We start from the raw sequence: 56,111 nt of genomic DNA on the forward strand, positions 1-56,111 counted from the left end.
TGTTCGAGAACCTGCGCTGCGGCGTGCTGTGGAGCCTGGGCTACCGTTACGCGTTCTGGCGCTTCCTGTCGAACCTGCAGGACGCCAACGAGCGCGCCGAGCAGCTCATGGAGATGATCCAGCTGCAGAAGAAGCGCGACACCCTGGCCATGAACCTGACCTACGCCGAGCAGCGCGCGCTGGAGATCGGCATCACCATCGCGGGCGGCGCCAGCGTGATCCTGCTGGACGAACCCACGGCCGGCATGAGCAAGAGCGAGACCACGCGCTTCATCCACCTCATCAAGCAGGTCACCGAGGGGCGCACGCTGCTCACCGTGGAGCACGACATGGGCGTGGTCTTCGGCCTGGCCGACAAGATCGCCGTGGTGGTGTATGGCGAGGTGATCGCCTTCGACACGCCGGAAAACGTGCGCGCCAACCCGCGCGTGCAGGAGGCCTACCTGGGCTCCGTCATCGCCGCGCAGCAGGCGGAGGGCCACTGAACATGCTGAAGATCGAGAACCTGCACGCCTACTACGGCAAGAGCCATGTGCTGCATGGCGTGAGCTTCGACGTGCGCCCCGGCGAGATCGTGGCCCTGCTCGGGCGCAACGGCTCGGGCCGCTCGACCACGGCCAAGGCCATCATGGGCCTGGTGGACTGGGAGGGCACGCTGCAGTGGAAGGGCCAGAGCCTCACGGGCAAGAAGGCCTATGAGGTGGCCCACCTGGGCCTGGGCTACGTGCCCGAGAGCCGCGACGTGTTCCCCAACCTCACGGTGCACCAGAACCTGCTGCTGGGCCAGAAGGGCAGTGGCAAGGGCAGCCGCTGGGGCTTCGACGACATGTACGCCATGTTCCCGCGCCTGCACGAGCGGCGCAACATCGAGGCCGGCGTGATGTCCGGCGGCGAGCAGCAGATGCTGACGCTGTGCCGCACGCTCATGGGCGACCCGGACCTGATCATCATCGACGAGCCCACCGAAGGGCTGGCGCCGAAGATCGTCGAGCTGGTGGGCGAGTACCTCACCAAGATCAAGGAGCGCGGCGTGTCGGTGCTGCTCATCGAGCAGAAGCTCACCATCGCGCTGGGCATTTCCGACCGCACGCTCGTCATGGGCCACGGCAGCATCGTCTTCGAGGGCACGCCCGACGAACTGCGCGCCAACAGCTACGTGCGCAAGGAGTGGCTGGAGGTCTAAATACCCCGGGAATACCCTGGCCGGTGCTTGTCCCAGGCGGGACAAGCGCGCGCCGCAAGCCTTGCCTACAATCAAAAACGCACGACCGTTCTTTTCTACTTTCCAAGGAAGCGCAGCATGACCGCTGAATACCAAGTCCACGGCAATGTGGCCGTGATCACCCTGGCCAATCCTCCCGTCAACGGCCTGGGCCTGGCCACCCGCCAGGGCATCGTCGCGGGGCTGGAGAAGGCCAATGCCGACGCCAGCGTCAAGGCCATCGTCATCACGGGCGCGGGCGGCGCGTTCTCGGGCGGGGCCGACATCAAGGAATTCGGCACCGACAAGGCCATGGCCGAGCCCAACCTGCACACCGTCATCAGCGCCGTGGAGAACTCCGCCAAGCCCGTGGTCGCGGCCATCCACACCGTCTGCATGGGCGGCGGCCTGGAGCTGGCGCTGGGCTGCCACTACCGCGTGGCGGCCCCTGGCTGCAGCATCGCGCTGCCCGAGGTCAAGCTGGGCATCCTGCCCGGCGCGGGTGGCACGCAGCGTCTGCCGCGCGTGGTCGGCGTGGAGGCGGCGCTGAACATGATCGTCAGCGGCGAGCCGGTCAAGAGCGAACTCATCGGCATGGTCCCCGGCCAGAAGCTGTTCGACAAGCTGGTGGCCGCGCCCGAGGCGCTGGCCGCCGAGGCCCTGGCCTTCGCGCAGAGCGTGGCCGACGTGCGCCCGCTGCCGCTGGTGCGCAACCTGCCGTGCAAGCACCCCGAGGGCGATGCCTATTTCCAGTTCGCGCGCAACATGGTCAAGGGCATGGCGAAGAACTTCCCCGCGCCCGCCAAGTGCGTGGACGCCGTGGAAGCCGCCACCAAGCGCAAGTTCGCCGACGGCCTGGCCTACGAGCGCGAGCTGTTCATCAACCTGATGTGGACGCCCGAGTCGCGTTCGCTGCGCCACCTGTTCCTGGCCGAGCGCGCCGCGAGCAAGATCCCCGACGTGCCGGCCGACACGCCCAAGCGCGAGATCAAGAGCGTGGCCGTGATCGGCGCCGGCACCATGGGCGGCGGCATCGCCATGAACTTCCTCAACGCCGGCATTCCCGTGAAGATGCTGGAGATGAAGCAGGAGGCGCTGGACCGCGGCGTCGGCACCATCCGCAAGAACTACGAGGCGCAGGTCGCCAAGAAGAAGCTGAAGGCAGACAAGTACGAGCAGCGCATGGCGCTGCTGAGCACCACGCTGTCGTACGACGACCTGCGCGACGCCGACCTGGTGATCGAGGCCGTGTTCGAGGAACTGGGCGTGAAGGAAGCCGTGTTCAAGGAGCTCGACCGGGTGATGAAGCCCGGTGCCATCCTGGCCTCCAACACCTCCACGCTCGACGTCAACAAGATCGCCGCCTTCACCCAGCGCCCGCAGGACGTGGTGGGCCTGCACTTCTTCAGCCCGGCCAACGTGATGAAGCTGCTCGAAGTGGTGCGCGGCGACAAGACCGGCAAGGACGTGATGGCCACCGTGATGGCCGTGGCCAAGAAGATCAGGAAGGTGGCCGTGGTCTCGGGCGTGTGCGACGGCTTCATCGGCAACCGCATGATTGAGCAGTACGGCCGCCAGGGCGGCTTCCTGCTCGACGAGGGCTGCACCCCCGCGCAGGTGGACAAGGCGATCGAGAAGTTCGGCTTCGCCATGGGCCCGTTCCGCATGGGCGACCTGGCGGGCAACGACATCGGCTGGGCCATCCGCAAGCGCCGCTACCAGGAAAAGCCCGACATGAAGTACAGCAAGACCGCCGATCTGCTGTGCGAGAAGGGCCGCTTCGGCCAGAAGACCGGCGCCGGCTGGTACGACTACGTGCCGGGCAAGCGCGACGCCATCCCGAACGCCGAGGTGGTGCAGATGATCGAGGAGCACCGCAAGGCCCTGGGCATCACGCCGCGCAAGATTTCGGACGAGGAGATCGTGCAGCGCCTGGTGTTCGCGCTGGTCAACGAGGCCGCGCACATCCTGGAGGAAGGCATTGCCAACAAGGCCAGCGACATCGACGTGGTCTACATCTTCGGCTACGGCTTCCCGGTGCACCGTGGCGGCCCGCTGAACTATGCCAACGAGGTCGGCCTGTTCAACGTGGCGGCCACCATGAAGCGCTTCGCCCAGAACCCGCTGGACGATGCCAAGTTCTGGCAGCCCGCGCCCCTGCTGGCGCGCCTGGTGGCCGAAGGCAAGAACTTCCAGTGAGCGCGCGCGCCCCCCAATACTGAACGCAAGGATTTGACATGACCTCCGCAGTGATCGTTTCCACCGCCCGCACGCCGCTCGCCAAGAGCTGGAAGGGCTCCTTCAACATGACGCACGGCGCCACGCTGGGCGGCCACGCCGTGCAGCACGCCGTGCAGCGCGCGGGCATCGACCCGGCCACGGTCGATGACGTCATCATGGGCTGCGCCAACCCCGAAGGCGCCACCGGCATGAACATCGCGCGCCAGATCGCGCTCAAGGCCGGGCTGCCCGTCACCGCCTCGGGCATGACCATCAACCGCTTCTGCTCCTCGGGCCTGCAGACCATCGCCACCGCCTCGCAGCGCATCATCGCCGGCGAGGGTGAGGTGTACGTGGCCGGCGGCGTGGAAAGCATCTCCTGCGTGCAGCAGGAGATGAACATGCACATGCTGTTCGACCTGGCGCTGCAAAAGCAGAAGCCCGAGATCTACTGGAGCATGCTGCAGACCGCCGAGCAGGTGGCCAAGCGCTACGGCATCGGCCGCGACGCCATGGACGAATACGGCGCCGCCAGCCAGCAAAAGGCCTGCGCCGCCCAGGCTGCCGGCCTGTTCGACGCCGAGATCGCGCCCATCACCGTCACCGCGGGCGTGGCCGACAAGGTCATGGGCCTGACGACCAGGCAGGTCACCGTCAGCAAGGACGAAGGCACGCGCGAAGGCACGACGGTGGAGGCCATCCGCGGCCTGCGCTCGGCGCTGCCCGGCGGCCTGGTGTCGGCCGGCAACGCCAGCCAGTTCAGCGACGGCGCGGGCGCCTGCGTGGTGGTGAGCGAGGACTTCGCCAGCCGCAACAACCTGCAGCCCCTGGGCCGCTTCCTCGGCTTCGCCGTGGCGGGCTGCGAGCCCGATGAGATGGGCATCGGCCCGGTGTTCGCCGTTCCCAAGGTGCTGAAGAAACTGGGCCTGACGGTGCAGGACATCGACCTGTGGGAGCTGAACGAGGCCTTCGCCGTGCAGGTGCTCTACTGCCGCGACACGCTCGGCATTCCCAATGACCGCCTGAACGTCAACGGCGGCGCCATTGCCCTGGGCCACCCCTACGGCGTTTCCGGCCAGCGCCTGACGGGCCACGCCCTCATCGAAGGCAAGCGCCGCGGTGCCAAGCGCGTGTGCGTGACCATGTGCATCGGCGGCGGCATGGGCGCCGCCGGCGTGTTTGAAGTGCTGTAAAGCATCTGTTTCTGGCTCCAAGGCCTTCCCGCGCAAACCGTGAGGTTTGCGCGGGTTTTTGCTTTTTGGTGCTTTGTTTTTGATAGCTGCTGGCGCTTGCTGGACGGGCATTTTGGGCCGAAATCCCTTGATTTTCAAGCCATCTCCTGCAGCGGCGCGACCGTCACCGCCACGCGCAGCACGTGGCGGCCGCCGCCGTGGATCACGCCGCGCAGCGGGGCCACGTCGGCGTAGTCGCGGCCCAGGGCCAGGGTGACGTAATCCTCGCCCGGCGCGCGGTCGTTGGTGGGGTCCAGGTCATGCCACGCCCCGCCATCCGGGCCGGGCGACCATACCGATACCCAGGCGTGCGATGCGTCGGCCCCCACCAGGCGCGGCTGGCCCGGCGGCGGCGTGGTCAGCAGGTAGCCGCTGGCGTAGCGCGCCGCCAGCCCCAGGCTGCGCAGGCAGCCGGTCATCACGTGCGCGAAGTCCTGGCACACGCCGCGGCGCAGGCGCAGCGCTTCGAGCGCGGGCGTGCCCGCGTCGGTGGCCTGGGGGGCGTACGCGAAGTCCTGGTGGATGCGCGACATCAGCGCCGCTGCCGCCTCCATCAGCGGGCGGCCGGGCGTGAAGCAGGCGCGCGCGTAGTGCGCGAAGTCTTCGTGCAGCGGCACGTAGGGCGAGGCGAAGCAGAACTGCGCCGCTTCCACGTAAGGCGCGCCGCGCCGGTAGGCCAGGTGCTCGCGCACCGCCTCCCAGGGCAGGCCCGGCGCGGGCGCGGGGCGCGCCAGGGTGTCGATCACGCTGTCGGCGCGCACGCGCAGCGTGCCGTGCGTGAACGGCAGGCCGAAGTAGGCGCGCGCGTTGCCGTGCGCGTCCACGTCCTGCGTGCACTGGTCCGGCGCGGGGTCGATGTGCAGCGCATGTGCCAGGAGCCGCTGCGGGCCGTGGCCGAGCGGGCGCAGGTGCGCTACGTGCAGCGCGTGCTGCACGGGCGGGTCGTATTCGTAGGCGGTTTCGTGGATGACGCGCAGCAGCATCGTTCAGGCACCGAGGCTGTGGGGCAGCGCACCGGCCGAGTGCGTGAAGTAGCGCGTGGCCAGCAGGTCCGACAACTGCCACGCGCCCGCCACGCACTGGCGCAGGTAGGCCCGCAGCGCGGCATGGCCGTCGTCCTCCGCGCACAGCACCGTCAGCGGCGGCGGCATGGGAATGCCCTGCACCAGGGGCTGGGCGTCGGCGCCCGCGGTTTCCTCGATCTTGGCGATGCGCCCGCGCAGCGTCTGCGCCACCCAGGCGAGCGCGCGCGGGTTGTCGCGGTCGATCACCAGCAGGTCGAGCAGCGCCGGCATGTCGCGCCGCAGCTGGTACTGGGCGTGGAAGGTGATGGTGCTGTCGAACAGCGCCACCACGGCCTCGAAGCCCTCGGCTTCAAATACCGCGCCGGTCTCGACGGCGCGCGCCAGCGCGTCGGCCAGGAAGCCCAGGCGCTCCAGATGGCGGCCTATGGACAGCAGCCGCCAGCCGTCGTCGCGCGCCATGCGGTCGGTCTGCGCGCCGGTCATGGCGGCGGTGTGGCCGCTGAGCGTCTCCAGCACGCCCAGGGCATCCAGCGGGGCGTGGCCTTCGTTGCTTTCCAGGCGCTGGAAGAAGCCGGCCTCGGCGCGCACGATCAGGTTCCAGTGCTCCTGCGACAGCCGCTCGCGCACGCACGCCGCCGCGCCGCGCAGCCCGCGCAGGTTGAAGCCCACGCCGGTGGCGTGCGCGGTATCGGCCAGGCCGGCGATGAGGGCGCGCTCGAACGCGCGCCGTGCCTGCGGTGCCGGGGCCGTGTCCTCGGGCAGCATGCCGTGCCGGGCGGCCATGGCGCCGATCCAGGCCAGCAGCGGCCGCGAGGTCTGGCCCTCGCCGCCCAGGCATTGCAGCGCCAGGCGCGCCAGGCGCGTGGTGTTCTCGGTGCGCTCGGTGTAGCGGCCGAGCCAGAACAGGTTCTCCGCCGCGCGGCTCGACACCTGGGAACTGCGCTGCGCCACGGCCGGGCCGCTTTGCTGGGGGGGCAGCAGCGTGGCGGCGTCCACCGGGCCCTCGCTCAGCACCCACACGTCGGCGCTGCTGCCGCCGCGCTGCATGGAGGCGATGCCGCGCCCTTCGGGCGCGATGCGCGCCAGGCCGCCGGGCAGCACGCGCCAGGACTGCGGCCCGTCGCACACGGCGAACACGCGCAGCATGGCCGCGCACGGCACGATGGGGTGTGTCGGGCGCGCGCCGTGCCAGGTTGGCATGTGCGACAGCGGCTGATGCGCCTGCACGGTGAAGGCGCTGCCCTGGCGTTCGATGCGGTGGCTCCACGCCTGCAGCGCGGTGCGCGAGAGCGTGCTGCCCAGCACCGCGCCGTCCAGGCCCGGCGTGCCCGGCCAGGTGGGGCGGATGACGCTGTGCGCCAGGCGCGGCAGCGCGTCGCGTAGCGCGGCGTGCTCGCCGCACCACCAGGTGGGCAGCGAGGGCAGGCTCAGTTCCTCACCCAGCAGGTGCTGCGAGAGTGCGGGCAGAAAGCCCAGCAGCGCGCTGGATTCGAGAAACGCCGAGCCCGGCGCGTTGGCCACCAGCACGTGGCCCGCGCGGATGGCCTGCAGCAGCCCGGGCACGCCGAGTTGCGAGTCGCTGCGCAGCTCCAGCGGGTCAAGGAATTCGTCGTCCAGGCGCTTCAGGATGCCATGCACCGGCTGCAGGCCGTGCAGCGTGCGCAGGAACAGCCGGTCACCGCGCACGGTGAGGTCGCCGCCCTCGACCAGCGGCAGGCCCAGGTAGCGCGCGAGGTAGGCGTGCTCGAAGTAGGTTTCGTTGTACGGGCCGGGGGTCAGCAGCACGATGCGCGCGTCCTCCCCCTCGGGGCTCATGGCGCGCAGGTTGGCCAGCAGCGCGTGGTAGGTGGCCGCCAGGCGCTGCACCCGCATCTGGCCGAAGGCTTCGGGGAACAGGCGCGAGATGAGCAGCCGGTTTTCCAGCAGGTAGCCCAGGCCCGAGGGCGCCTGCGTGCGCTGGCTTACCACCCACCAGTCGCCGCGCGCGTCGCGCGCCATGTCGAATGCGGCGATGTGCAGGTGCGTGCCGCCCACGGGCCGCACGCCGTGCAGCGCGCGCAGGTAGCCGGGGTGGCCGTGCACCAGCGCGCTGGGCAGCAGGCCGGCGCGCAGCAGCGCCTGGGGGCCGTAGCAGTCGGCCATCACCGCGTCGAGCAGGCGCGCGCGCTGGCGCGCCCCGGCTTCGATGCGCTGCCAGTCGCCGGGCGTGAGCAGCAGCGGGAACGGATCGACCGCCCAGGGCCGTTGCGGGCCGTGGGCGTCGGCATAGACGTTGTAGGTGATGCCGTTGTCGCGCACCTGGCGCTGCAGGCTGTGCATGCGCCGGTCCATGTCGCGCAGGCCGGCACGGCCCGTGTGGTGGAAAAATTCGGCCCAATCGCTTGCCAGGCAAGCGCTGGAAGCTATTGATTTAGGAGCGTCTTCGGCCCCTGCGCAGCCGCGCAGTTCGTCGAAATGCCCCGGCGCGGCCGCTGCGGCGAGGGCCGCGGCCAGGGCGGCCGCGCTGTCGGGGTGGCTGGTGTACACGGATCAATCAAGGCCGCATCTGCCGCCGCAGGTCGAGCGTGAAGGGGAATTCGCGGCTGCCCGGCAGGCCGATGGTGGCGGGCGGCACGGCGAGCGGCCCCGCAGTGTGCCCCATGCGCGCGAAGCGCGCCAGGCGGCGGCTTTCCGCCTCGTAGGCGTTGACGGGAAAGGTGCCGTAATTGCGCCCGCCAGGGTGCGCCACGTGGTACTGGCAGCCGCCGAGCGAGCGGTTCATCCAGGTGTCCACGATGTCGAAGGTCAGCGGCGCATGCACGCCGATGGTGGGGTGCAGGCTGCTCGGCGGGTTCCACGCCTTGTAGCGCACGCCGGCGACGAATTCGCCCTGCGTGCCGGTGGGCTGCAGCGGCAGCGGCTGGCCGTTGACGGTGACGGTGTAGCGGCTGTCGTTGAGGCCCGTCACGCGCACCTCGATGCGCTCCAGCGACGAATCGACGTAGCGCACGGTGCCGCCGACGGCGCCTTCCTCGCCCATCACGTGCCAGGGCTCCAGCGCGTTGCGCAAAGTGAGTTCGATGCCGCGCGACTGCACCGCGCCGACGAACGGGAAGCGGAACTCGACGTGCGGCGCGAACCACGCGGGGTCGAAGGCGTAGCCCGCCTCGGCCATCTCGGCCAGCACGTCGTGCAGGTCCATGCGGATGAAGGTGGGCAGCATCCAGCGGTCGTGCAGTTCGGTGCCCCAGCGCGCGGCGGGGGCCTGGTACGGGGCGTTCCAGAAGCGGGCGATGAGCGCGCGCAGCAGCAACTGCTGCACCACGCTCATGCGCGCGTGCGGCGGCATCTCGAACGCGCGCAGCTCCAGCAGGCCCAGCCGGCCCGTCGCCGAATCGGGCGAGTACATCTTGTCGATGCTGAACTCGCTGCGGTGCGTGTTGCCGGTCACGTCGATGAGGATGTTGCGCAGCAGCCGGTCCACCAGCCACGGCGGCATGTCCTGGCCGTGGCGTGCACGGTTCTCGCGGATTTCGCGCAGCGCGATTTCCAGCTCGTAGAGCTGGTCGTTGCGCGCTTCATCGACGCGCGGCGACTGGCTGGTGGGGCCGATGAACAGGCCGCTGAACAGGTATGACAGCGAGGGGTGGTTGTGCCAGTACAGCAGCAGGCTGGCCAGCAGCTCGGGCCGGCGCAGGAAGGGCGAGTCGGCGGGCGTGGCGCCGCCCATCACGAAATGGTTGCCGCCGCCGGTGCCGGTGTGGCGGCCATCGGTCATGAACTTCTCGGCCGACAGGCGCGCCTCGAACGCCGCCTGGTACAGGAATTCGGTGTGCTGGACCAGTTCGGCCCAGTTGCTCGCGGGGTGGATGTTCACCTCGATCACGCCGGGGTCGGGCGTGACCTGCAGCAGCTTCAGGCGCGCATCGCGCGGCGGCGGGTAGCCTTCGAGGACGATCTTCACACCCAGTTCTTCTGCCGTGGCCTCGACGGCGGCGAGCAGGTCGAGGTAGTCGTCGAGCTGCGCGAGCGGGGGCATGAAGACGTAGAGCACGCCGGTTTGCCCGCCCTGCTGCTCGGCCTTCGGGCCGTTGGCCCGCGTGGGGTCGCGCGCCTCCACGCACAGCGCCGTGCGCGTCAGGCCGCCCGCCGACGCGAAGCGCTGCGGCATGGCCTGCGGGGCGGCAGCGGCGGCGCTGGCGTGCTGCAGCACGCGCGGCGCCTCGCCCGCGCGGTAGCGCGCCTGCAGCGCGGCGGCTTCGGGCAGCGGCTGCTGCGGCGCGCCAGGGTCCTGCGGGATCAGGTAGGGATGGTCGCCCTGGCTCACCCAGGGCAGGCTGTCGAGCGGCAGGCGGTAGCCCATGGGCGAGTCGCCGGGCACGAGGTACATGCGCTCGTCGCGGAAGAACCACGGCCCGGTGCTCCACCGCCCTGCGCCCTCGGCCTGCAAGGGCAGCACGTAGCCGACCACGCTGTCCAGCTTCTGCGCGAACACGCGGCGCAGGCGCGCGCGCTCCAGTTCGTCGTCGAGCCGCGCGTCGAACGGATCGACGTTGACGGGCAGGCGGCGCTCGCGCCAGAGGTAATAGAACACGTCCTCGTAGCCGGGCTGGATGTGGCTGTCCGCCAGGCCCAGCTTGCGCGCGAGCGTGTGGGTGAAGCGGCGCGCGTCCTCGCTGGTGTAGTGCGAGGGCGCGCGCTCGTCGGCGAACAGCGCCGGGTTGCGCCACGTGCCCTGGCCGTCGGCGCGCCAGCAGATGGAGAGCGCCCAGCGCGGCAGTTGCTCGCCCGGATACCACTTGCCCTGGCCGAAGTGCAGGAAGCCGCCTTGCCCGTATTCGGCACGCAGCTTGTGCGTGAGTTCCATGGCGAAGCCGCGCTTGGTCGGCCCGAGCGCGCCGGTGTTCCACTCGGGCGCGTCGCGGTCGTTCATGGCGACGAAGGTCGGCTCGCCGCCCATGGTCAGGCGCACGTCGCCTGCCGCCAGGTCGGCGTCCACCTTTTCGCCCAGGGCCAGCACGGCCTGCCATTGGCCGTCGCTGTAGGGTTTGGTGACGCGCGGCGATTCATGGATGCGCGTCACGCGCATCTCGTGGCTGAACGTCACCTCGGCCTTCTCCACCAGCCCCTCGATGGGCGCGGCGCCCGAGGGCTGGGGCGTGCACGCCAGCGGAATGTGGCCCTCGCCCGCGAGCAGGCCCGATGTGGCGTCCAGCCCGATCCAGCCCGCGCCAGGCAGGTAGACCTCGCACCAGGCATGCAGGTCGGTGAAGTCCACCGCCGTGCCGCTCGGGCCGTCGAGCGACTTCACGTCGGGCGCGAGCTGGATCAGGTAGCCCGAGACGAAGCGCGCCGCCAGCCCCAGGTGGCGCAGCAGTTGCACCAGCAGCCAGCCCGAGTCGCGGCAGGAGCCGCTGGCGTTCTCCAGCGTTTCCTCGGGCGTCTGCACACCGGGCTCCATGCGGATGAGGTAGCGGATGTCCTGCGCCACCTGGCGGTTGAGGTGGACCAGGAAGTCAATGGTGCGCTGTTCGCCGCGGTCGATCTTGCCGAGGTAGCTTTTGAGCCGCGGCGTGAGCGGCCCGGCGGCGAGGTAGGGCGCCAGCTCCTGCCTGACGGTGGCGGCGTAGCTGAACGGAAAGTGCCCGGCATCGGGCTCCAGGAAGAAGTCGAAGGGGTTGTAGACCGCCATCTCGGCCACCAGGTCCACCGTGACCTTGAAGGCGCGCGTCTTTTCCGGGAACACCAGCCGCGCCTGGTAGTTGGCGAACGGGTCCTGCTGCCAGTTGATGAAGTGCTGCGCCGGCTCGACCTTCAGCGCGTACGACAGCACCCGGCTGCGGCAGTGCGGCGCGGGGCGCAGGCGCACGGTTTGCGGCCCCAGCTCGACCAGGCGGTCGTAGGTGTAGTGGGTGACGTGGTGGAGTGCGGCGTGAATGGACATGGCGTGTGCGATGGGGGTGGTGTGGCCGGAAGGGGGGGCGGCTACTGCGCCTGCCCGTCGCCCGCGCCCTGCGCCAGCACCTGGTGCACGGCGGGCGGCAGGTCGGCGGCGTTGCCGGTGCCGATGCGCACGGGCTGGTGCAGGCGGGCGAAGGGCAGGGGCGCGGTGTCCTCGGCCGGGGGGGCTGCGGGGGTGGTCCAACGCGGGTTGGGAATGCCGGCGAACACCTGGCGCAGTTGCTCGCCCCAGGTGCGGCGGATCATGGCCAGGTACTCGCTGGTTTCGTCCAGGCAGGCGAAGCGCGTCACGCGCAGCGTGCCGCGCTCATACACCAGCAGGTCCAGCGGCAGGCCGACCGAGATGTTCGAGCGCAGCGTCGAGTCCATCGAGATCAGCATGCACTTGGCGGCTTCGTCGAGCGAGGTTTGCGCCTGCAGCACGCGGTCCACGATGGGCTTGCCGTACTTGGCCTCGCCGATCTGCAGGTACGGGCTCTCGGGGCTGGCGGCGATGAAGTTGCCCGCCGCGTACACCTGGAACAACTGGCACGGCGCGGCGCCGATCTGCCCGCCCAGGAGCAGGCTGACGTTGAAGTCGATGCCCTGCGCCTTGAGCGCCTGGCCGTCGCGCGCGTGCACGGCGCGCACGGCGTCGCCCACGCACTGCGCGGCCTCCTGCATGGTGGCGGCGTTCCAGAGCGAATGCGGGTCGTCCGCGCCGCGCTGCGCCAGCAGCGCCACGATGGCCTGGCTGATGGCCAGGTTGCCCGAGGTCATGAGCGCCAGCAGCCGGTCGCCGGGGCGCTCGAACACGCGCAGCTTGCGGAAGGTGCTGACCTGGTCCACGCCGGCATTGGTGCGGCTGTCGGCCAGGAAGACCATGCCTGCGTCCAGGCAGGCGGCGATGCAGTAGGTCATGACGTGTTCTTCGGCTACTGCTGCACCAGCACGTCCATGCGCATGCTTTCCTCGCCGCCGCCGGTGCGCACGCCGCGCACCGGCGAGGCGCTGGCGTAGTCGCGCGCCACGGCCAGGCGGCAGTGGCGTTCGCTGGCGTACTGGCGGCCCGTCACGTCGATGCTGGTCCAGCCGTGCCGGGGCCACCACAGGTCGGCCCAGGCGTGGGCGGACATGTGGTCGGCATCGGCGTGCAGGTAGCCGCTGACGTAGCGCGCCGGGCAGCCCAGGGCGCGCGCGCAGGCCAGGAACAGGTGGGCGTGGTCCTGGCAGACGCCGTGGCCCTGCGCCAGCACCTGGCTGGCGGCGGTTTGCGCGGTGCGCATGCCGGGTTCGTAGGCCACGCGTTGCGCGATGGCTTCGGCCAGCGCCAGGGCGTCGTCCGGCCCGCGCAGGCCCGCGGGCAGCACGCCTTGCGCGAAGGCGCGGATGCCGTCGTCGCACGCCGTCAGCGGCGTGGGCACGCAGTACGCCTGCACGGGCAGGCGGTTGTCCTCGCCGTGCACGGCGCCGCCGTCGAGCGGGCTGACTTCGATCTGGCCCGTCACCTTCAGCTCGATGGCGTCGTGCGGCTGGGTCAGCGTGAGGGTGTGGGTGATGTTGCCGTAGGCGTCCACCTGCTCCTCCAGCAGGCCGGGGGCCTCGATGTGCCAGCGCAGCAGGCGCTGGTGCTCGTCCTGGCGCGGCGTCAGGCGCAGCACCTGGATGCTGTAGCTCACGGGGTCGGTGTAGTGGTAGCGGGTGGTGTGCTTGATGAGGTGGCGCATGCGTCGCTCCTTGCCGTGGTTCAAAGTCAAGATTGATAGCTGCTGGCGCTTGCCCCATAAGGGCTGGCGGCCGATTTCATTGAAAAATCCTCAGGCGCTCAAGGGCAGCAGGAAGTCGCGGCCGATGCGCGTGCCCAGGTGGTTCACGCGCGCCAGGAAGTTGGTGAGGAAGCGGTGCAGCCCGGGGCCGCGCAGGATGTCCTCGATGCGCCCGTACTCCAGCTCGGCGAGCAGCAGGCCGGCCTGGCGCTCGGTTTCGGCCGAGCGGCCGTTGGCCACGCGCGCCAGGTTGTCCTTCACGCCGCGCATCAGCGCCACCAGCGAGCTGGGCAGGGTGGCGTTGAGCACCAGCAGCTCCACCACGCGGGAGGGCGTGACCACGTCGCGGTAGACCTTGCGGTACACCTCCAGCGCCGATACGCAGCCCAGGATGGCCGACCAGCGGTAGAACTCGCCCGCGTCGGTGTCGAGCGCCTTGCCCTGCGCCGCGCCCGGCTTGCCGCCTGGCGCCATGGCCTCGTGCTCGTGAAAGCGCACGTCCAGCATGCGCGCCATGTTGTCGGCGCGCTCCAGCTGGCTGCCCAGGCGCATGAAGTGCAGCGCCTCGTCCACCAGCATGGTGTTCTCGGTCACGCCGCGCACCAGGTGCGCGCGGTGCTTGATCCACTCGAAGAACTGTTCGGGGCTGCGTTCGAGCACGCCGTCGTCCAGGTCGCGCAGCAGCGTCAGCCAGGTGAGGTTGATGGTTTCCCACAGCTCGGTGGTCAGGCTGCCGCGCACGGCGCGCGCGTTCTCGCGGCAGGCGCGCAGGCAGGCGTAGATCGAGGAAGGGTTGTCGGCGTCGCGCGCCATGTAGTGGATCACGGCCTGCGGCTGCGGGGCGCCGTAGCGCGCGGCGAAGTCGCCCTCCAGCTCGAACAGGCGCAGCATGGCCTGCCACGACTCGCGGTGCACCGCCTCGTCGCGCGGCAGCAGGGCCAGCTGGGTGTTGACGTGCAGCATGCGCGCGGTGTTCTCGGCGCGCTCGATGTAGCGGCACATCCAGAAAAGATGGTCGGCGGTACGGCTCAGCATGGCGTGGTGCTCCTGTTCATGCTTTTTTTCATGGCGTCATTCCTCCAGCACCCAGGTGTCCTTGGTGCCGCCGCCCTGGCTGCTGTTGACCACCAGCGAGCCCTCCTTGAGCGCCACGCGGCACAGGCCGCCGGGCACGGTGCGGATTTCCTTGCCGCACAGCACGTAGGGCCGCAAATCGACGTGGCGCGGCGCCACGCCCGACTCCACGTAGGTGGGCGTGGTGGACAGCGCCAGCGTGGGCTGGGCGATGTAGTGGCCGGGGTGGGCCAGGATGCGGGCGCGGAACTCGTCCAGCTCGGCGCGGCTGGCCGTCGGGCCGACCAGCATGCCGTAGCCCCCGGCGCCGTGCACCTCCTTGACCACCAGCTCGGGCAGGTGCGCCAGCACGTGCGACAGCTCGCTTGGGCGGCTGCACTGCCAGGTGGGCACGTTGGAGAGGATGGGCTCCTCGCCCAGGTAGAAGCGGATCATGTCCGGCACGAACAGGTAGGTGGACTTGTCGTCCGCCAGCCCGGTGCCGATGGCGTTGGCCAGCGTGATGCGCTGCGCCCGGCAGGCCGAGAGCAGCCCCGGCACGCCCAGGGCGGAGTCGGCGCGGAACGACAGCGGGTCGAGGAAGTCGTCGTCCACGCGGCGGTAGATCACGTCCACGCGCTGCGGGCCGCGCGTGGTGCGCATGTAGACCGTGTTCTGGTCCACGAACAGGTCCTTGCCCTCGACCAGCTCCACCCCCATCTGCTGGGCCAGGAAGGCGTGCTCGAAGTAGGCCGAGTTGTACATGCCCGGGGTGAGCACCACCACGGTGGGGTCGTCGATGTTGCGCGGCGCCACCTCGCGCAGGTTGTCCAGCAGCAGGTCGGGGTAGTGCGCCACCGGGGCCACGCGCGCGCGGCTGAACATCTCGGGCATCAGCCGCATCGACATCTTGCGGTTCTCCAGCATGTACGACACGCCCGAGGGCACGCGCAGGTTGTCCTCCAGCACGTAGAACTCGCCGGCGTTGGCGCGCACGATGTCGATGCCCGCCACGTGGCAGTAGATGTTCTCGGCCACGGTCACGTCCTGCATCTCGGGGCGGTACTGGGCGTTGAGGAACACCTGCTCGGCCGGCACGATGCCCGCGCGCACGATGTCGTGGTCGTGGTAGATGTCGTGGATGAACATGTTCAGCGCGCGCACGCGCTGCTTCAGCCCCTGGTCGAGCCGCCGCCACTCGGCCGCGGGGATGACGCGCGGGATCAGGTCGAACGGGATCAGGCGCTCGGTGCCGTCGGCGTCGCCCGCCATCGAGAAGGTGATGCCGATGCGGCGGAAGTTCAGATCCGCCTCCAGGCGGCGCGCCGCCATGGCCTCGTCAGGCTGGCTGGCAAGCCACTGGGCAAAGGCGTGGTAATGCGGGCGCACGTTGCCTTGGGCGTCCAGCATTTCGTTGAAGGCGCGTTCGGTGATGGTCTTGTCGGCTGCTGCGTCGCTCATGGGCTGGGGTCCTCCCCCGCCGCGCGGCCGGTGGCATGGGGCCCTCCGTGGCTACGCAGCGGGAATGTGCTGGTGCCGGGGATAGAGCAGATACCGTGCCACCCGCCGCGCGCACCATGGCGCGGCCTGCCGGGCGCCGGATGCGCGCTTTGCGTGCGTGCCGGCGTGGTGGCAGCGCACTGATGCGGTGCCGTGCACCGCCGGGGGGCGTGCCGCCAGGCGCCCGCTACCGGTCGTGGCCGCCCTGCACCCCACCCCGCACCCCGTGCGCGGCCTGGCTGTCGGCCGGCGCCTGATCGCGCCGTTCGGCCATTCCATAGTCGCGCAGCACCGTGGCGACGCGCAGCCGGTAGTCGCGGAAGACGCCGGCGCGGCCCGCGCGCTGCGTCGTGCGGTGGTCCTCATGGCGGCGCCAGCGGGCGACCGCCGCTTCGTCGCGCCAGAACGACAGCGACAGCAGCTTGCCGGGGTCTGCCAGGCTCTGGAAACGCTCGACCGAGATGAAGCCGTCGATGCGTTCGAGATCGGCCTTCAGCCGTGCGGCGTGGTCCAGGTAGTCGCCCTGGCGGCCTTCGGCGGGGAATACTTCAAAGATCACGGAGATCATGGCGTGCTCAGTCCTTTGCCTTGAGGAAGTCGTTGACGGCGGCATGGAGCGCCGCCCGCCCGGTTTCGAGGTGCATCAGATGCGTGGCGCGGGGCACCTTGACGTCCGACACCTGCCGCGCATGGGTGAGCGCCTGCCGCAGCCAGGCGGCGTCGGCATCGCCGCACAGGCTGTCCCACGCGCCCCGCACGATCAGCGTCGGCGCCTGGATGCGGCCCGGGTCATAGGCGAGCTGGCCCGACCACGCCGCCATGATGTCGGCCAGGGGGCCGTTCGGCGTGCGGACGCTGGGCGGCGTGCGCGCGGCGCTGGTCGGGTCCAGGCGCAGGTAGAGCGCCGCCCAGGCAGGGAAATCGGCCTCGGCCAGCACGGCGGGCGCGCCCGCGGGCACGTCCTCGACGAAGCGCCGCTTCTGCGCCGCCACGGTGAGGAAGCGCCAGGGGCCAAGCTGGGGCACCCCGCCCAGCGTCTCGCGGCGCACGACCGGCCCGAAGAGAACCAGGCGCTCCACCCATTCGGGATGCTCGCCCGCGAAGCGGCCCGCGGGCATCGTGCCCCAGGAGTGGGCGATGATCGAGACCTTCTCCGCGCCTGTCTCCGCGATGATCGCGCGCACGGCCCGCTCGATCTGGGCGGCGGCATCCGGCGTGCGGCCGAGCGGTTCGCCTTCGGGCGGCGTTGCGTGGCGCATCGCCGGGTAGATTTCCGATCGGCCGTAGCCGGCGAAATCCAGGCCCCATACGGAAAAGCCGGCGTCGTTCAGGGCATCCGCCCACGAGCGGCCCGCGAACCTGAAGAAGACCGCGTTTTCCGATGCAAAGGTTGCACCATGCACGTAGAGCACGGGGCGTTTGCGGTTGGCCCGGCCCTCGGCCTGCTCGAAGAGTTGCAGGCGCGGATGCCAGGATTGGCCCGGCGCGGATGCATGGCCCTCCAAGGTCACGGATCGAAGCGGGGTTTGCGCCATGGCGGCAGTTCCCCAGAGGGTGGCAAGCAGCACAGTGGCCGCGCGAATGAAAAGCATGGTTCCTCCAGGCGAGCCGCCAGCTTAGCCAGCCGAATGGCGCTGATGCTTTGGCACGGGGCGAAACATCGGGCCAGCGGGCGTGGTAGGGTCATCGCATGATGACGGGACCGAATTTCGCCAGCATGGGCGCGCTGATGGGCGACCCCGCGCGCGCCGGCATGCTGATCGCGCTGATGGGCGGGCAGGCGCTGACCGCGGGCGAGCTGGCGCGCGTGGCGGGCATTGCCCCGGCGACTGCCAGCGGCCATCTGGCGCAGTTGCAGGCCGGAGGCCTGCTTGCCGTGGAGCAGCAGGGGCGGCACCGCTACTACCGCCTGGCCGGGCCTGATGTCGCTGCGGCGGTCGAGGCGCTGATGCACCTGGCCGACCACCAGGCGCAGCGACGGCGCATCCGGCCCGGCCCGAAGGACGCCGAGATGCGTCTGGCACGGGTCTGCTACGACCACCTCGCCGGCGAGCGCGGCGTTGAACTGCTGGTCCGGTTGACGCGCCAGCAACTGATCACGCTTGACGACGGCGCAGTCGAGGTCACGCCCCGGGGCGAGCGCACGCTGGCGCTGGCGGGCATCGACGTGGCGGCACTGAGGTTGGGCAAGCGCCCGGTCTGCCGCATGTGCCTGGACTGGAGCGAGCGCCGCGCGCACCTCGCGGGCGCACTGGGCGCGGCACTGCTGGAGCGGCTGTTCGCGCTGGGCTGGGCCCGCCGCGCCGGCAACTCCCGCATCGTGCGGTTCACGCCACCTGGCGAGGCGGGCTTTGCGCGATGGTTCGGGCCGTAATGCAGCCCGGTGGGCCTGCATGAAAAAAGGCCCCGAAGGGCCTTGCAAGAGAAGTGGGGGAGGGGACCGTTCAGTCGCGCTCGCCGCCCATGATGCCCAGCAGCGCCAGCAGGCTCTGGAACACGTTGAACAGGTCCAGGTACAGGGCCAGCGTGGCGCTGATGTAGTTGGTTTCGCCGCCGTCGATGATCTGCTTGAGGTCGTACAGCATGTAGGCGCTGAAGATGCCGATGGCGGCGACCGAGATGGCCATCATGCCGGCCGAGGAGCCGACGAACACGTTGATGACGCTGCCAACCAGCAGCACCAGGGCGCCGACCATGAGCCACTTGCCCATGCCCGAGAGGTCGCGCTTGATGACCGTGGCGAGGCTGGCCATCACCACGAAGACGCCCGCCGTGCCCGCGAAGGCGGTCATGATGAGGTCGGTGCCGTTCTTGAAGCCCAGCACCATGCCGATCAGGCGCGAGAGCATCAGGCCCATGAAGAAGGTGAAGGCCAGCAGCACGCCCACGCCGGCGGCCGAGTTCTTGGTCTTCTCGATGGCGAACATGAAGCCGAACGCGCCGCCAAGGAACACGATCAGGCCCAGGCCGCCGCGCAGCGACTGCGTGATGCCCGTGGCCACGCCGACCCATGCGCCGAGCACGGTGGGCAGCAGGCTCAGGGCCAGCAGCCAGTAGGTGTTGCGCAGCACCTTCTGGCGCTGCTCCTGGGATACGGCATAGCCCGTAGAGCCCCAAGTGGTCATTTCGTTGTGCATTGTGTGTCTCTCCGGTTGGTCTGCATGCGAGTACAGGAAGCTGGGCATTCTAGGCGGTGGTTTTTCGTGTGTTATGCAATACCCGAAGCCACAGCATCCTTTTTGGGTGGAATTGTTTTACCTGCGGCCGCAGGGATTGCGCCGCTATCCTTGGAGTTCTTGTATTTCCGAATCGTTCAACCTTTATGAAAACCAAGCCCGAACTCGAACTGGCCGATGTCAAGAAGATCGCCGCCGCCGCCGAAGCCGAAGCGCTGCAGAACCAATGGGCCGTGACCATCGCCATCGTCGATGACGGCGGCCACCTGCTGTGGCTGCAGCGCCTGGACGGCGCGCCCGCAGTTTCGTCGCACATCGCCCCCGCCAAGGCGCACACGGCGGCCCTGGGGCGCCGCGAAAGCAAGGTGTACGAAGACATCGTCAACGGCGGCCGGACCTCGTTCCTGTCGGCGCCCGCGCTGCAGGGCCTGCTCGAGGGCGGCGTGCCGATCATGAAGGACGGCCAGTGCCTTGGCGCCGTGGGCGTGAGCGGCGTCAAGTCCTCCGAGGATGCGCAGATCGCGCGCGCCGGGATCGCGGCCCTGGGCCTGTGACGCTGGCGTTGGGCAAAGAAAAAGAGCCGGGCCCGTGAGGGCGCCGGCTCTTTGGCTTGGTGCAGGGCTTTGCCGCACGGGGCGCGTCGTACGGATTTGCTTTCAACCGTCTAACGTCGTTGGCTCGCCTTGCCGTGCTACAGCACTGTCTGCGGCTTCCCGCCTAGTTATACGGTTGAATGCAAACCCGTATCAGACGCGCTTGCGGTATTCGCCGGTGCGCGTGTCGATTTCGATCTTGTCGCCCTGGTCCACGAACAGGGGCACGGCCACCTCGAAGCCGGTGGCGATCTTCGCCGGCTTGAGCACCTTGCCGGAGGTGTCGCCCTTCACGGCGGGCTCGGTCCAGGTGATCTCGCGCTCCACGCTGGTGGGCAGTTCCACCGAGATGGCCTTGCCGTCGTAGAACACCACTTCGGCGGCCATGCCATCTTCGAGGTAGCTGATGGCGTCGCCCATGTTGGCGGCTTCGACTTCGTACTGGTTGTAGTCGGTGTCCATCCACACGTACATCGGGTCGGCGAAGTAGGAGTAGGTGCACTCCTTCTTGTCCAGGATCACGTTGTCGATCTTGTCGTCGGCCTTGAAGACGACTTCAGTGCCCATGTTGGACAGCAGCGCCTTGAGCTTCATGCGCACGGTGGCGGCGCCGCGGCCGCCGCGGGCGTATTCGGTCTTCAGGACGATCATCGGGTCCTTGCCCTGCATGATGACGTTGCCGGCGCGGATTTCTTGAGCGATTTTCATAGCGTAGTGCTTGGGTTGGAGCCGCTGCCTGCAAGCCGGGGCGGGTGGGGCGGATGCCCTGGAGCGGCCGGTGCGGACGGTTCGCGGCGGAAGGCGGCCATGGCGAAGATGCGTACCACCTTCCATAGCGCAAAACCACGGATTTTAGCTTTTTTCCGCTACAAACCCCAGTAGCTGGGTCAATAAATCCGGCTGTGCCAGCAGCCTGTGCCGTGCCGCGCGCGCGCAGCCGCGCCATTCCGCCAAGGTGCTGCTGTCCAGCGGCGGCAGGGCAGCAGCGGGCTCTAGTCCGTTCCATTGAGCGTGCCAGCGGCGCAGCGTGGGCGGGGCCTGCAGCCAGTCGAGAAAGGCGTGCAGCTTGGCGTGGTGTGCGTCGTCGTGCTGCGGGTAGATCTGCCACACGAAGGGCTGGCCGGCCCAGAGCGCGCGCACCAGCGAGTCTTCGCCACGCACGAAGTTCAGGTCGCAGGCCCAGAGCATCTCATCGAAGTGGGGCTGGGCGCACGGTGCGAGGTATGAAAATGTGAGCTGCATGCGCTTGCCTGGCAAGGGTTTGAGGCCGTTTTGGCTCTCAATCGCCTGCACCGCGGCGGTGGCGCGGCTCGGGGTGACCAGCAGGTGGGAGGGGGCGTGCTCCAGCACCGCCAGCAAGGCGGGCAGGGCGGGTGGCTCGTAGCAGAACAGCGACACGGCGAGTTCCCCCGGCGCGATGCCCTGGCGCGTGCGCCAGCGTGCGCGGTCGAACGCTGCCTGGCGCGCGGGCAGGCCGGGTTCGCGCAACAGTCCGCCGGTGGCGGCGGTGAAGCCCGGGTAGAAGAACCAGCGCGTCAGTCCCGCGCCTGGACCGTCCATGAGGGGGGAGGGCAGGCGGTGGCAGCGCTCCACGTAGCTCTCGGCGCTCAGGTATTCGAGGTTGATCCACAAGGGTTTTCGGGCTCTAGCCCTTGCTGCGCAAGCGGTGGCAGCTATGAATCCGGGAGCAATCTCGCAGCCGAAGGCTTCCACCACGACATCGCCCGGGCCGTCGGCGGGCGCGGCCTGGGGCCAGGCGCGCACCTGCACGCCGGGCGCGCCGCCGGGCGCCATCCAGGCCAGGGCGCTGGCGTCGTCGGTCCACAGGCGCACGGTGTGGCCGCGCGTCCCCAGGTCGGCTGCGAGGCGCCAGCACACGCCGATGTCGCCGAAGTTGTCGATGACCTGGCAGAAGATGTCCCAGCGCAGCGGCGCGGTGGTGGAGTCGGCGTTCATGCCCGCGATTGTCGGTGCGGGCATGCCGCCATGCGCACAATACCGCCATGCATGAAGCGCACTCCGAAGAACTGCTGGCGCAGGTGGCCGCCCTGCCGCCGCTGCCCGGCGTCTACCGCTATTTCGACGCCGCTGGCACGCTGCTCTATGTGGGCAAGGCGCGCAACCTGAAAAAGCGCGTGGGCAGCTATTTCAGCAAGAACCACGGGGGCACGCGCATCGGCCACATGGTTGGCAAGATCACGCGGCTGGAGACCACCGTGGTGCGCTCCGAGGCCGAGGCGCTGCTGCTGGAGAACAACCTCATCAAGTCGCAGCACCCCAAATACAACATCCTGTTCCGCGACGACAAGAGCTACCCCTTCCTGAAGATCACCGGCGTGGCCGCGCTTGATGGCCAGGGCGCCGCGCCGGGCCAGCGCTTTCCGCGCATGGCGTACTACCGCGGCGCCATCGACAAGCGCCACCGCTACTTCGGCCCGTACCCGAACGGCTGGGCGGTGAAGGAAACCATCCAGTTGCTGCAGAAGGTGTTCCGCCTGCGCACCTGCGAGGACACGGTGTTTGCCAACCGCACGCGGCCCTGCCTGCTGTTCCAGATCAAGCGCTGTACGGCGCCGTGCGTGGGCCTGGTATCGCCCGAGGCCTACGCGGTGGACGTGCAGGGCGCCGAGGCCCTGCTGCGCGGCCATGCCCAGGAGCTGCTTCAAGGGCTGGAGGCGCGCATGCTCGCACACGCGGAAAAGCTGGAGTTCGAGCAGGCCGCGGAGCTGCGCAACCAGATGCAGGCGCTGGCGCGCGTGCTGCACCAGCAGGCCATCGAGACAGCCGACGACAAGGACGTGGACATCCTGGCCGTGCGCGTGCAAGGTGGGCGCGCCTGCGTCAACCTGGCCATGGTGCGTGGCGGGCGGCACCTGGGCGACCGGCCGTACTTCCCGGTGCACGTGGACGACGCGGCGGCGCTGTACGCGCCCGAGGACGGCGCCGAGGACGCAGCGCCCCCGCCGGTCGAGCAGCAGGTGCTGGCCGCCTTCATCGCGCAGCACTATCTGGGCGTGCCCATGCCGCCGGTGCTGGTGGTGGGCGAACCCGTGGACAAGGGCCTGCTGGACGCGCTCGCGCAGCAGACCGGCCAGCGCGCGGCGGCGGTGCACCAGCCGCGCGAACAGCGCCGCGCCTGGCTCGACATGGCGCAGCAGAACGCCGATATCCAGCTTGCGCGCCTGCTGGCCGAGGAAGGCTCGCAGCAGGCGCGCACGCGCGCGCTGGCCGAGGCGCTGGACCTGCCGGTGGAGAGCCTGGATGCGCTGGTGATCGAATGCTTCGACATCTCGCACACGGCGGGCGAGGCCACGCAGGCGTCGTGCGTGGTGTTCCACCACCACAAGATGCAAAGCAGCGAATACCGCCGCTTCAAGATCGAGGGCATCACCGGGGGCGACGACTACGCCGCCATGCGCCAGGTGCTGCAGCGCCGCTACCGCCCCGTGGCCGAGGCGCAGCGCGAGGCCGGCGGTGCCGAGCCACAGGCCGGCAAGGCGCGCCTGCCCGACCTGGTGCTGGTCGATGGCGGCAAGGGCCAGGTGGCCATGGCGCGCGAGGTGTTCACCGAGCTGGGGCTGGACCTGACGCGCATCGTCGGCGTGGAGAAGGGCGAGGGCCGCAAGGTCGGCCTGGAGGAACTGGTGTTCGCCGACGGGCGCGAGAAGGTCTACCTGGGGCGCGACTCCGCCGCCTTGATGCTGGTGGCGCAGATCCGCGACGAGGCCCACCGCTTCGCCATCACCGGCATGCGCGCGGCGCGCGCCAAGGTGCGCGTGGGTGGCAGCCGGCTGGAGGACATTCCCGGGGTCGGCCCGCGAAAGCGCGCGCGCCTGCTGCAGCGCTTCGGCGGCGTGCGCGGCGTGCAGGACGCGAGCGTGGAAGACCTGGCCACGGTGGAGGGCATCTCGCTGGCGCTGGCCGACACCATTTACCGTGCGCTGCGCTGACCCGGCTTTGCCTGCGGCCACGGGTTGTGGCGTGCCACAATCGCGCACCATGTTCTTCACCATCCCCACCCTGATGACCTGGACGCGCATCGTCGCGATTCCGCTGATCGTCGGGGTGTTCTACGCGCCCATCGAGCCGGCCACGCGCAACCTCATCGCCACGCTGATGTTCATGGTGTTCGCCGCGACCGACTGGCTCGATGGCTTCCTGGCGCGCAAGCTCAACCAGGCCTCCGCGTTCGGCGCATTCCTTGACCCGGTGGCCGACAAGTTCCTGGTGTGCGCGTCCCTGTTGGTGCTGGTGCACCTGGGGCGCACGGACGTGTTCGTGGCGCTCATCATCATCGGACGTGAGATCGCCATCTCCGCGCTGCGCGAATGGATGGCGCAGATCGGCGCGAGCAAGAGCGTGGCCGTGCACATGATCGGCAAGCTCAAGACCACGGCCCAGATGGTGGCCATCCCGTTCCTGCTCTATGACGGCCGGGTCCTGGGTATCGATACCGGCCTGTGGGGCATGGTGCTGATCTGGGTGGCGGCCGTGCTCACGGTGTGGTCCATGGTCTACTACCTGCAGAAGGCGTTGCCGGAGATCAGGGCACGCGTCAAATGACGAGCCGGGGCCGGCTTCTGTTGATAGGCAAGGGCGGGCATGGCGCTGCCATGGAGACAAAAAACCGCCGCCAATCCATGCCGGTGCGCAAATGCGACTAGAATTCGCCGAGGCGCCGCTGAAGACGGCGCGTCCTGTTTTTTGGAGGATCGGCTGCTCTCTTCTGCCATAGCCCCTGGCATGCAAGAATCGCGGAGCACGAGACATTCCATCCACGTATTTCCCGAGAGGCCTCTTGTGAACAAAACCGAACTGATTGAGCACATCGCAACCAATGCCGACATCTCCAAGGCTGCAGCCGCGCGTGCACTGGAGTCGACGATCGAGGCAGTGAAGAAAACCTTGAAGAAGGGTGGCACGGTGTCGCTCGTTGGTTTTGGCACGTTTGCCGTTGGCAAGCGCGCTGCACGCACCGGCCGCAATCCCCGTACCGGCGCCACGATTAAAATCAAGGCCGCCAAGGTTCCAAAGTTCCGTCCGGGCAAGGCATTGAAGGATGCCCTGAACTGACGTCAGTCAAGGTGGGGTGCTTAGCTCAGTTGGTAGAGCGGCGCCCTTACAAGGCGTAGGTCGGCGGTTCGACCCCGTCAGCACCCACCACCGAACAAAGGCGAACGCGAGTTCGCCTTTTCTTTTGCCAGCCCTGAAAGATTGTTGACTATGCTCGAATCCATCCGCAAGCACTCCAAGTTCGGCATGATCTTGTTGTTCTTGCTGGTCATCCCTTCGTTCGTCCTGGTGGGCATCGATCGCAACTACTTCTCCGAGTCGAGCCCGGTCGTGGCGCGGGTGGATGGCCATGACATCAAACAGTCGGACTGGGACAACGCGCACCGGATGGAGAGCGATCGCATCCGCGCCCAGTCGCCCTCGGTGGACCCCAAGCTGCTGGATTCGCCGCAGGCGCGCTATGCCACGCTGGAGCGCATGGTGCGTGATCAGGTGATGACGGCTGCCGTGCAGAAAATGCATATCGTTGCCAGCGATGCGCGGCTGGCCAGTGCCCTGAAGGAAATCCCGGCGATCGCGGCACTCAAGCGGCCGGATGGCTCGCTGGATGCCGATGCCTACCGCGCGTTGGTCGGTGCGCAGGGGATGACCCCCGAGGGCTTCGAGGCCAATATGCGCCGCGATCTTTCTATCTCCCAGGTGCTGGGGGGCGTGTTGCAATCGTCCTTCAGCACGGAGGGGCAGTTCAAGTTGGCGATGGATGCCCTGTACCAGCGCCGTGAGATTCAGGTTGCGCGCTTTAACGCACAGGATTACGCGGGCAAGGTCGTTTCTTCGGATGCCGATCTCCAGGCGTTCTATCAAAGCCGGGCTGCCAACTTCCAGCAGCCCGAAGAAGCAACCGTGGAGTACCTCGTACTCGACCTGGATGCGGTGCGTGCAGGTATTACGCTGAGCGAAGACGATCTGCGCACCTACTACAAGGAAAACCAGGAGCGCCTTGCTGGCAAGGAAGAGCGCCGCGCAAGCCACATTCTCGTGAATGCCACCAAGGATGCTTCCGCACAAGTGCGTGAAACGGCCAAGGTGCGCGCCGAGGAACTGCTGGAGCAGGTGCGGAAAAATCCTGCCGGTTTTGCCGAGATCGCCAAGAAAAACTCCCAGGATTCCGGCTCGGCCCCGGGCGGTGGCGATTTGGGCTTCTTCGCACGCGGCGCGATGGTGAAGCCTTTTGAAGACGCTGTGTTCTCCATGAAGAAAGGGGACATCAGCGATGTGGTGGAGAGCGACTTCGGGTACCACATCATCCAGCTCGCGGACGTGAAAACGCCGCAGCCGCCGAGTTTTGAGCAGGTGCGCGCCAAGCTGGAAGCTGAACTCAAGCAGCAGCAGGCCCAAGGCAAATTCGCCGAGGCGGCTGACGCCTTCTCGAATGGTGTTTACGAACAGGCAGACAGCCTGCAGCCCACGGCCGAGAAGCTCAAGCTGAAGGTCCAGACTGCGCAGCATGTCGCCCGCACGCCGCTGCCAGGCGTTCAGGGCCCGTTGGCCAATCAGCGTTTCCTGGAGGCGCTCTTTTCCTCGGAGTCCATTGAGAACAAGCGCAATACCGAGGCGGTCGAAGTGGGGCCGAGCATGATGGTCTCGGGGCGCATCGTCCAATATGCGCCAGCACGTACGTTGCCTTATGACGAGGTGCGGGACCGTGTACGTGCCATGTACGTGGCCGAGAAATCCGCCGAACTGGCGCGCGCAGAGGGGCAGGCCAAGCTCGCATCGTGGAAGGGGGATGCGACAGGTGCCACGGGCCTGTCTGCTGCCGTGACCGTCGGGCGTGACCAGTTGCAAAGCCTGCCGCGTGCCGTGGTAGATGCGGCATTGCACACGGGCATCGACAATCTGCCGGCATGGACCGGGGTCGATCTTGGCGGGCAGGGCTATGCTGTGGTCAAGGTCAATCGTGTACAGCCGCGTGAAGCCGCCAAGCAGGCGGAGGAAGACGCCGCGCAACGCCAGCAGTTCCAGCAGTGGCTTGGGACAGCTGAAGGCATTGCGTACTACGAGATGCTCAAGGATCGCTTCAAGGTGCAGATCAAGGCGCCGCGCCCGCAATCCTGAATCCTTCGGAATAGAAAAATGAAGAAAATTGGGTAGGGCGATAGGAATTCACTCTATAATGCAAGGCTCTACGGTGGCTGTAGCTCAGTTGGTAGAGTCCAGGATTGTGATTCCTGTCGTCGTGGGTTCGAGTCCCATCAGCCACCCCAAAAAATGCTAGTAAAAACAAGGACCTTCGGGTCCTTGTTTTGTTTCAGGGGCACGGCAGGGGCGAAAGACCTATTGGTTGTCTTTCCGCGCGAACAGCCATCTTCGCCTCGCCGGCCAACCTTCTGTTTGCGATCTTGGTCGCCGCGTTGGAGCACGCTTGTCCCCGCGTGGATCGCCGAGGCAAAGCGAACTTCAGGCGACTTGCCGCTGATGCCCCGCATTCATTCTGAACGAGGGGAAGGCCTCCTCTCATGACCGTCGAAAACTTCCGGCCATTCAGCGCACCCCACCCGAGCGTCTGCCGCGGGTGCTCGCCGAAGCTGAGGGGGAGGGTGTGCAGAATTTTGTGTAAACGGACAATCCACCGCCGGCGCAAGTCGGCGTGTCCGTAAGCACTATGAGCACCAAGAAACACGACGTACCTGAAGAACTGCTGTCTGGTCTGTTGGCCAATTACAAGAAACCTGAAGACCTGATTGGGGAGAACGGGCTGCTCAAGCAACTGACCAAGTTGCTGACCGATGCTGTGGCCGATGAAGTCAAGGCTTGGCATGTGCGCCGGCTCGAAGCGCTGCGCAGCCCCGGTATCATAGAGCGCGTCGCCGAAGGCGTCTGGAAGATTCCCAGCGACCTGCAGGCGCAAGCACAGCGGCACGACGCTGGCAAGGCCCAGGGCCAAACCATCGAACTGCGCTCCCACCTGCCCATCGACCAGCAGGTACGCGCCCTCGGCGCCACCTGGCTGGACCACCAACTGCTGGACGAAGGCAAGGCCCTGGCGCCCCAGGGCTTCGGCGCCCAGGCACGCGGGGCCATGGACCGCCGCGCCGACTTCCTCGCCGGGCAGGGCTTGGCCGAGCGCCGAGGCCAGCGCATCGTCCTGGCCCGCAGCCTGCTCGCAACCCTGCGCGACCGCGAACTGGCAAGCGCGGGCAAGCAACTGCAAGCCCAGACCGGCCGCAGCTTCCGCCCGCTCAAGGACGGCCAGCAGGCCAGCGGCGTCTACCGCCAGTCCATCCAACTCGCCAGCGGCCGCTTCGCCATGCTCGACGACGGCCTGGGCTTCACGCTGGTGCCCTGGCGGCCGGTGATCGAGCAGCGCCTGGGCCAGCAAATCAGCGCCGTGGTGCGCGGCTCCTCGGTGACTTGGCAACTCGGCCGGCAGCGCGGCATGGGTGTCTGATGGCTACCCGCCAGCAGGCACCCGGCCGGCCCGGCTGCACCGGCCACCACAGCGCAGCCCGGCGATGCCCATCGCCCCCGGTAAAATCACCTTCGATTTCATTCGGCCATTCGACATCCGCACGTAGCCAAGCCCGCCAGTCCCACGTCGTTCGCAGACGCACGGGGCTCCGCCAATCCGGATCAGTGGCGTACCGGTGCGCCCCGTGCTTTTCTTCCAGACCTTCGCCTTTGCTACCGCCGCCGCCCTGGCATGGCCTTGGGCGGCGCGGGCCTGCACGCCTGGTGGAGGCAGCGCATGAAGCGGGAGGAATACTCGCCCGGCGTCCCCGCCGAGCCGCTTGCCGCAGCCACGCCTGCCACCCACATCGGCCAGGTCTATGCACGCTGGCGCCGGGCCTTTCTGCGCGGCCTGGGCCGTGCCAGCAGCAGTGACACGCCGGCCGAAGACTCGCTGCACGATGCCGTCGTCAAGTTCATGGCGGCCAATGCCCCGCTGGCCAGCGCCGACGAAACCCGCGCCTACCTGCACAAAATCGTTCGCAACGGCATGGCCGAGGAAGCGCGCGAGCGCCAGGCTGGCCGCACGCTGCGCACCGTGCTGCTCGAAGACGCCGAAGCTGAAAACCTCGCCGCCCCGGATGACGCGGATCCGCTGCACGCCGCCGCCCAGCGCCAGCGCATGGCGCGGCTGCAACAGGCGCTGGACGAACTGCCCGAGCGCCAGCGCGAGGCCTTCGTCCTCCATCGCTTCGACGGCCTCACCCAAGACGAAGTAGCCGCGCACATGGGCATCTCGCGCCGCATGGTCGTCAAGCACCTGGGCCGGGCCATGGCGTACTGCGAAGTGCGCGTGCTGTATGCCAGCGCCGAGCAAATGCGGCTCAAGCACCCGCCGCGACCAGAGGGTGGCGACGACGAAGAACACGAAGGCGACACGACGAGCGCCCGCCAACCCCGATGACCATGCCGCATTTCCCCAGCGAGGCGCCAGACCTCGCCCTGCACGAAACCGCCAGCGAATGGTTCATGCGCCGGCGCGACGCGAGCTGGACGCCCGATGACGAAGCCGCCTTCCAGGCGTGGCTCGCAGCCGCTGCGCGCCACCAGGCGGCCTTCGACAGCGTGTCGCGCACCTGGGCAGACTTCTCCGCAATTCCGCGTCCTGCCCTGGCTTCCGACACAACCCGCCAGCGCCCACCCAAAAGCGCGGCCCGGCCGCCGGTGCGGCCCGCCGCCACCCAGGTGCCGGGCCGGCCAGGCTTCTGGGCCAGCCTGCCGGGCCACCGTGCCTTCGCGCCCGCCGCCATCGCGCTTTGCGTACTGCTGGCCGCAGGCGGCTGGTACCGGTGGGACAACACCCCCAGCTACACGCTCGACGTCGCCACCGCCCCCGGCGAGACGCGCCATCTGGACTTGCCGGACGGCTCGGTGGTCAATCTCAACTTTGGCAGCACGCTCCAACTGCGCTACTACCCGCGCCGCCGCGAGGCCGTGCTCGACCGGGGCGAAGCCTTCTTCAAGGTGGCTCCGGACCCGTCCAAGCCTTTCACGGTGGACAGCGGCGAGAGCCGCGTGGCGGTGGTCGGCACCAGCTTCAACGTGCGCGCGGCGCCGCCCCAATTCGTCGTCAAGGTGCTCGAAGGCCGCGTGCACGTCACGCCCAACCGCGCTGATCCTGGCCGCGTGCTCGCCCTGGGGCCTGAGCATGGCGTCTCCATCGACCCCGCCACCGGCAGCTACCAGCCCGTTGCCGCCATGGCCGAAAGCGTTGGCGACTGGCGTGGCGGCCGCCTCGTCTTCCGCCGCACGCCGCTGGCTGAAGTGGCGCAGGAGGTGGCGCGCTACCTCGGCCGGCCAGTTGTTTTGCGGGGCGACGGGCAGATCCAGGGGCTCGCTGTCTCCGGCTATGCCGACATCCGTATGCCTGGTGTCTTCCTCGACGCCTTGCCCAATCTTTTGCCCGTGCGCGTGAAGCACGAAGCGGACGGCAGCTATGTCATCAGCCGGCGCTGATGCCCGTGCAACCGGTTTAAGTTTCATTTTGTTTCAATTGAGTGTGGTGCACTGGGTTCCCAGTCAGGTGCCAATTTCCATTTATTGAGGTGAGGGTGCGGATTCTTTCGCGCCCCACAGCCTCCAGCCAAGCGCTCATTCCAGCCGAGCCCCCAGCCAAAGGCGCCAAGAAAAGCGGCGCGCACCCTGCGCGCAGGAGCCTTTGGCGGCGCGGGCAGCAAGCCCGCCGCCAAAGGCGGGCTGGGTCTTCATCCATCCGCTCGGCGTTCGCCCTCGAAGGGCTGGGCCGGCATGGACTGCGCTGTCTCAGCCCTACCTCCTGCGCGCAGGGCAGCGCCATGTGCAATCAACGGCTGCGCGTGCGGCCGGCAGGAGCGATACGGATGCAGAAGAAGGCAAAACTGAGGAGCGCACTCGCGCGAGGGGCATTCGTGGCAGGTGTGCGCCGCGATATTGCGTGGGGAATGTCTTTGCAGCCCTGCGCCGCAGCGGCGCTGATGGCTGGCGCGGTGGCGGCCATGGTGGCGCCCCAGGCGGCGTGGGCACAGCCGTCGGCGCAAGCCGAATTCAACATCCCGGCGCAGCCGCTCGACAGCGCCCTGCGCGTCTTCTCCGAACAATCGAAGCATCAAGTGCTGTTCGAGGAAGAAGCCGTGGCGGGCAAGCGCGCTCCCGCGCTCAACGGCCGCCTGGCGCCGCGCGAGGCGCTGGATCGCCTGCTGGTGGGCAGCGGCGTGCAGGTGAACAGCGCCCGGCCGGGCGTGTTCACGCTGAAGGCGTCGCCTGTGCAACCCGCGGCTGGGGATGCGGCGACGCTGGCGGAGGTGAAGGTGATCGCGCAGGCTGAGCGTGCTGGCGAATTGCCCGAAGCCTATGCGGGAGGGCAGGTGGCACGCGGTGCATCTTTGGGGGTGCTAGGTCGTACAGACTTTCTGGATGCACCCTTCAACATCACCAGCTATACGGCGCAATTGATCGAGAACCAGCAGGTGCGATCGGTTTCGGACATCGTGGCCAACGACTCAGCCGTGCGCTTGCAAAACGGTGCCGATGCGGTCAGCGAGGACTTTCGTATTCGCGGTTTCGAAGTCTCAGGGACTGACGCGACCCTAAATGGGCTTTCGGGCTTGGTTCCTGGTGCGCGAGGCCTGTTGCAAGCTGCGGAGCGGGTCGAGGTGCTCAAAGGCCTCAGCGCAGTGCTCAATGGCATGAGCCCGAGCGGCGGGGTGGGCGGCAACATCAACATCGTCACCAAACGGGCGCCCGATGATCCGCTAACGCGCTTTACAGCCAGCTATCTGTCCGATTCGAGAAGCGCAGGCCATCTAGACGTAGGGCGCCGCTTCGGAGAATCAGGAGAAGTTGGCGTTCGGGTGAACGGCTACTTCCTGAACGGCGACACCGCCTTGCCTCAGCAGTCCGAGCGCATCGGCCTGCTTGCTATCGGGGCGGATTATAGAAGTAGCAATACGCGGCTCGCCTTGGATGTCATCACGCAGGAACAAAAAGTTAAGGGGCCGGGGCGTTACGTGGGTTTTTCCGGCAATGTGCTGGAAGCGCCGAGCTTTGATCGCAATATATTTTCTGGAGAACAGTGTAATAAGCAGAGCACAGCGGTTGTTATCGGAGGGGAGCATAATTTCGGCAATGGATTTGAGGGGTTCTTCGGCATTGGGTATCAACGAGATAGCTCCGATTACCGTCCATTGTTGCGGCGGCTAACGTAGATGCTACCGGCATTTTTGCTGCGCGCAAGGTGTACAGCATTAGCGCCAGCGACAATATTTCTGGTCAACTTGGGCTGCGCTCGAATTTCAGCATTGGCTTTGTAGTTCACCGGGCAACTCTAAGCGTTAGCCGGTATGAGGCCGACAGATTTCTCGCCTATTCGTTCGGAACCTCCGTTACGTCCAGCATCTACCAACCAGTGGTAGTTCCGACCCCCGCCCGGCCTACAAGCAAGCCTAAAACCTCAGATTCCGTTCTCGACGGTATTAGGCTTGCAGATACTGCTTCGTTCCTAAGTGATTCACTGCTTATTACCGCAGGAGTGCGGCATCAGCGCGTGGCAACGAAGAACTACAACGCTACCGCCGGTGGCGTGAGCAGCCAGTACGAGCAAAGCGCCAACACACCATTGCTAGGCATCGTGCTCAAACAGTCGCCTAGTGTCTCTTGGTACGCCAACTATGCCGAAGGATTAAGCCAGGGTGGCATGGCCCCGACCAATGCGACCAATGCTGGCATTACCCTGCCACCCTACAAGTCTAAGCAGCAAGAACTAGGTGTAAAAATCGATATGCGGGGTCTAGGCACAAGTTTGAGTGTGTTTCAGATCGAGAAACCAAGTGCCAGTCTCGATGCCACCAGCAACCTGTACGCAGAGAACGGAAAGCAACGAAACCGGGGGATCGAGTGGAGCATTTTCGGAGCACCAACGCGCAATATCCGATTGCTTGGCGGTGTGACCTTGATGCAGGGTAAATTGGTCGAATCGGCAACCCTGGGCTTGGTTGGAAAACATGCGCCCGGGGTGCCTGGGTTACAGGTCAACATTGGCGCGGAATGGGATGTTTTGTGGGCGCCCGGTCTATCGCTGAATGCCCGACTGGCTTATTCCGGAAAGCAGTACCTGGACCAGTTGAATACTCAGCAGATTCCTTCTTGGACTCGCTGGGACATCGGTGCACGGTACAAGACTACGATTGCCGGTAAACCGACAACCCTGCGGCTTCGCATTGATAACTTATTCAATAAGAACTATTGGGAAAGTGTTTACACCGGCTACACCTCGTTGAGCAGCCCGCGCACAGCCACACTTTCTGCCACATTCGATTTCTGACATGCGCACTGCCACGTTGAAAGGCTGGTTGTGGGTGCATAAGTGGAGCAGTCTGGTCTCGATGACCTTTCTTCTAATGCTGTGCATCACCGGGCTGCCACTAATTTTCAAGGACGAAATCCACCACTGGCTAGACCCGCACCCGGAACTGGGCGAGGTCGCTCCAGGTACGCCCCGACCTACGCTACAAAATCTGGCCGAGCAAGCGCTGGCATCGCGCCCCGTGGGCCATGTGGTAACCGCCGTGTCGTTCGAAGAGGAGGAGCCCGATGTACTGCTCGTCAGCACGGCAGCCACGCTCGATCCGCCTCCCAATGCGCCTTGGCCGGGCCAGCACACGCACGCTTTCGACCAGCGTGATGGCAGGCTTGTATTGCAGGAGCCGCCTGCGCGTGAGGGCTTCATGTACGTGATGCAGCGGCTCCATGTGGATCTGTTCCTCTACGAGCCGGGCATGCTGTTCCTGGGTGCGATGGGCTTGCTCATGTTCGTGGCCATCGTCTCGGGCGTGGTGGTGTATGCCCCTTTCATGCGCAAGCTGGACTTTGCCACCGTGCGCGCTGCGCGCGGCCCACGTGTGCTGTGGCTTGATCTGCACAACCTGCTGGGTATCGTGACGCTGATGTGGCTGTCAGTGGTTACGCTCACCGGCGTGCTCAACACGCTGGCCGGACAGGTCGCCCGAAGTTGGCAGGCCAACGAGTTAGGGCCAATGGTCGCGCCCTACAAGCACGAGCCACTGGTGATGCAGCGCGCTCCGGTGGATGCGGTGATTGCCACCGCCCGCCAAGCCGCACCTGAGCATCGTCTGATCAGCATTTTCTACCCCGGACGGACGTTTAGCAGCCCAAGGCATTTCACTGCCGTGTACTTGGGAGATACGCCAGTGACCAGCCGCTTGCTGACACTGGCGCTGATTGATGCCAAGACGGCCGAACTGAAAGGCTTCGTCCCGATACCGTGGTATGCCAAGACGCTGTTCCTCTCTCGCCCGCTGCACTTCGGCGACTACGGCAGCCTGCCACTCAAGATCGTCTGGATGCTGCTGACACTCATGACCATTGTGGTATCGGGCAGCGGCATCTATCTGTGGTTGAGAAAGCCAGCAGGTAGGAAAGCCAAAGTGCGCTCGCCAACGGGAGCAAATGAGGCCGTCGCATGACACGTTCGCTGTGGCTTATCTTCCGCTGGCCTCTGCTGACTGCCATGGTCAGCATCGTGGGGCTTGTCTCGGCGCTGGTGGGGGATGGCATGTGGGATGCGCTGTCGTGGGCCACGCTGGGTATTCCGGCAGTGGGGTTCAGCGCGTGGTGCCTGCGGCCCTTCATGCAGGATGGCCGGCGCGAAAGGCAGTAGCACCGCATGCCTGAGCCAGCTTCGCCAGCCTTTGGGTCACGCTCTGCCCGGATGTTTTTTGGGGTGTCCAATGTGCTGGCCGGCTTGTTGACGGAGCCGGCATGATCGAGCTGCGCCACCTCCGCTATTTCCGGGTCGTGGCCGAAGAGCAGAATTTCCACCGTGCGGCCGAGCGCATTTCGGTGGACTTATCGGCGCTGTCGCGCGCCGTGCGCGAGTTGGAGGAGCACGTGGGCGTGTTCAGGTTTTCGAGGGGACTTCAACTGGTATGGGGCGATTCACTTCAAGCTTCAAGCTTGGAAGGCTTTTTTGTTTCCTATCGCCTGCTGTCCTGCGGCAAATGGATGCACGGGTGATAATTGCTGCTTTTCCCACTCATCTCATCCCCCGTGTGGTCGCAATGGTCGCAACTGGTTCATGACGCTCTCTATTTGTACTGCACAGCTCAACTTTGTCGTGGGGGATCTGCCCGGCAATGCGCAAAAGATCATCGCGGCTGCGCACGAGGCGCATGCCGCTGGCGCGCGCCTGCTGCTGACGCCCGAGCTGGCACTGTGCGGTTATGCTGCCGAGGATCTGTACCTGCGCCCGGCCTTCCTGGCCGCTTGTGAAGACGCCGTGCAGCAGGTGGCGCGTGAAACAGCGGAGCTGCAAGGCATGGCCATCGTGCTCGGACATCCCCAGCGCCGCGCGCAGGGGGGGCTTTGCCACAATGCCGCCAGCGTGCTGCGCCATGGAGTGGTAGAGCAGACCTATGCCAAGCAGGAGCTGCCCAATTACCAGGTCTTCGATGAGCGGCGTTACTTCGTGCCGGGCGATGCGCCTTGCGTGTTCACAGTCGAGGGCGTACGCGTGGGTCTGCTGATCTGCGAGGACGCGTGGTTTGCCGCCCCCGCGCGGCGTGCGGCCGCTGCGGGCGCCGAAGTGCTGGCCGTCATCAATGCCTCGCCTTTCCATCTGGGCAAGAGTGGCGACCGCGAGGCCGTCATGCGCGAGCGGGTGCGGGAGACGGGGTTGCCCCTGGTCTACGCCCATCTTGTCGGGGGGCAGGACGAGGTGGTGTTTGAAGGTCGCTCGTTTGCGCTGCAGGCTGACGGTGCACTCGCCGGACGTGGGCCTGGTTTTCAAGAAAAACTGCTGTTTTGCAAGGCACAGCAAGCGCAAGGTGCTCTCAAAATAGAAGCGGACGTTGCCCCGATGGGCACGCCCGAAGCCGATCTGTGGAACGCGCTGGTGCTGGCCGTGCGTGACTACGTGGGCAAGAACGGTTTTCCGGGGGTGCTCCTGGGGCTGTCCGGGGGCATCGATTCAGCGCTGGTGCTGGCCATCGCCGTCGATGCACTGGGGGCGGACAAGGTGCGCGCGGTGATGATGCCGTCACCCTATACCGCCGACATCAGCTGGATCGACGCGCGCGACATGGCGGCGCGTATGGGAGTGCGGTACGAGGAGATCGCCATAGCCCCTCCCTTCGAGACTTTCAAGGCGGCACTGGCGCCCGCGTTCGCCGGCCGGCCCGAGGACACGGCCGAGGAAAACCTGCAGGCCCGCATCCGGGGCACCCTGCTCATGGCCTTGTCGAACAAGTTTGGCGCCGTCGTGCTGACCACGGGCAACAAGAGCGAAATGGCCACGGGCTACTGCACGCTCTATGGTGACATGGCGGGCGGCTTCGCTGTCATCAAGGACGTTGCCAAGACCCGGGTGTTCGCGCTGGCGCGCTGGCGCAATGCCCACGACCCGTATGGCACTTGCGCCAACCCGATTCCGGAGCGCATCATCACGCGGCCACCCAGCGCCGAACTGCGCCCGGACCAGAAAGACCAGGACAGTTTGCCGCCTTATGAGGTGCTGGATGCGATCCTGGCCCGGTACATGGAAAATGACGAACCGCTGGAGGCCATCGTTGCCGCAGGTTATGACCGGGCCGACGTGGACCGTGTCACCCGCCTGATCCGGCTCAATGAATACAAGCGCCGCCAGGCCCCCATCGGGCCGCGCGTGACCCGCCGCGGCTTCGGCAAGGACTGGCGCTACCCCATCACGAACCGTTTCCGTGCCTGATTCCAATTCCAGATCAATCGATTGCTTTGTCGGCTTCGTTTGCCGTGCGTTAGCACTGTCTGCGCTTCGCCTTCGCGTGCTCGATCGATCTGGAAATGGAATGAGACGGTTCCCACCGAATCGATAGTTCCAAGGATTGCCCCATCATGAAAATGATCACTGCCGTTATCAAGCCCTTCAAGCTCGAGGAGGTACGCGAGGCCCTGGCCGAGTGCGGCGTCAACGGCCTTACCGTTACCGAGGTGAAGGGCTTTGGCCGCCAGAAGGGGCACACCGAGCTGTACCGTGGCGCCGAGTACGTGGTGGACTTCCTGCCCAAGGTGAAGGTCGAAGTCGTCGTGCGCAGCGAGGATGCGGATCGCTGCGTCGATGCCATCGTGAGTGTGGCCAGCACCGGCAAGATCGGCGACGGCAAGATCTTCGTCACCCCTGTGGAGCGCGTGGTGCGCATCCGCACTGGGGAACTGGACGACGCCGCTATCTGACTCAGATCACCGCGCGCAGCGGGGCTTGTTGCTTGGCGGAGCCCGCCGCCTCGACCAGATCGCGCAGCAAGGCGGCGCAGTCGTCGTTCATCTGCACAAGCCCCATTTGCCATTCGCCCATGAAGCCGCTGCGCACGCTGGATTGCAGGAAGCCGTCCAGGGCATCGTAGTAGCCCGCCACGTTGAGCAGGCCGATAGGCTTGTCGTGGTAGCCGAGTTGGCGCCAGGTCCAGACCTCGAACAGTTCCTCGAAGGTACCGATGCCGCCGGGCAGGGCGATGAAGGCGTCGCTGCGTTCGGCCATGATGGCTTTGCGCTCGTGCATGGTCTGGACGATGTGCAGCTCATCGCAGGCGTGGTTGGCCAGTTCCTTGTCCACCAGTGCCTGCGGGATCACGCCGACGACGCGTCCGCCTGCCTGGCGCGTGGCGTGCGCCACTTCGCCCATGAGGCCGCTGCGTCCGCCGCCATAGACCAGTTGCCCCTGGTGTTCGCCGATCCAGTGGCCCACGGCGCGGGCGGCGGTGGTGAACAGCGGGTCGCTGCCAGGGCGGGAGCCGCAATAGACGCAGATCGAAAAAGCGGGTTGTGTCATGGATAAAACCTTTGGTACAGGGCTGCAGACCAGATGCCTGCGCACACCAGCAGGGCCAGCAGCACGGCTGCGCTGCCCATGTCCTTGGCGCGCTTGGCGAGCGGGTGCCATTCAAGGCTGATGCGGTCGATGGCGGCCTCGATGCCGGTATTGAGCAGTTCGACGATCATCACCAGCAGCACGCTGCCTGCGAGCAATGCCACTTCGACCCAGTTCTGTCCTAGCCAGAATGCCAGCGGCACCATGACGAAGGCCGCGATGGCTTCCTGGCGGAAGGCTTTCTCATCCCATCCTGCGCGAAGCCCGGCCAGCGAGTAGCCCGTGGCGTGCCATAGCCGGTGGAGCCCGGTGCGCGCCTTCTGCGGGTTGGCCGGATGGGGGGGGGGGGGGGGAGACATGGGGTGCGATTGTCGCAGCGCTACCTAGGTGCTGTCCCGTAAATAGCTGCACGAAATGAAATCGATGGATTCGTGTTCAGGGCAAGGCGCAAACCGCAGCGATAGCCGTAGCTATCGCGAGGATTTGCAACGCAGCATGGCGGACAAAGGCACGATTTCATGTCAATGTTTTGGTGAAACGGAGTACTAGGGGGCCGGGTGTGGCTGGTCAGGCGTTGAGGGGCCGCTGTGCCTGCACCAGCCGCGTGCCTGCCAGGGCATCGTGCAGGAATTGGCGCTGCGGGTGGAAGCGGCTGAGGATAGCCCACACAGCGACCCAGCCCAGGAGCAGCACGGTGGATTCTCCGGCCGGCAAGCCAAACGGGGCGACGGCGGCCAGCGGTGGCAGGAACCACAGCCAACTCAACACGTAGCGCAGCAGCGCGCGCGGCTGCGTGAGCGGCCGTCCGTGGCTATCGACCACGCGGATGTGCCAGGTTTTCATGGCCAGGGTCTGGCCCTTGGCCCAGAACCAGGTGAAGTAGATGCCGAAGACCACGAACAGGAAGGCCTGCAGGCCATGGCGGTTGTCCAGTGCGTTGCGCGTCTGGCTCAGTGTGCTGAACAGGTAGCCGGCGATGAAGACCACGCCGAACATCAGCATGCCTTCGTACAGCCAGCAGGCCAGGCGCCGTGGCAGGGGTGGGGCGGTCAAGTCGGTCACGGCGGCGGCCTGGGCATGGGGCATGCGGGAGCAGTTTCCTAGTTCGGGGCGTAGATGCCAGGGGTCAGGGGGGAGGATGTCTCGGCGGGGGAATGTGCCGGAGGCAGACTTTCCGTGGCCGATGCGGCGTCCAGGGGGGGCAGCGGGGTGGCGACGGCCGAGGGGATGTCCACAGGGGCCGTTTCCACGATCACGGGCGCTGTGTGCGTCGGCATGTCGAAGCGGGGTACGGGCAGGGCAGGGCGCGCCTTGCCATCGGGCTGTGGCGGGATCTTGGGGAGGTTCACGGCATCCGCCGGTGCATTGGTGGCGGCCGGCACGCGTGCGAGCTTGCGCGGGGAGACCGGGTGCAGCGCGGTGGCTGCACCGGTGGGTTTGGGGCCGGCATGCGCTGCGAGGCGGTTTTTCTCTTCAGGGCTCAGAGCCTGGTAGGCCTCCCACTGGGCGCGTTTGTCATCGGGGGAGAGACGCTTGGTGACGGCGTAGTTCAGGCGTGCCTGGCTACGCTGCTGGGCACTCAGGCTGGCCCAGTCGGCCATGCGGCTGTGCAGCTTGTCCTGTTCCTGGGGGGGGAGCACGGCAAAGGTATGGGCCAGCGCGAGCCAGCGGCGCTTTTGCACTTCCCCCATGCGCGGCCAGTGCTGTTCGAGCGGCGCCAGTGCGCGCTTCTGTGCCGCGGTCAGTTCGCTCCATGCGGGGCCCGAGGGGTCGGCCATGAGACCTGCGTCGCGTGTGCCCTGCTTGGTGGCGCTTGCCATGCTGGGCGGAACTGCGCTGGGCGCCATGCGCACTTGCTGTACCACGGAGCCCCCCAACACGGACAGGCCGCCGAGCAGTACGGCGGCCAGGGTCACGGCGGGCAGGCGCAAGCGGTTCGCGGGAGCTGGCTTTAAGTGCATGCAGGCGGGTTGAACGGATCTCAGCGGCTGGCGGGGGCTTGGCTGACGGTCTTGAGGTACTGGGCGAATCCAGGGTCGGCATAGGCCGATGGGGGCAGATCATCGGTCAGCAGGGCGGTGTCGACCGCGGCCACTTCGGCAGCGCCGTACTCGTCCTGGGAGACGTTGACCACTACCAGGCCCACGAGCAGGGCCATCACCGGCACCGCGGAGGCCAGTGCGCGCCACCATGTGCCGCCCTCGCTGCCCCAGCCCAATGCGGCGCTGCGGCCGTTGTGGACGACGGCCGGTGCCGTTCGCACCTGCCGCACGGGTGCCATGGCCTTGCGCTTGGACAGGGCCTGTTCGCGGGCGGCGCGCAGGCGCTCCGTGATGTCGTAGGGCAATTCGTCGTTGCCTGCGCTCAGACGGGCCGTGACACGCCGGGCGAAACGGTCGGCGACTTGTTCGTTCAAGGCGTTGCTGGCGGTGTTCATAGTGTGATTCCTCTGGCCTTCAGTGCTTTGCTGAGGGTCTGGATGGCCCGAAAGCAATGTGTTTTGACGCTGCCTTCCGTGCAGCCCATTGCGGCTGCCGTTTCGGCCACGTCCATTTCCTCCCAATAACGCATCAAAAACGCCTCGCGTTGACGCGCTGGCAGCCCCTGGATCTCCGCCTCGATGCCTTGCAGCGTCTGGGCGCGCTGGGTGAGCGTTTCGGCGCTTTGGGCGGCTTCGTCGCCATGGGGGCCGCTGTAGGTTTCGAGCAGGTTGAATTCTGCGCCATCTTCGTCGTTTCCCTCGAAGTCGCTCATGCTGGAGAACAGCGCGTTGCGCGTCTTCTGGCGGCGAAACCAGTCCAGCGTGCAGTTCGACAGGATGCGCTGGAACAGCATCGGCAGCTCTGCGGGGGGCTTGTCGCCGTAATGCTCGGCCAGCTTGAGCATGCTGTCCTGCACGATGTCCAGGGCTGCTTCCTCGTTGCGCACGTGGTAAAGCGAGCGCTTGTAGGCGCGCTTTTCCACGCTTTTGAGAAAGTCGGAGAGTTCTTGTTCCGTTGCCAAGAGAGGTCAGCCCGCTGGGGAAATCGTGTGCCGGGGCAGGCGCCGAGGTGCCGTGCTTTGCGTCAAGGGGCTGGATTATCGCATCGCGCGGAATTTTTTTGCCGTGCCGCGTACCGTGACTTGTTGCAGTGCGATAATGCCAGCTGCAATTCAAAGGCAAACGGGTCACGGTCCGGCGCGCACTCCTAGCGTCTATGTCCTTGGCCTCAAGTTCCGAACCGGCTCCACAAGAGCTTGCAGGCAAGGGGCACCCTAGGTTTTTCGTCAGAGAAATTCACAAAGGTTGATCATGGAAATCTCCAAGGCTGAACTCGCAGCCGCACAGAACACAGCCGGCCCCGAACTCATGGGTGCCGAAATCCTCGTCAAGGCCATGCAGGCCGAAGGTGTCAAGTACATCTGGGGCTATCCGGGCGGGGCCGTTCTCTACATCTACGACGCGCTCTACAAGCAGGAAACCATCCAGCACGTGCTGGTGCGCCATGAGCAGGCCGCTGTACATGCCGCCGATGGCTATGCGCGCGCCACTGGCGAGGTGGGCGTGGCGCTGGTGACGTCCGGCCCGGGCCTGACCAATGCAGTGACCGGTATCGCCACGGCGTACATGGATTCGATCCCCATGGTGATCGTTTCCGGCCAGGTGCCCACGCCCGCCATCGGGCTGGACGCCTTCCAGGAGTGCGACACCGTGGGCATCACGCGCCCCATCGTCAAGCACAACTTCCTGGTCAAGGACGTGCGCGACCTGGCGTCGACGATGAAGAAGGCGTTCCACATCGCCCGCACCGGCCGGCCCGGCCCGGTGGTGGTCGATATCCCGAAGGACGTGTCGTTCAAGAAGATCGCGTACCAGGGGTATCCGCAGAGCATCGAGATGCGCTCGTACAACCCGGTGAAGAAGGGGCACAGCGGCCAGATCCGCAAGGCGCTGCAGCTGCTGCTGTCGGCCAAGCGGCCCTATATCTACACCGGTGGCGGCATTCTGCTGGGCAATGCCACGCACGAGCTGCGCACGCTGGTGGACATGCTGGGCTACCCGGTCACGCACACGCTGATGGGCCTGGGCGCCTACCCGGCGAGCGACCGCAAGTTCCTCGGCATGCTGGGCATGCACGGCACCATCGAGGCCAACAACGCCATGCAGAACTGCGATGTGCTGCTGGCCGTGGGCGCGCGCTTCGACGACCGCGTGATCGGCAACCCCAAGCATTTCGCGCAGAACGACCGCAAGATCATCCACGTCGACATCGACCCTTCCAGCATCTCCAAGCGCGTGAAGGTGGACATCCCGATCGTCGGCGACGTGAAGGATGTGCTGACCGAGCTGATCGCCATGATCCGCGAGACCACGCAGCGCCCCGATGCCGGCGCGCTCAATGCCTGGTGGGAACAGATCGAGGGCTGGCGTTCGCGCGATTGCCTGAAGTACGACCGTGGCAACACCGAGGTCATCAAGCCGCAGTACGTCATCGAGACGCTGTGGAACATGACCAAGGACGCTGACGCCTACATCACCTCCGACGTGGGCCAGCACCAGATGTGGGCCGCGCAGTTCTACAGGTTCGACGAACCGCGCCGCTGGATCAACTCGGGCGGCCTGGGCACCATGGGCGTGGGCATTCCCTATGCCATGGGCATCAAGCTGGCCAAGCCCCAGTCCGAGGTGTTCTGCGTGACGGGCGAGGGCTCGGTGCAGATGAACATCCAGGAGCTTTCGACCTGCCTGCAGTACAACACGCCGATCAAGGTCCTGTCGCTGAACAACCGCTACCTGGGCATGGTGCGCCAGTGGCAGGAGATCGAGTACTCCGGCCGCTACAGCCACAGCTACATGGACGCGCTGCCCAACTTCGTGAAGCTGGCCGAGGCCTATGGCCACGTGGGCATGCTGATCGAGCGCCCGCAGGACGTGGAGCCGGCGCTGCGCGAGGCGCGCAAGCTCAAGGACCGTACCGTGTTCCTGGACTTCCGCACCGACCCGACCGAGAACGTTTTCCCGATGGTGCGTGCCGGCAAGGGCATCACCGAGATGCTGCTCGGCTCCGAGGATCTTTAAGCCAAATCGGGCTCCAGCGCTTCCCAGGCAAGCGCTGGCAGCTATTTTTTTAGTAGTATTTTTGACGAATCTATTGCCCGCCGAGCCCGCTGCTTACCGGCACCGGGGGAGGGCGGCGAAAAGAGGAATCACACCATGAAACACATCATTGCCGTCCTGCTCGAAAACGAGGCGGGCGCTCTCTCCCGCGTCGTGGGCCTGTTCTCGGCCCGTGGCTACAACATCGAGTCGCTCACGGTGGCGCCCACCGAGGACCCGTCGCTGTCGCGCATGACCATCCAGACCACGGGCTCCGACGACGTGATCGAGCAGATCACCAAGCACCTGAACCGCCTCATCGAGGTCGTCAAGGTGGTCGATCTCACCGAAGGCGCCTATACCGAGCGCGAGCTCATGATGGTGAAGGTGCGCGCCGTCGGCAAGGAGCGCGAGGAGATGAAGCGCATGGCCGACATCTTCCGCGGCCGCATCATCGACGTGACCGAGAAGAGCTACACCGTGGAGCTGACCGGCGACCAGTCGAAGAACGACGCCTTCCTGCAGGCCATCGACCGCACGGCGATCCTGGAGACCGTGCGCACGGGCTCGTGCGGCATCGGCCGCGGCGAGCGCATCCTGCGCGTGTAAGACAATCCCCCTTTTTCCCCTGAACAGAGTTTCCAACGGAGCGACCATGAAAGTTTTCTACGACAAAGACTGTGACCTGTCCCTCATCAAGGGCAAGACCGTGGCCATCATCGGCTACGGCAGCCAGGGCCACGCCCATGCCCAGAACCTGAACGAGAGCGGCGTGAAGGTCGTGGTCGGCCTGCGCAAGGGCGGCGCCTCCTGGGACAAGGTGGCCAAGGCCGGCCTCACCGTGATGGAAGTCGATGACGCCGTGAAGGCCGCCGACGTGGTCATGATCCTGCTGCCCGACGAGAACATCCCCGAGGTGTACCAGAACAACGTCGCGCCGAACATCAAGCAGGGCGGCACGCTGGCCTTCGCCCACGGCTTCAACGTGCACTACAACCAGGTCGTGCCGCGCGCCGACCTGGACGTGATCATGGTCGCGCCCAAGGGCCCTGGCCACACCGTGCGCTCCGAGTACCTGAAGGGCGGCGGCGTGCCGTCGTTGATCGCCGTGTACCAGGACAAGAGCGGCAAGGCCCGCGACGTGGCCCTGTCCTACGCCATGGCCAACGGCGGCGGCAAGGGCGGCATCATCGAGACCAACTTCAAGGAAGAAACCGAGACCGACCTGTTCGGCGAGCAGGCCGTGCTGTGTGGCGGCGCGGTGGAGCTGGTGAAGATGGGCTTCGAGACGCTGACCGAAGCCGGCTACGCTCCCGAGATGGCCTACTTCGAGTGCCTGCACGAACTCAAGCTGATCGTGGACCTCATGTACGAAGGCGGCATCGCCAACATGAACTACTCGATCTCGAACAACGCCGAGTACGGCGAGTACGTGACCGGCCCCGAGGTCATCAACGAAGAGTCGCGCAAGGCCATGCGCAACGCGCTCAAGCGCATCCAGAGCGGTGAATACGCCAAGATGTTCATCCTCGAAGGCCGCACCAACTACCCGAGCATGACGGCGCGCCGCCGCCAGAACGCCGACCACGCCATCGAGCAGGTGGGCGGCCAGCTGCGCGCCATGATGCCCTGGATCGCCAAGAACAAGCTGGTGGACCAGAGCCGCAACTGAGAAGGTGTGAACGAATCCGCCATGTCCGCTCATCCCGCAAAAACGCACGCCCTCGGCGTTGCAAATGCTCGCCATAGCCCGCGCTATGGCTGCGCTTTGCGCCTTGAGGGCGCACGTTTGTGCGGCCTGCTCGGACACGCCGGATTCATTCGCACCTTCTGAGTACGGCTTGCCGTGCGCCCAAGGCCACTTCGGTGGCCTTTTTGCGTTGTGGGTGCGCCGTGGGGCGCGGCCGAGTCGCTACACTGCCCCCTTTGCCGCGCGGCGCGCGCGGCGTTTACTATCGAAACAATAGCTCCTTGCGCTTGTCTGGCAAGGGCTGGAGGCCAATTTGATGCATGACGGCAATGAATCCGCCGAGGAACAGGGCGTGGTGGTGCGCAAGCGCCGCAAGGGCATCTACATCCTGCCCAACCTGTTCACGCTGGCGGCGCTGTTCGGCGGCTTCTACGCCATCGTCATGGCGATGAACGGGCGCTTCGACATGGCCGCCGTCGGCGTCTTCTGCGCCATGGTGCTCGACAGCCTGGACGGGCGCGTGGCGCGCATGACCAACACCCAGAGCGCGTTCGGCGAACAGATGGACTCGCTGTCCGACATGGTGTCCTTCGGCGCCGCGCCCGCGCTCATCGCCTACATGTGGGCGCTGCAGGGGCTGGGGCGCTGGGGCTGGATCGCCGCGTTCGTCTATTGCGCCTGCGCCGCGCTGCGCCTGGCGCGCTTCAACGTCAATACCGGCGTGGTGGACAAGCGCTACTTCCAGGGCCTGCCGTCGCCCGCGGCGGCGGCGCTGGTGATGGGGTTCATCTGGCTGCTGACCGAAGCTGGCGTGCGCCCGGGCCAGGGTTCGATCGCCCTGAGCTGGGCGCAGATCACCTGGGTGACCTTCGGCTTCACGCTCTACGCCGGGCTCACCATGGTGACCAACGTGCCGTTCTACAGCTTCAAGGACCTGCACATGAAGCGCAGCGTGCCCTTCGCCGCCATCGTGCTGATCGCGCTGGGCATCGCCATCGTCAACATCCACCCGCCCACGGTGCTGTTCGGCGTGTTCGTGCTGTACGGCCTTTCGGGCTACGTGGTGTACGCCTGGCGCAAGGCCAAGGGGCAGCACACCAGCGTCATCAGCACGTCCACGGACGAGCCGGACGAGCGGGGCCTGCACAAGTAGGAAATCCGGGATGTGCTACATTGCACGTCATGAAAGCGCTGGCCCTCGCTCTACTGCTAACCCCCCACGGGCGGAGACGGTAGAGCGCGCGCGCACGCTTTTCACTCAAGGCCCGTATGCACCCGCAACGGGCCTTTTGTTTTGTGCGCCAAAATTTTCCAGTTGCGGGTCCCACCCCCATCCACCCAGGAGTACACCATGGCAGATAAGCTGATCATTTTCGACACCACCTTGCGCGATGGCGAGCAGTCGCCCGGCGCCTCGATGACCAAGGACGAGAAGCTGCGCATCGCGCGCCAGCTGGAGCGCCTCAAGGTCGACGTGATCGAAGCCGGCTTCGCGGCCAGTTCCAACGGCGATTTCGAGGCGGTGCAAAGCATCGCCAATGCGATCAAGGAATCGACCATCTGCTCGCTGTCGCGCGCCAACGACCGTGACATCGCCCGCGCCGCCGAGGCGCTCAAGGGTGCCAACAGCGCACGCATCCACACCTTCATCGCCACCAGCCCGCTGCACATGGAGAAGAAGCTGCGCATGACGCCCGAGCAGGTGCTGGAGCAGGCCACGCAGGCGGTGCGTTTCGCGCGCAACCTGGTCGGCGACATCGAGTTCAGTCCCGAGGATGGCTACCGCAGCGACCCGGACTTCCTGTGCCGCGTGCTCGAAGCCGTGATCCGCGAGGGCGCCACCACCATCAACGTGCCCGACACGGTGGGCTACGCCATTCCCGAGCTGTACGGCAACTTCATCAAGAACCTGCGCGAGCGCATTCCCAACAGCGACAAGGCCATCTGGTCGGTGCACTGCCACAACGACCTGGGCATGGCGGTGGCCAACTCGCTCGCCGGCGTGAAGATCGGCGGCGCGCGCCAGATCGAATGCACCATCAACGGCCTGGGCGAGCGCGCGGGCAACTGCTCGCTTGAGGAAGTCGTCATGGCCGTGAAGACGCGCCGCGACTACTTCGGCCTGGATGTGGGCATCGACACCCAGCACATCGTCGCCGCCAGCCGCATGGTGAGCCAGACCACCGGCTTCGTGGTGCAGCCGAACAAGGCCGTGGTGGGCGCCAACGCTTTCGCGCACGCCAGCGGCATCCACCAGGACGGCGTGCTCAAGGCGCGCGACACCTACGAGATCATGCGCGCCGAAGACGTGGGCTGGAGCGCTAACAAGATCGTGCTGGGCAAGCTCAGCGGCCGCAACGCCTTCAAGCAGCGCCTGCAGGAACTGGGCGTGGCGCTGGAGAGCGAGGGCGAGATCAACGCCGCGTTCGCCAAGTTCAAGGAGCTGGCTGACCGCAAGAGCGAGATCTTCGACGAGGACATCCTGGCCCTGGTCAGCGATGAGAGCGTGACGGCCGAGAAGGAGCAGTACGGCTTCGTCTCGCTGGCCCAGCAAAGCGAGACCGGCGAGCGCCCCCATGCACGCATCGTGTTCACGGTGGAGGGCAAGGAAGTGCAGGGCGCGTCCGAGGGCAATGGCCCGGTGGACGCCTCGCTCAAGGCCATCGAGGCCCATGTGCAAAGCGGTGCCGAGATGGTGCTGTACTCGGTCAACGCCATCAGCGGCTCCACCGAGAGCCAGGGCGAGGTGACGGTGCGCCTGCAGAGCAGCGGCCGCGTGGTCAATGGCGTGGGCGCGGATCCCGACATCGTCGTCGCCTCGGCCAAGGCCTATCTCAGCGCCCTGAACAAGCTGCACAGCAAGGCCGAACGGGTGGCGGCGCAAGGTTGACTTGCAGCAAGCCCCGGGTGAGCGTCTTATAATCTCACCCACTTTCTTGAAAAGTCGCGCAATACATTGATATTGCGCGACTTTTTTTAATTGGCTACACTGCCACTGACTTTTTGTTGCTTGGGGTAACCGGATGCACAAGACCCACCGCTCCGTTCTCGGACGTTTCTCCCAATGGTGTAGCCTGGCCGCCCTGAGCCTGGCGCTGGCTGTTCCCATGGCCCATGCCGCGCCCAAGAAGCCGGCCAAGAAGCAACAGGTCAGCTCCGCCCCCGCCAAGCGCACGGCGGCCCGCAAGGCAGCCGCGCCGCGCAAGGTGGCGCGCAGCGCCAAGGCGCCGGTGCGCGCGGCCTACGTGGCGCCCGAGCGGCAGTCGTTTGGCCAGATGGCCGGGCTGCACCAGGTCAGCGATCCGCTGTCGCTCAAGTCCAGCGTGGCCCTGGTGATCGACCAGGACACGCACGAAGTGCTGTTCAGCAAGAACGACAAGGCGGTGCTGCCGATCGCTTCGCTGACCAAGCTCATGACCGGGCTCCTGATTTCCGAGGCGCACCTGCCCATGGATGAGCCGCTGACCATCACCCAGGACGACGTCGATACGGAAAAGGGCAGCCGCTCGCGCCTGAGCGTGGGCACCACGCTGACCCGTGGCGAGATGCTGCACCTGGCGCTGATGTCGAGCGAGAACCGCGCGGCGCATGCCCTGGGGCGCACCTACCCCGGCGGGCTGGGCGCCTTCGTGGCCCGCATGAATGCCAAGGCGCGCCTGCTGGGCATGACGGACACGCGCTACGTGGAGCCCACGGGCCTGTCGAGCAACAACCAGTCCAGTGCGCGCGACCTGGCGACGCTGGTGAGCGTGGCCCATGGCGATCCGCTGCTGCGCGAGCTGTCCACCTCCACCGGCTACGAGGTGGCGGTGGGCCGCCGTACCCTGCAGTTCAACAACACCAACCGCCTGGTGAGCAGCCCGGCCTGGGACATCGGCCTGCAGAAGACCGGCTATATCTCCGAGGCCGGCCGCTGCCTGGTCATGCAGGCCCAGGTGGCCGGGCGCCAGATCATCATGGTGTTCCTCGATTCGGCCGGCAAGTTCAGCCGGCTGGGAGATGCCGAGCGCGTGCGTCACTGGGTGGAGTCTCTGGGCGGCACCCACGCGGCGAGCCATACGGCGGCCCTGCGCTGAGCTGGGGCTGTAGAGGTGTGCGCGCCCTCCATCGTGGAGGGCGTTTTCTTTTGGGGGGTCAGAAGCTGCGCAGCAGCAGCGCGGCGTTGTGCAGGCCCAGCCAGGTCAGCAGCAGCGAGCCGCCCAGGTGCAGTGCCGCCACCCCCAGCGCCAGCCCCAGGCGCTGCTGCTGCAGCAGTCCCACTACTTCAGCGGAAAAACTCGAGAACGTGGTCAGCGCGCCCAGGAAACCCGTCACCAGCGCCAGGCGCCAGGCCGGGTCGAGGTGCGGCATGGCCTGGAACACCGCCACGCACACGCCGATGAGGTAGCCGCCAATCAGGTTCGCGGCCAGCGTGCCCCAGGGCAGCAGGCTGGTGGGTGTGCTGAGCCACAGGCCCAGGCCCCAGCGGGCCAGCGCGCCGGCGCAGGCCCCGAGGCAGATGGACAGGATGTTGAGCATGGCGCGCGATCATCCGCGTGGCGCGGGTGGTTTCATGGTCTTTTCGGGCTCTAGCCCTTGCGCAGCAAGCGCTGGCAGCTATCGAATCAGGAGTTCATCGTGTCCGCGCGGCGGCTGATGCTCGGCGGTACGGCCTGCCCGGCCCGGCGTGCGCGGAACAGGGCGGCGCGCATCAGGAAGATGTTGGTGATCGGCACCGTGACGGCGACGAACAGCGCGATCAGCAGCGGGTGCACGGCCAGGCGGTGCCCCAGCAGCGAGAAGTACACGATGCTGGCGTGCATGATGCACCACATGCCCAGCGTGGCGATGATGGCCGGGGCGTGCACGCGCTCGAAGTAGGTGGGCAGCCGCAGCAGCCCCAGCGAGCCCACCAGGGCGATGCCCGCGCCCAGCAGCACCAGGGCGGCGATGGTGATCTCGGCCCACAGCGGCATGGCTTCGGGCGTCATTCGATCACCTCGCCGCGCAGCAGGAACTTGGCCATGGCCGTGGAGCCGACGAACCCGAACAGCGCCACGAGCAGCGCGGCCTCGAAGTAGTGGCTGCTGGCGTACTGCATGCCCAGCACCAGCATCAGCAGCATGCCGTTGAGGTACATGCAGTCCAGCGCCAGCACGCGATCCTGCGCCGAGGGGCCGCGCAGCAGGCGCACCAGCGTGAACACCATGGCCAGCGCGAGCATGGCCAGCGCCAGGGGCAGGGCCCAGGAGAGCACGGGCTGCGTCATTCGAAAATCTCCATCAGGGGGCGCTCGTAGTGGTTCTGCACGTGGTCGATGACGGTCTGGGGGTCATGCACCTCCAGCACGTGCAGCAGCAGCACGGAGCGGTCGCGCGCGAGCTCGGCCCATACCGTGCCCGGGGTGATGCACACGATCATGGCCAGCACCGCCAGCGCATTCGGGTCGCGCAGCTGCAGCGGGATGTGCACGAAGGCGGCAGGGTGGCGCCGCAGCCGCGGGAACAGGATGAAGCGCAGCACGGCGGCGTTGGAGTGCAGCGTGTCCACCATGACCCGCAGGCCCAGGCGCAGAACCACCCCCGGGCGGCGGATGCGCACCGGCAGGGGGCGCAGCCCGCGCGTGAGCAGGGGCACCAGCCAGGCCAGGACCAGGGCCATCGCCAGGTTGCCGGGGCTGGCCGAGCGGTTTAGCAGCAGCCACAGGATGAACAGCGCCACCGACAGCAGCGGTGCGGGCAGCAGGCGTTTCATGGGACGTTTCATGGCGCCTCCTTCACGAGCGGGGCGGCGATGGGCGCCGCCTCCATGACGGCGCGCACATAGGTGCCGGGGGCGTGCAGCGCATTGGCCGTGGCCTGGGTGAAGTTCATCACGGCGGCGGCCTGCACGGTCAGCGCCACGCAGGCGGCCAGCAGGGCCGCGATCGGCAGGCCCTCGAGCACGCGCAGCCGGGGCGTGGTGCGGTCGTGGGCGGCCCAGAAGTGGCGCATGCCGGTGCGCGTCAGGGCGATCAGCGCCAGCAGGCCGGTGCCGATCATCAGGGCCAGCAAGGACCAGCCCGGCGCCCCCAGGCGCATGCCCGAGGACGTGCCCATCCCCAGCGGGTTCAGCAGCGCCGTGAGCATGGCGAACTTGCCGACGAAGCCCGACAGCGGCGGCAGCCCCGTGATGACCAGCGTGCACACCATGAACGACAGCCCGAGGAAGGCGGCGGCGGCGGGAATCACGCGGCCGATCAGCACCTCCTCGTCGTCGTCCAGGTTCATGCCCTGGGTGGGCAGCAGCTCGGGGTTGAGGAAGGGGGCGTCCTCGTCGTCGGCGTCGGTGCGCGTGCCGTCGTTGCGCCAGCGCTCGATCAGGTCGGACAGCAGGAACAGCGTGCTCACCGCCATGGTGGAGCTGGGCAGGTAGTACAGCAGCGCCGCCGTCAGCTCCGTCTGGCCGAAGCCCACGGCGGCCAGCAGCGTGCCCGACGAAAGCACGGCGGCGAAGCTGGCCAGGTGCGTGATGCGTTGCGACCCCAGCATGCCGATGGCGCCGAAGGCCATGGTCAGCATGCCGCCGCCGATCAGCCAGGCGCCGCCGAACAGCGCCGAGGCACCGGCCTCGCTGCCGAACATCAGCGTCCACAGCCGCAGCAGGGTATAGACGCCAACCTTGGTGAGCAGCGCGAACAGCGCGCCCACGGGCGCCGTGGCGGCGCTGTAGGCGGGCACCAGCCAGAGGTTGAGCGGCCATACCGCGGCCTTGATGAGGAAGGCCGTGGCCAGGATGCCGGCGGCGGCGTGCAGCAGGCCGCGGTCGCCCGCCGCCACTTGCGGAATGGCACGCGCCAGGTCGGCCATGTTGAGCGTGCCGGTGAGGCCGTAGAGCATCGACACGCCGATCAGGAACAGCGACGACGCCGCCAGGTTGATGGCGATGTAGTGCAGCCCCGCCTGCACGCGCGCGCGCCCCGAGCCGTGCAGCAGCAGCCCGTAGGAGGCGGCCAGCATGATCTCGAAGAACACGAACAGGTTGAACAGGTCGGCCGTGAGGAAGGCGCCCGCCAGCCCCATGAGCTGGAACTGGAACAGCGGGTGGTAGTGCACGCCCGCGCGGTGCCAGCGCGAGGAGGCGAAGACGATGGAGGCCAGCGCGACGAAGCTGGTGAGCACCAGCATCAGCGCCGAGAGCCGGTCCAGCGCCAGCACGATGCCGAAGGGCGCCGGCCAGTTGCCTGGCAGGTACACGCCCAGCGTGGCCGGGGAGCCGGCGCGCGCGCTCCAGGCCAGCAGTGCCACGGCAATGGCCAGCCCCAGCAGCGTGGACAGCAGGTTGAGCGCGAGCTTGAGGCGCTGCTGCTCCTCGCGCAGCAGCAGCATGAGGGCGGCCGTGAGCAGCGGCAGCACGATGGGCGCCAGCATGAGGTGGGGCATCAGCCCCGCGATGGTGTCGATCCACTGCGCCTGGCTCATGGCATCTCCTGCCGGTCGCGCGAGTGGCTGCCATCCACGTGGTCGGTGCCCGACATGCCGCGCGAGGCCAGCAGCACGACGAGGAACAGCGCCGTCATGGCGAAGCCGATGACGATGGCGGTGAGCACCAGGGCCTGCGGCAGCGGGTCGGCGTAGTGCTGCAGATCCTGCGGCACGCCGTCCACCAGCACCGGCACCTTGCCGAGCGCGAGGCCGAGCCGGCCCATGCTGAAGATGAACAGGTTGACCGCGTAGGACAGCAGCGACAGGCCCATGATGATCTGGAACGTGCGCGGGCGCAGCAGCAGCCACACGCCGGAGCCGGTGAGCACGCCGATGGCCAGGGCGAGAACGATTTCCATCAGCCGGCACCTCCCTGGATAGTCACTTTTTGATAGCTTTCAGCGCTTGCTGGATAAGGGCTGAAGCCGTTTTCCATTGAATTTTCTTGCGCGGCCTGGGCTTCTTCGAGCAGGCGCGCGTGGTAGCGGTGGCCGCGGATCGACTGGTGGGCAATGGCCGTCAGGATCAGCAGCGTGGAGCCCACCACCAGCGTGAACACGCCGATGTCGAAGAACAGCGCGCTGGCCACGTGCACGTCGCCCAGCCAGGGCAGGTGCAGGTGCGCTGTGTGCGTGGTGAGGAAGGGGTAGCCCAGCGCCACGGCCCCGGCGCCGGTGGCCAGCGCGCACAGCAGGCCGGTAGCGATCCAGCGGCGCGGCACCAGCGGCAGGTGCGCCTCGACCCACTCCACACCCGAGATGATGTACTGCAGGATCAGCGCCACCGACAGCACCAGCCCGGCCACGAAGCCGCCGCCGGGCTCGTTGTGCCCGCGCATGAAGATGTAGGCCGACACCACGGCGGCGAAGGGCAGCAGCAGGCGCACCAGCACGGCCGGCACCATCAGGTAGCCGACGGCGGTGTCCTGGGCGTTGCGCGGGTTCAGCAGGTCGGTCTGCAGGTCGGCGGGCAGGGCGCGCTGCTGTGGCGGCAGGTCCATGGTCTCGCGCGCCGGACGGAAGCGCCGCAGCAGCGCATAGACGGTGAGCGCGACGATGCCGAGCACGACGATTTCGCCGAAGGTGTCGAAGCCGCGGAAATCGACCAGCATCACGTTGACCACATTGGTGCCGCCGCCTTCGGTGAGCGCACGCTCCAGGAAGAAGGTGGAGGTGCTTTCCGGGAAGTCGCGGCTCATCATGGCGAAGGCCAGCCAGGCCATGCCGCCGCCGGCCAGCAGCGACAGCAGCAGGTCGCGCAGGCGGCGCCGGCGCGTGCCGCGCGGGCGCACGCGCAGGCGCTCGTCGCGCTGGGGCAGCCAGCGCAGGCCCAGCAGGATCAGCACCGTGGTCACCAGCTCCACGGAGATCTGCGTCAGCGCCAGGTCCGGCGCGGAGAACCACAGGAAGGTGATGCAGGTGGCCAGGCCGGCGCCGCCCAGCAGCGTCAGCGCCGCCATGCGGTGGTACTTGGCCTGCCACGCCGCCGCGACGGCCGACACGGCCCCCAGAAGCCACAGCAGCACGAAGGCGGGCGAGAGCGGCAAGGCGCCCCGGTGGCCCAGTTGCAGGCCGTGCAGCCACAGGGGCAGCGCCCCCGCGAGCAGGGAGGCACCCACCAGCCAGAGCATCTGCCACTGCAGGCGCCGGGTGCTCAGGGCCTGGCGCCCGTGGCGCGCGGCGGCCGACAGCAGCGCGAGCAGCCCTTCGAAGACGCGCTGCCCGTCGATGCGGCCCATCACCGGCGCATCGACCAGGCGGCCCCGCTGCTGCGCGCGGCCCAGCAGCAGGTACAGCAGCGTGCCGCCGGCCAGCGCCAGCACGCTCATCACCATGGGGGCGTTGAAGCCGTGCCACACGGCCAGGCTGAACGCGGGCAGGTCGCCCCCCACGACGGGCCGGGCCGCGGCGGCCAGGCTGGCGCCGACGGTGGCGGCTGGCAGCACGCCCACCAGCAGGCAGGCGAGCACCAGCAGCTCCACGGGCACGCGCATCCAGCGCGGGGGCTCGTGCGGCGTGTGCGGCAGGTCGGTGGCAGGCGGGCCGAAGAACACGTCCACGGTGAAGCGCAGCGAGTAGGCCACGCTGAACATGCCGGCCACGGTGGCGGCCACGGGCAGCACCCAGCGCGCGATGGACGCGGTGTCCATGAATACCGTTTCGGCGAAGAACATTTCCTTGGACAGGAAACCGTTGAGCAGTGGCACGCCGGCCATGGCGGCGCTGGCCACCATGGCCAGCGTGGCGGTGATCGGCATCATCCGCCGCAGCCCCGACAGGCGCCGGATGTCGCGCGTGCCGCTTTCATGGTCCACGATGCCGGCCGCCATGAACAGCGAGGCCTTGAACGTGGCGTGGTTCATGATGTGGAACACCGCCGCCACGGCCGCGAGCGGGCTGTTCAGGCCGAGCAGCAGCGTGATCAGCCCCAGGTGCGAGATGGTGGAGTAGGCCAGCAGCCCCTTCAGGTCGTTCTGGAACATCGCCGCGTAGCCGCCGAGCAGCAGCGTGACCAGCCCGGCGCCGCCGACGATCCAGAACCACGGCTCGGTGCCGCCAAGCACCGGCCACAGCCGCGCCAGCAGGAACACGCCGGCCTTCACCATGGTGGCCGAGTGCAGGTAGGCCGACACCGGCGTGGGCGCGGCCATGGCGCGCGGCAGCCAGAAGTGGAAGGGGAACTGCGCGCTCTTGGTGAGCGCGCCCAGCAGCACCAGCACCAGCGCCGTCAGGTACAGCGGGTGCGCGCGCACCTGCTCGGCCGCCGCCAGCACGTGGTCGAGGTCGTAGCTGCCGACGATGTGCCCCAGCACCAGCAGCCCCGCGAACATGGCCAGGCCGCCCGTGCCGGTCACGGTGAGGGCCATGCGCGCGCCCCGGCGCGCATCCTTGCGGTGGTGCCAGTAGCCGATGAGCAGGAACGAGAACAGGCTGGTGAGTTCCCAGAAGAAGGCCAACTGGATCAGGTTGCCCGAAAGCACCACGCCCACCATGGCGCCCATGAAGGCCAGCAGGAAGGCGAAGAAGCGCGGCACCGGGTCGGCGGCGGACATGTAGTAGCGCGCGTAGAGCACCACCAGCGAGCCGATGCCCAGCACCAGCATGCAGAACATCCAGGCGAACCCGTCCATGCGGACCACCAGGTTCAGCCCGAGCGCGGGCAACCAGGCGATGTCCTGGCGCAGCACGCCGCCATCGGCGATTTCGGGGAACAGCAAGGCCACCTGCACGGCGCAGGTCAGCGCGATCAGGCCCGCCAGCGTCGACTCGGTGTTGCGCGCGTTCGCAGGCAAAAGGGCAGCCAGCAGGCTGCCCAGGAAGGGTAGGAGGATGAAGGAAACGAGGGGCATGTGCAGACCATTCTACGGGCAAGCCCGGGTCTGCATGCTATGAAAACCTGAGCAGATGCACGGCATTGGCCATGCGCCTGCGTGGGTTCATTGAAGTTTCGGTAGGGCCGGTTTGGGCGGCGCGGCCGGTGCTGCGGGGGCCTTGGGAATGGCCGGAACCCCGGGAGGCGTCGTCACGCCCTGGATTTGGTAGCTTTCGCCGTTGACCGTGAGCCCCTCCGCCGAAAGCTGGTAGGCCCGTGCGGGGCCGATCCCGGGCACGCGCAGGATGAATTCTTCCCAATTGCGAAACGGCGCTTTCTCGCGTGCCGCGATGATGCGCGCCGTGATGGCCGGGCCCAGGCCGCGCACGCCATCGAGTTCGGCCTCGGTGGCCTTGTTGGCCTCGACGGCGGCGCTGGCCATGCCCAGCCACAGGCAGGCCAGGGCGGCGGTAATGAGGTGGCGCAGGGACATGGTGTGCTCCTTCTAAATTTCTTCGACGCGGCGGGCCGGGTAGCTGTCCCAGCTCTGGCAGCCGGGGCATTGCCAGAAATGCTGGCGCGCCTCGAAGCCGCAGGCCGCGCAGCGGTAGCGCATGAGCGGCTTGGCGGCCTGGTCGAGCGCGCGCTGGATGGCGGGGTGGAAGTCCTCGTGCGGCAAGTGCTCTTCCGCCAGCCAGTGCGTTGCGGCCACCAGGGAGGGTTCGTGCGCCAGGTGCAGCGCATAGCGCGTGCGGCCGGGGCGCTGGGCGTCGCCGCTGGCGCGGTCCAGGGCCACCAGGGCTTCGAGCAGATCGAGTGACGGGGCGCGTTCGTAGTGGCCTTCCAGCAGGGCCCGCGCTTCGTCGTTGCGCCTGCTGGCGGCGGCTGCTTCCAGAAGGAGCGAGGCGGCCAGGGGCAGCGCCGCCGGGGCCTGTGCGGCCAAGCGCGCGAGGGTATCGACGGCCGCGCTGCCGTGGCCTTGGCGCTGCTGCTGGCGCGCGCGCTCGATCAGCGGGCGGGGCGCTTGCGGCGCGACGGCATGGGC

At 67.2% G+C, this 56,111-nt stretch carries 53 protein-coding genes and 2 tRNA genes (2 of these 55 only partly in view); 28 read left to right on the forward strand and 27 right to left on the reverse strand.

Annotation, left to right across the window (positions count from 1 at the left end; all coding sequences use genetic code 11):
- The 4 genes from YS110_00550 to YS110_00565 all read left to right on the forward strand — a co-directional run.
- Positions 1–485: the 3' portion of an ABC transporter ATP-binding protein gene (locus YS110_00550; GenBank protein UJB63360.1), read on the forward strand. Its footprint begins 298 nt before the window's first position; the window shows 485 of its 783 coding nt (coding positions 299–783); its start codon lies off the left edge, out of view; it ends in the stop codon at positions 483–485.
- 2 nt (positions 486–487) lie between these two features.
- Positions 488–1,183 carry an ABC transporter ATP-binding protein gene (locus YS110_00555; protein UJB63361.1) on the forward strand — a complete coding sequence of 232 codons (696 nt, stop codon included), beginning with the start codon at positions 488–490 and terminating at the stop codon, positions 1,181–1,183.
- A 117-nt stretch (positions 1,184–1,300) separates the two neighbouring features.
- Positions 1,301–3,400: an enoyl-CoA hydratase/isomerase family protein gene (locus YS110_00560; protein ID UJB63362.1), complete on the forward strand. Its 2,100-nt coding sequence runs from the start codon at positions 1,301–1,303 to the stop codon at positions 3,398–3,400.
- A gap of 38 nt (positions 3,401–3,438) precedes the next feature.
- Complete coding sequence (locus YS110_00565) at positions 3,439–4,614, forward strand: acetyl-CoA C-acyltransferase (protein ID UJB63363.1); 1,176 nt, start codon at positions 3,439–3,441, stop codon at positions 4,612–4,614.
- A gap of 134 nt (positions 4,615–4,748) precedes the next feature.
- On the opposite strand, the gene YS110_00570 is transcribed toward YS110_00565, so the two are convergent.
- The 9 genes from YS110_00570 to YS110_00610 all read right to left on the reverse strand — a co-directional run bounded on the left by YS110_00570 (position 4,749) and on the right by YS110_00610 (position 17,508).
- On the reverse strand, positions 4,749–5,636 hold the full coding sequence (locus YS110_00570) for a transglutaminase family protein (protein ID UJB63364.1): 888 nt from the start codon (positions 5,634–5,636) through the stop codon (positions 4,749–4,751).
- Positions 5,637–5,639: 3 nt separating this feature from the next.
- A complete protein-coding gene (locus YS110_00575) occupies positions 5,640–8,171 on the reverse strand; it encodes a circularly permuted type 2 ATP-grasp protein (GenBank protein UJB67302.1) in 2,532 nt (843 codons plus the stop codon).
- 40 nt (positions 8,172–8,211) lie between these two features.
- Entirely contained in the window at positions 8,212–11,601 is a 3,390-nt protein-coding gene (locus YS110_00580; protein ID UJB63365.1) for a transglutaminase family protein, read from the reverse strand.
- 41 nt (positions 11,602–11,642) lie between these two features.
- On the reverse strand, positions 11,643–12,518 hold the full coding sequence (locus YS110_00585) for a peptidase (protein ID UJB63366.1): 876 nt from the start codon (positions 12,516–12,518) through the stop codon (positions 11,643–11,645).
- Between the two features lie 14 nt (positions 12,519–12,532).
- The gene (locus YS110_00590; GenBank protein UJB63367.1) at positions 12,533–13,324 is read right to left on the reverse strand and encodes a transglutaminase family protein; all 792 of its coding nucleotides are present in this window, start codon (positions 13,322–13,324) and stop codon (positions 12,533–12,535) included.
- A gap of 90 nt (positions 13,325–13,414) precedes the next feature.
- A complete protein-coding gene (locus YS110_00595) occupies positions 13,415–14,398 on the reverse strand; it encodes an alpha-E domain-containing protein (protein UJB63368.1) in 984 nt (327 codons plus the stop codon).
- A gap of 36 nt (positions 14,399–14,434) precedes the next feature.
- A complete protein-coding gene (locus YS110_00600; protein UJB67303.1) occupies positions 14,435–15,826 on the reverse strand; it encodes a circularly permuted type 2 ATP-grasp protein in 1,392 nt (463 codons plus the stop codon).
- Between the two features lie 277 nt (positions 15,827–16,103).
- Positions 16,104–16,484, reverse strand: a complete 381-nt coding sequence (locus tag YS110_00605; GenBank protein UJB63369.1) for an antibiotic biosynthesis monooxygenase — start codon at positions 16,482–16,484, stop codon at positions 16,104–16,106.
- A 7-nt stretch (positions 16,485–16,491) separates the two neighbouring features.
- Entirely contained in the window at positions 16,492–17,508 is a 1,017-nt protein-coding gene (locus YS110_00610) for an alpha/beta hydrolase (protein ID UJB63370.1), read from the reverse strand.
- 98 nt (positions 17,509–17,606) lie between these two features.
- On the opposite strand from YS110_00610, the gene YS110_00615 reads away from it, so the two are divergent.
- Positions 17,607–18,290, forward strand: coding sequence for a winged helix-turn-helix transcriptional regulator (locus YS110_00615; GenBank protein UJB63371.1), 684 nt, complete (start codon positions 17,607–17,609; stop codon positions 18,288–18,290).
- A gap of 70 nt (positions 18,291–18,360) precedes the next feature.
- Here YS110_00615 and YS110_00620 read toward each other — a convergent pair whose 3' ends face one another.
- Complete coding sequence (locus YS110_00620) at positions 18,361–19,053, reverse strand: Bax inhibitor-1/YccA family protein (protein ID UJB63372.1); 693 nt, start codon at positions 19,051–19,053, stop codon at positions 18,361–18,363.
- Positions 19,054–19,238: 185 nt separating this feature from the next.
- On the opposite strand from YS110_00620, the gene YS110_00625 reads away from it, so the two are divergent.
- Complete coding sequence (locus YS110_00625; GenBank protein ID UJB63373.1) at positions 19,239–19,646, forward strand: heme-binding protein; 408 nt, start codon at positions 19,239–19,241, stop codon at positions 19,644–19,646.
- Between the two features lie 192 nt (positions 19,647–19,838).
- On the opposite strand, the gene efp is transcribed toward YS110_00625, so the two are convergent.
- Complete coding sequence (gene efp, locus YS110_00630; protein ID UJB63374.1) at positions 19,839–20,393, reverse strand: elongation factor P; 555 nt, start codon at positions 20,391–20,393, stop codon at positions 19,839–19,841.
- 144 nt (positions 20,394–20,537) lie between these two features.
- Positions 20,538–21,641 carry an elongation factor P maturation arginine rhamnosyltransferase EarP gene (gene earP / locus YS110_00635; protein UJB63375.1) on the reverse strand — a complete coding sequence of 368 codons (1,104 nt, stop codon included), beginning with the start codon at positions 21,639–21,641 and terminating at the stop codon, positions 20,538–20,540.
- Positions 21,642–21,688: 47 nt separating this feature from the next.
- On the opposite strand from earP, the gene uvrC reads away from it, so the two are divergent.
- The 16 genes from uvrC to YS110_00715 all read left to right on the forward strand — a co-directional run bounded on the left by uvrC (position 21,689) and on the right by YS110_00715 (position 36,911).
- Positions 21,689–23,635, forward strand: a complete 1,947-nt coding sequence (gene uvrC / locus YS110_00640; GenBank protein ID UJB63376.1) for an excinuclease ABC subunit UvrC — start codon at positions 21,689–21,691, stop codon at positions 23,633–23,635.
- Positions 23,636–23,684: 49 nt separating this feature from the next.
- Entirely contained in the window at positions 23,685–24,248 is a 564-nt protein-coding gene (gene pgsA, locus YS110_00645; GenBank protein ID UJB63377.1) for a CDP-diacylglycerol--glycerol-3-phosphate 3-phosphatidyltransferase, read from the forward strand.
- Between the two features lie 237 nt (positions 24,249–24,485).
- The gene (locus YS110_00650; protein ID UJB63378.1) at positions 24,486–24,758 is read left to right on the forward strand and encodes an HU family DNA-binding protein; all 273 of its coding nucleotides are present in this window, start codon (positions 24,486–24,488) and stop codon (positions 24,756–24,758) included.
- A gap of 14 nt (positions 24,759–24,772) precedes the next feature.
- Positions 24,773–24,848 (forward strand) — tRNA-Val (locus tag YS110_00655).
- A 60-nt stretch (positions 24,849–24,908) separates the two neighbouring features.
- Positions 24,909–26,816, forward strand: coding sequence for a SurA N-terminal domain-containing protein (locus YS110_00660; GenBank protein ID UJB63379.1), 1,908 nt, complete (start codon positions 24,909–24,911; stop codon positions 26,814–26,816).
- A gap of 73 nt (positions 26,817–26,889) precedes the next feature.
- Positions 26,890–26,965: transfer RNA gene (locus tag YS110_00665), tRNA-His, on the forward strand.
- Positions 26,966–27,396: 431 nt separating this feature from the next.
- Positions 27,397–28,149 carry a DUF3363 domain-containing protein gene (locus tag YS110_00670; GenBank protein ID UJB67304.1) on the forward strand — a complete coding sequence of 251 codons (753 nt, stop codon included), beginning with the start codon at positions 27,397–27,399 and terminating at the stop codon, positions 28,147–28,149.
- Between the two features lie 297 nt (positions 28,150–28,446).
- Positions 28,447–29,112, forward strand: coding sequence for a sigma-70 family RNA polymerase sigma factor (locus tag YS110_00675; protein UJB67305.1), 666 nt, complete (start codon positions 28,447–28,449; stop codon positions 29,110–29,112).
- Positions 29,109–30,164 carry a FecR domain-containing protein gene (locus YS110_00680; GenBank protein ID UJB63380.1) on the forward strand — a complete coding sequence of 352 codons (1,056 nt, stop codon included), beginning with the start codon at positions 29,109–29,111 and terminating at the stop codon, positions 30,162–30,164. The genes YS110_00675 and YS110_00680 overlap by 4 nt, the downstream gene beginning before the upstream one ends.
- 383 nt (positions 30,165–30,547) lie before the next feature.
- Entirely contained in the window at positions 30,548–31,891 is a 1,344-nt protein-coding gene (locus YS110_00685; protein UJB63381.1) for a TonB-dependent receptor, read from the forward strand.
- Positions 31,892–31,920: 29 nt separating this feature from the next.
- Complete coding sequence (locus YS110_00690) at positions 31,921–33,006, forward strand: TonB-dependent receptor (GenBank protein UJB63382.1); 1,086 nt, start codon at positions 31,921–31,923, stop codon at positions 33,004–33,006.
- Position 33,007: 1 nt separating this feature from the next.
- Positions 33,008–34,168, forward strand: a complete 1,161-nt coding sequence (locus YS110_00695; protein ID UJB63383.1) for a PepSY domain-containing protein — start codon at positions 33,008–33,010, stop codon at positions 34,166–34,168.
- On the forward strand, positions 34,165–34,362 hold the full coding sequence (locus YS110_00700; protein ID UJB63384.1) for a hypothetical protein: 198 nt from the start codon (positions 34,165–34,167) through the stop codon (positions 34,360–34,362). The genes YS110_00695 and YS110_00700 overlap by 4 nt, the downstream gene beginning before the upstream one ends.
- Positions 34,363–34,466: 104 nt before the next feature.
- Positions 34,467–34,718, forward strand: coding sequence for a LysR family transcriptional regulator (locus YS110_00705; GenBank protein ID UJB67306.1), 252 nt, complete (start codon positions 34,467–34,469; stop codon positions 34,716–34,718).
- A 61-nt stretch (positions 34,719–34,779) separates the two neighbouring features.
- On the forward strand, positions 34,780–36,426 hold the full coding sequence (locus YS110_00710; protein ID UJB63385.1) for an NAD+ synthase: 1,647 nt from the start codon (positions 34,780–34,782) through the stop codon (positions 36,424–36,426).
- Positions 36,427–36,572: 146 nt separating this feature from the next.
- Positions 36,573–36,911, forward strand: coding sequence for a P-II family nitrogen regulator (locus YS110_00715; GenBank protein ID UJB63386.1), 339 nt, complete (start codon positions 36,573–36,575; stop codon positions 36,909–36,911).
- A 1-nt stretch (position 36,912) separates the two neighbouring features.
- Here the strand turns inward: YS110_00715 and YS110_00720 are convergent, their stop codons facing one another.
- The 6 genes from YS110_00720 to YS110_00745 all read right to left on the reverse strand — a co-directional run bounded on the left by YS110_00720 (position 36,913) and on the right by YS110_00745 (position 40,548).
- The gene (locus tag YS110_00720) at positions 36,913–37,506 is read right to left on the reverse strand and encodes a TIGR00730 family Rossman fold protein (protein ID UJB63387.1); all 594 of its coding nucleotides are present in this window, start codon (positions 37,504–37,506) and stop codon (positions 36,913–36,915) included.
- Complete coding sequence (locus YS110_00725) at positions 37,503–37,904, reverse strand: diacylglycerol kinase (protein UJB63388.1); 402 nt, start codon at positions 37,902–37,904, stop codon at positions 37,503–37,505. Before YS110_00725 ends, YS110_00720 begins: the two co-directional genes overlap by 4 nt.
- A 208-nt stretch (positions 37,905–38,112) precedes the next feature.
- On the reverse strand, positions 38,113–38,631 hold the full coding sequence (locus YS110_00730; GenBank protein UJB63389.1) for an RDD family protein: 519 nt from the start codon (positions 38,629–38,631) through the stop codon (positions 38,113–38,115).
- Positions 38,632–38,645: 14 nt separating this feature from the next.
- On the reverse strand, positions 38,646–39,506 hold the full coding sequence (locus YS110_00735) for a DUF3106 domain-containing protein (GenBank protein ID UJB63390.1): 861 nt from the start codon (positions 39,504–39,506) through the stop codon (positions 38,646–38,648).
- A gap of 20 nt (positions 39,507–39,526) precedes the next feature.
- Entirely contained in the window at positions 39,527–39,982 is a 456-nt protein-coding gene (locus YS110_00740) for a DUF3619 family protein (GenBank protein UJB63391.1), read from the reverse strand.
- Positions 39,979–40,548, reverse strand: coding sequence for an RNA polymerase sigma factor (locus YS110_00745; protein ID UJB63392.1), 570 nt, complete (start codon positions 40,546–40,548; stop codon positions 39,979–39,981). The genes YS110_00740 and YS110_00745 overlap by 4 nt, the downstream gene beginning before the upstream one ends.
- A gap of 289 nt (positions 40,549–40,837) precedes the next feature.
- Here YS110_00745 and YS110_00750 point away from each other — a divergent pair, with 289 nt between their 5' ends.
- The 6 genes from YS110_00750 to pbpG all read left to right on the forward strand — a co-directional run bounded on the left by YS110_00750 (position 40,838) and on the right by pbpG (position 48,388).
- Entirely contained in the window at positions 40,838–42,604 is a 1,767-nt protein-coding gene (locus YS110_00750) for an acetolactate synthase 3 catalytic subunit (GenBank protein UJB63393.1), read from the forward strand.
- A gap of 135 nt (positions 42,605–42,739) precedes the next feature.
- The gene (ilvN, locus tag YS110_00755) at positions 42,740–43,231 is read left to right on the forward strand and encodes an acetolactate synthase small subunit (protein ID UJB63394.1); all 492 of its coding nucleotides are present in this window, start codon (positions 42,740–42,742) and stop codon (positions 43,229–43,231) included.
- A gap of 46 nt (positions 43,232–43,277) precedes the next feature.
- Positions 43,278–44,294, forward strand: a complete 1,017-nt coding sequence (ilvC, locus tag YS110_00760; protein UJB63395.1) for a ketol-acid reductoisomerase — start codon at positions 43,278–43,280, stop codon at positions 44,292–44,294.
- A gap of 334 nt (positions 44,295–44,628) precedes the next feature.
- Positions 44,629–45,465 (forward strand): CDP-diacylglycerol--serine O-phosphatidyltransferase, encoded by an 837-nt coding sequence (gene pssA / locus YS110_00765; protein UJB63396.1) that lies wholly within the window; start codon positions 44,629–44,631, stop codon positions 45,463–45,465.
- 198 nt (positions 45,466–45,663) lie between these two features.
- Positions 45,664–47,202, forward strand: coding sequence for a 2-isopropylmalate synthase (locus tag YS110_00770; protein UJB63397.1), 1,539 nt, complete (start codon positions 45,664–45,666; stop codon positions 47,200–47,202).
- A 133-nt stretch (positions 47,203–47,335) separates the two neighbouring features.
- Complete coding sequence (pbpG, locus tag YS110_00775) at positions 47,336–48,388, forward strand: D-alanyl-D-alanine endopeptidase (GenBank protein ID UJB63398.1); 1,053 nt, start codon at positions 47,336–47,338, stop codon at positions 48,386–48,388.
- A 58-nt stretch (positions 48,389–48,446) separates the two neighbouring features.
- Here the strand turns inward: pbpG and crcB are convergent, their stop codons facing one another.
- The 9 genes from crcB to lapB all read right to left on the reverse strand — a co-directional run.
- Complete coding sequence (gene crcB, locus YS110_00780; GenBank protein ID UJB63399.1) at positions 48,447–48,830, reverse strand: fluoride efflux transporter CrcB; 384 nt, start codon at positions 48,828–48,830, stop codon at positions 48,447–48,449.
- A gap of 86 nt (positions 48,831–48,916) precedes the next feature.
- A complete protein-coding gene (locus YS110_00785) occupies positions 48,917–49,282 on the reverse strand; it encodes a monovalent cation/H(+) antiporter subunit G (protein UJB63400.1) in 366 nt (121 codons plus the stop codon).
- Entirely contained in the window at positions 49,279–49,560 is a 282-nt protein-coding gene (locus tag YS110_00790) for a K+/H+ antiporter subunit F (protein UJB63401.1), read from the reverse strand. The genes YS110_00785 and YS110_00790 overlap by 4 nt, the downstream gene beginning before the upstream one ends.
- Positions 49,557–50,057: a Na+/H+ antiporter subunit E gene (locus YS110_00795; GenBank protein UJB63402.1), complete on the reverse strand. Its 501-nt coding sequence runs from the start codon at positions 50,055–50,057 to the stop codon at positions 49,557–49,559. Before YS110_00795 ends, YS110_00790 begins: the two co-directional genes overlap by 4 nt.
- Positions 50,054–51,751, reverse strand: a complete 1,698-nt coding sequence (locus YS110_00800) for a monovalent cation/H+ antiporter subunit D (GenBank protein UJB63403.1) — start codon at positions 51,749–51,751, stop codon at positions 50,054–50,056. Before YS110_00800 ends, YS110_00795 begins: the two co-directional genes overlap by 4 nt.
- The gene (locus YS110_00805) at positions 51,748–52,113 is read right to left on the reverse strand and encodes a Na+/H+ antiporter subunit C (protein UJB63404.1); all 366 of its coding nucleotides are present in this window, start codon (positions 52,111–52,113) and stop codon (positions 51,748–51,750) included. Before YS110_00805 ends, YS110_00800 begins: the two co-directional genes overlap by 4 nt.
- Entirely contained in the window at positions 52,113–55,103 is a 2,991-nt protein-coding gene (locus YS110_00810) for a monovalent cation/H+ antiporter subunit A (protein ID UJB63405.1), read from the reverse strand. Before YS110_00810 ends, YS110_00805 begins: the two co-directional genes overlap by 1 nt.
- Before the next feature lie 87 nt (positions 55,104–55,190).
- Positions 55,191–55,508 (reverse strand): helix-hairpin-helix domain-containing protein, encoded by a 318-nt coding sequence (locus tag YS110_00815; GenBank protein UJB67307.1) that lies wholly within the window; start codon positions 55,506–55,508, stop codon positions 55,191–55,193.
- A gap of 63 nt (positions 55,509–55,571) precedes the next feature.
- On the reverse strand, positions 55,572–56,111 hold the 3' end of the coding sequence (lapB, locus tag YS110_00820; protein UJB63406.1) for a lipopolysaccharide assembly protein LapB. Its footprint extends 618 nt past the window's final position; the window shows 540 of its 1,158 coding nt (coding positions 619–1,158); its start codon lies beyond the right edge, outside the window; it ends in the stop codon at positions 55,572–55,574.

The organism is Acidovorax sp. YS12, assembly GCA_021496925.1.
Lineage (GTDB): Bacteria > Pseudomonadota > Gammaproteobacteria > Burkholderiales > Burkholderiaceae_C > Paenacidovorax.

Bases quoted from the DNA above. Each gene is read 5' to 3' on its own strand.
- YS110_00800 (UJB63403.1), bottom strand. From the start codon at position 51,751: ATGAGCCAGGCGCAGTGGATCGACACCATCGCGGGGCTGATGCCCCAC.
- YS110_00770 (UJB63397.1), top strand. From the start codon at position 45,664: ATGGCAGATAAGCTGATCATTTTCGACACCACCTTGCGCGATGGCGAG.
- YS110_00790 (UJB63401.1), bottom strand. From the start codon at position 49,560: ATGACGCAGCCCGTGCTCTCCTGGGCCCTGCCCCTGGCGCTGGCCATG.
- YS110_00815 (UJB67307.1), bottom strand. From the start codon at position 55,508: ATGGCCAGCGCCGCCGTCGAGGCCAACAAGGCCACCGAGGCCGAACTC.
- YS110_00565 (UJB63363.1), top strand. From the start codon at position 3,439: ATGACCTCCGCAGTGATCGTTTCCACCGCCCGCACGCCGCTCGCCAAG.
- YS110_00610 (UJB63370.1), bottom strand. From the start codon at position 17,508: ATGCTTTTCATTCGCGCGGCCACTGTGCTGCTTGCCACCCTCTGGGGA.
- YS110_00570 (UJB63364.1), bottom strand. From the start codon at position 5,636: ATGCTGCTGCGCGTCATCCACGAAACCGCCTACGAATACGACCCGCCC.
- YS110_00595 (UJB63368.1), bottom strand. From the start codon at position 14,398: ATGCTGAGCCGTACCGCCGACCATCTTTTCTGGATGTGCCGCTACATC.
- YS110_00810 (UJB63405.1), bottom strand. From the start codon at position 55,103: ATGCCCCTCGTTTCCTTCATCCTCCTACCCTTCCTGGGCAGCCTGCTG.
- ilvN (UJB63394.1), top strand. From the start codon at position 42,740: ATGAAACACATCATTGCCGTCCTGCTCGAAAACGAGGCGGGCGCTCTC.
- YS110_00805 (UJB63404.1), bottom strand. From the start codon at position 52,113: ATGGAAATCGTTCTCGCCCTGGCCATCGGCGTGCTCACCGGCTCCGGC.
- earP (UJB63375.1), bottom strand. From the start codon at position 21,641: ATGAACGCCGACTCCACCACCGCGCCGCTGCGCTGGGACATCTTCTGC.
- pgsA (UJB63377.1), top strand. From the start codon at position 23,685: ATGTTCTTCACCATCCCCACCCTGATGACCTGGACGCGCATCGTCGCG.
- YS110_00700 (UJB63384.1), top strand. From the start codon at position 34,165: ATGACACGTTCGCTGTGGCTTATCTTCCGCTGGCCTCTGCTGACTGCC.
- efp (UJB63374.1), bottom strand. From the start codon at position 20,393: ATGAAAATCGCTCAAGAAATCCGCGCCGGCAACGTCATCATGCAGGGC.
- YS110_00600 (UJB67303.1), bottom strand. From the start codon at position 15,826: ATGCTGGACGCCCAAGGCAACGTGCGCCCGCATTACCACGCCTTTGCC.
- YS110_00605 (UJB63369.1), bottom strand. From the start codon at position 16,484: ATGATCTCCGTGATCTTTGAAGTATTCCCCGCCGAAGGCCGCCAGGGC.
- pbpG (UJB63398.1), top strand. From the start codon at position 47,336: ATGCACAAGACCCACCGCTCCGTTCTCGGACGTTTCTCCCAATGGTGT.
- YS110_00725 (UJB63388.1), bottom strand. From the start codon at position 37,904: ATGTCTCCCCCCCCCCCCCCCCATCCGGCCAACCCGCAGAAGGCGCGC.
- uvrC (UJB63376.1), top strand. From the start codon at position 21,689: ATGCATGAAGCGCACTCCGAAGAACTGCTGGCGCAGGTGGCCGCCCTG.
- ilvC (UJB63395.1), top strand. From the start codon at position 43,278: ATGAAAGTTTTCTACGACAAAGACTGTGACCTGTCCCTCATCAAGGGC.
- YS110_00735 (UJB63390.1), bottom strand. From the start codon at position 39,506: ATGCACTTAAAGCCAGCTCCCGCGAACCGCTTGCGCCTGCCCGCCGTG.
- YS110_00555 (UJB63361.1), top strand. From the start codon at position 488: ATGCTGAAGATCGAGAACCTGCACGCCTACTACGGCAAGAGCCATGTG.
- YS110_00695 (UJB63383.1), top strand. From the start codon at position 33,008: ATGCGCACTGCCACGTTGAAAGGCTGGTTGTGGGTGCATAAGTGGAGC.
- YS110_00620 (UJB63372.1), bottom strand. From the start codon at position 19,053: ATGCACAACGAAATGACCACTTGGGGCTCTACGGGCTATGCCGTATCC.
- YS110_00625 (UJB63373.1), top strand. From the start codon at position 19,239: ATGAAAACCAAGCCCGAACTCGAACTGGCCGATGTCAAGAAGATCGCC.
- YS110_00660 (UJB63379.1), top strand. From the start codon at position 24,909: ATGCTCGAATCCATCCGCAAGCACTCCAAGTTCGGCATGATCTTGTTG.
- YS110_00675 (UJB67305.1), top strand. From the start codon at position 28,447: ATGAAGCGGGAGGAATACTCGCCCGGCGTCCCCGCCGAGCCGCTTGCC.
- YS110_00685 (UJB63381.1), top strand. From the start codon at position 30,548: ATGCAGAAGAAGGCAAAACTGAGGAGCGCACTCGCGCGAGGGGCATTC.
- YS110_00590 (UJB63367.1), bottom strand. From the start codon at position 13,324: ATGCGCCACCTCATCAAGCACACCACCCGCTACCACTACACCGACCCC.
- pssA (UJB63396.1), top strand. From the start codon at position 44,629: ATGCATGACGGCAATGAATCCGCCGAGGAACAGGGCGTGGTGGTGCGC.
- YS110_00730 (UJB63389.1), bottom strand. From the start codon at position 38,631: ATGCCCCATGCCCAGGCCGCCGCCGTGACCGACTTGACCGCCCCACCC.
- crcB (UJB63399.1), bottom strand. From the start codon at position 48,830: ATGCTCAACATCCTGTCCATCTGCCTCGGGGCCTGCGCCGGCGCGCTG.
- YS110_00715 (UJB63386.1), top strand. From the start codon at position 36,573: ATGAAAATGATCACTGCCGTTATCAAGCCCTTCAAGCTCGAGGAGGTA.
- YS110_00710 (UJB63385.1), top strand. From the start codon at position 34,780: ATGACGCTCTCTATTTGTACTGCACAGCTCAACTTTGTCGTGGGGGAT.
- YS110_00740 (UJB63391.1), bottom strand. From the start codon at position 39,982: ATGAACACCGCCAGCAACGCCTTGAACGAACAAGTCGCCGACCGTTTC.
- YS110_00560 (UJB63362.1), top strand. From the start codon at position 1,301: ATGACCGCTGAATACCAAGTCCACGGCAATGTGGCCGTGATCACCCTG.
- YS110_00795 (UJB63402.1), bottom strand. From the start codon at position 50,057: ATGAAACGTCCCATGAAACGCCTGCTGCCCGCACCGCTGCTGTCGGTG.
- YS110_00580 (UJB63365.1), bottom strand. From the start codon at position 11,601: ATGTCCATTCACGCCGCACTCCACCACGTCACCCACTACACCTACGAC.
- YS110_00785 (UJB63400.1), bottom strand. From the start codon at position 49,282: ATGACGCCCGAAGCCATGCCGCTGTGGGCCGAGATCACCATCGCCGCC.
- YS110_00585 (UJB63366.1), bottom strand. From the start codon at position 12,518: ATGACCTACTGCATCGCCGCCTGCCTGGACGCAGGCATGGTCTTCCTG.
- YS110_00750 (UJB63393.1), top strand. From the start codon at position 40,838: ATGGAAATCTCCAAGGCTGAACTCGCAGCCGCACAGAACACAGCCGGC.
- YS110_00720 (UJB63387.1), bottom strand. From the start codon at position 37,506: ATGACACAACCCGCTTTTTCGATCTGCGTCTATTGCGGCTCCCGCCCT.
- YS110_00680 (UJB63380.1), top strand. From the start codon at position 29,109: ATGACCATGCCGCATTTCCCCAGCGAGGCGCCAGACCTCGCCCTGCAC.
- YS110_00615 (UJB63371.1), top strand. From the start codon at position 17,607: ATGATGACGGGACCGAATTTCGCCAGCATGGGCGCGCTGATGGGCGAC.